This is a genomic window from Algisphaera agarilytica, assembly GCF_014207595.1.
Taxonomy (GTDB): Bacteria; Planctomycetota; Phycisphaerae; order Phycisphaerales; family Phycisphaeraceae; genus Algisphaera; species Algisphaera agarilytica.
The window spans coordinates 1,671,374-1,729,044 of sequence record NZ_JACHGY010000001.1; the positions used below are offsets into that span (position 1 = coordinate 1,671,374).

The window sequence follows — 57,671 nt, forward strand, 5'->3', positions numbered from 1 at the left end:
CGTCACCGCCGAGGCGATGCGCAAAGCCATCGTCGATCACTGGATGCCGGATTGATTGACCGATCGGCCCCCCGCGTTCACGCGGCCTGGGCGGGATTGGACGCCGGGAGCATGTGGTTCACCGCGTCGACAAAGTGCTCGATCAGAAACGGCGTGGTCAGGTTGGCGAAGAAACGCTTCTGCATCAGCCGCGGGTCGGGCAGCGTGTCGGCGGTCTTGGCGATCACGACCATGGGCAGGTCCGCGACTTCCATCTTCTGCTCGGTCTGCTCGATGAGCTGGCTGATCGCTTCGACCTCTCGGCGGTTCTGGATCGACACGACCATGAAGTTCGGCTTCACCTCGTCGCTCACCGGCGGCGGGAACAGACGATCGAGGAAGACCCGGATCGGATCGGTCTCGGCTTTGGTCCCCACGAACACCGGCCGCGGGTTGCCGTGGTTGATCGACTTGGCGATCTCCGAGCGATAGTCGGTCCAGCCGCCGGGGCTGTGAGCGAGCATCGCCAGCTTGAGGTCCGTCGCCTGGTCGGGGATGACTTCTTCGATGTGCTCGATGAATCCCCCACCCAGCTTCAGCGCGGTGAGGTATTCCTGCACGGGGTAGATCGTGTGGTTGCCGCTGTGGCCGACGAGTAGCGCGTGCGCCAGGCCGTTGGCCAGCGCGACCACGCAGCAGGGCTCGACGATCTTCGGGGCCATCCGGCGGATGTTGCCCGCGCTGAGGTGGTGGAACGCGATCGGGCCGACCAACTCTTTGGGGAACTTCCAGGCGTGGAGGATGCGGTCCATCGCCTCGGCGTGGTTCACCAGCAACAGCCGGGACTCGACCCGCTCCAACGATTCGCCCAGGTGGTCGGCCGCGTCGAGCACCCGCGCCATCTGGTCGGGCAGGATCTGGGTGTAGACCATCCGTCCGGTGTCGTGGAGCAGGCCCATGGTGAAGGCGTTTTCGATCGCTTCGTCGTCGCGTTGCAGGGCGCGGGTCGCCTCGGCGGCGATCAGGCCGGTGGCGATCGAGTGCTCCCAGAAGTGCGGGGCGTTGATCCGGTGGTCGACGGTGTCCCCGAAGCTGTCGATCACACTCATGTTGGTCACGGCCTGGCGCACCGCGTTGATGCCCATCCGCATGACCGCCTTGTTGATCGAGTCCACCGGCGAGCCGCGGTCGTACACGCTGGAGTTCGCCATCTTCAGCAACTTCAGCGCCATGCCCTGGTCTTTCTTGATCGCCTTGGACAGCGCTTCGATCGAGCAGTTTTTCCGCCGGGTCATGCTCATCACTTCCGACACCGCGGGCGACATCCCCTTCAACTCCCCGCAACCGTCCAGGAGTTCGTACACGTCGCTGCGCCGCATGATCGGCTTGAGTTCTTTGAGATTCGCGGCGTTGAGCAGTTCCGCGTCCGCCGCCTGAGGCGTCTGGGCCCCTGCGGGTTCCGGGGCGCTCGCCGCTGCTTGCGTCGGCGCCTGGGGCGCCTCGGCCGCGCTCGGTGCCTGTTGCGGTTCAACGCCTTCGGCGATCATCGACTTCATCGTCGAGCAGAGCTGCACCGCACTCACCCGGGACTTGAGCAGGTACTTCTTCACCATCAGCTTGGCGGCCAACACGATCACCTCACGCTCAGCCGAATCGGTAAGCACCAGAACCGGCAGCTTGGCCGAGGGGTTGAGCGCACGCAGCTTCTTGATGCACCGCATCCCGACCTTGCCGACGCGGCAGAGGTCGATGACCACCAGATCCACGGGCTTATCGCTCGCTGCCTTGATGGCCTGAGCCTGGTTGTTCGTGGCTGAAACTTCGAAGCCTTGAGACGAAAGGTAGCTCGACAACAGGTCGCGATACAACCCGCCCTGATCGAGAATGAGTACGTGGTTCCCCGACATGTAGCCTCCTTGAATCGACTACTAGTTCCATCGGGCCTCATGATCGGATTCTTGAAGGCAGAGTTCCAAGAAAGGCACAGGGATTGCCCTAGGTCTTGGAAAACACGTGTAAACAATCCGGAAGTCGGGCCGCGTGATAGCTCGCTAAAGTCCGTTACTACAGCCAGACGGATAGCCTGTCCCCCTAAAAGTACGCTGCGTTTCGGCGAAGATTGCTTAGTCCGAGAACACTTCCTCGAAGAACAGCTTCATGTGTTCCCAAGAGCGCTTGTCCGCACTGCGATCGTACTTCGCGCCTTCGAGCTCGCCGGTCGCGCCGGGGTCGGTGAAGGCGTGGACCGCGCCGCTGTAGGTCAGCGTCTGCACGTCCTGACCGGCGGACTGCAGGGCGTTGGTCACTTCCAGGAGTTGTTCGTTGCTGTAGAACGGGTCGGCCTGGCCGTGGGCGATGAGGACCTTGGCCTTGACGTTGGCCGCGTCGTCGCTGCCTTCGCGCGGGGGCATCAGGCTGCCGTGGAAGCTGACGATGCCCGCGAGCTCGGCCCCGTCGTAGGCGAGTTCGAGCACGGTTGTCCCGCCGAAGCAGTAGCCGATCGCGGCGCAACGCGTGGGGTCGACGTTGGGCTGCTGCTTGAGCATTTCCAGGCCCGCGGCGGCACGGGCACGGAACAGGTCGCGGTCCTGATAGAACGCCCCGGCGAGTTGGCCGGCCTGGTTCGGGTCGTCGGTGTAGACGTCCTTGCCGTACATGTCGAGCACCACCGCGATGTAGCCGAGCTCGGCGAGCTGGCGTGCGCGGTGACGGGCGTATTCACCCTGGCCCCACCAGGCGTGGGCGATGAGGACGCCGGGCGTGGGTCCGGTCAGGCCGTCGGGCTGGGCGATGTAGGCCGAGAGCGTGACGCCCTGGTGTTCGTAATCCAGCGAACCCGTGACGATGTCGGCCCGGGCGGAAAACGCGGTAGCGGTCAGCAGCAACGCCACCATCCAGGAACAAAGTACGTTCGAGCGGTTGAGCAATCGGGTCATCGGGTATCTCCAGAGAGTTGAGTCCACCGGCCGGGGGAATCGCATTGATGGGATTCTAGCCGCAAAGTCCTCGCGGAAGACCGCCGGAGGTGGTTAGAATTATGAGGTTGATATTTCTCAAGTGGCCGGGCCGTGCCACACCTTTGCTATTTCCCGGGATTCGATAGATGAACATGACCGGACCACGCGCGTGGGTATTGGGGGCAACGTTGGGGGCGGCGATGTCCGCGGCGACTCTCCCTGCCGAAGCCGAGACACGATTCAAGGTCGGCGATCCGGTGAGTTTCGCCGTCGAAACCACCGACGGGCGGGCGATCACGTCCGGGATGCTCGAGGGCTATCTCGTCGTGGTGCACTTCTGGGCGGCGGTCTCCGAGCCGAGCATCCAGAACCTGCCCGACATCCAACGGCTGCACGAGACCTACCACAAGAAAGGCGTGGGCATCGTCAGCGTCAGCGTGGACCCCGACCCCATGGCCGCGCAGGAGATGGTCGCCGAGCAGGGCCTGGAAACCCTCATCGTCCTCAACGCCGAGCAAACGATCCCCGTCAACGCGCGGTTCTTCCGCAAGCAGTACGGCGTGCCGCACACCTTCCTGATCTCTCCCGATGGCAACCTCATCTGGGACGGGCACGGCTTTCTGCTCGAAGAACAACTCGAACAGGCGCTGATCGACTTCCCCCCGCCCACCGACGCGATCCTCGGCGAAGACCCGGCCCTGGACTTCGACCCGTTCGCCTCCAGCGTCGACCCCGAAGAGCTGGCCAAGAGCGCCGCCCAGGCCATCTTCTCCCGGCCGATCGATTTCCGCCTGCTGTTCGACTCGGTTAAGGAACTGCCGGCCGAGTCCTTCGACGAAGCGAAAGTCAAAGCCTTCGGCCGATCCGTGAAACGGACGCTGGCCAATCTCGACCCCGAGCAGCAGGAAAGCTACGACCTGTACCGCTCGGAATACCCGGGCGTCGCGCAAAACATCGACGCGTGGCTGGCCGCTTCCGACCGCAGCATCTCCTCCGGCGGCGGCGGCTCGGCCGACCCCGAACTGGTCGCCAGCAAGTTCCAGCAGGCCGAGGAAGCCGAGGCCGACGGCGACGAACTCGCCGCCTATGAGCTGTACCGCTGGATCGTCGACCGCGCGCCCGACAGCGACGAAGCCCTGCTCGCCCAGGACATGGTCCTCATCATGGAAGACGACGAGGCGTTCATGGCCCGCGTCCAAGGCGCGAAACTCGAAGGCAAAGCCCAGAACCTCATGACGATGGCCAAGAACTACGACAACGCCGGGTTCTACGACAAGGCTGATGAAACCTACCAGAAGATCATCGACCTCTACCCCGACACCGACGCCGCCAAGCAGGCGGCGGAAGAGTTGAAGTAACGCTTCGGGATTCGCTCGCGCGATAAACGCACCCGTAGGTCAGGTCTTCGACCTGACGCGGAGGCCATGTGGTTTCAATTATCTCCAGACGATGATGTCAGGTCGAAGACCTGACCTACGGCCGATCACCCCGCGCTCGAGGTGAGCTGCGTCGTCACGCCCGGGGCGGGCAGTTCAGAGTGGCCCATCAGGTGTTCATCGATCTTGCGTGCGGCACCACGGCCCTCGGCGATGGCCCAGACGATCAGCGAAGCACCGCGGCGCATGTCGCCCGCCACGAACACGCCGTCCACGTTGGTGGCAAACTCGCCGTACTCGGCCTTGACCGCACCGCCCCACTCATCCGTCTCGACGCCAAACTTCTCGACGAGCGTCGGCGTGTCGTGACCCGTGAAACCGATCGCCATGAACACGAGGTCGGCGGGGAACTTCTCGATGTTGCCGGTGGGCGTCGAGCTCCACTTGCCGTCCTGCTTGGTCCAGTGAAGGCGTTCGATCTCGACGTGGGTGACGTGGCCGTCGCCCTTTTCGTCGAGGAAGGCTTTGGGCAGGATGCCGTACTCGCGCGGGTCGCGGTCGAACTTGGCGGCGCCCTCGGCGTGGCCGTAGTCCACGTAGAACGTGCCCGACGGTCCCGGCCAGGGGTGGTCCTCGTCGCGCTCGTCCGGCTCGCGCTCGCGGCGGGTGATGTTGGTGATGCTCTTGCAGCCCTGGCGGATGGCGGTGCCGATGCAGTCGGTGCCGGTATCGCCGCCGCCGATGACGATCACGTCTTTGCCCTCGGCATCGATGAAGTCGCCGTCGGTAAAGTTCGAGTCGAGCAGGCTCTTGGTCGCGGGGTGGAGGTACTCCATCGCCACGTGCACGCCCGCTAAATCACGGCCCGGCAGCTTGCCCAGGTCGCGCGGCTTGAGCGCCCCGCACGCCAGCAACACCGCATCGAAGTCGCGCTTCAGGTCTTCCGGATCGATGATCTCCGACTCGCTGCCCGTGCCGTGCGCCGACGGGCCGCCGCCGACATTGCAGTTGGTCTTGAACACCACGCCCTCGGCTTCGAGCAGATCGACGCGGCGCTGCACGATGCCCTTGTCGAGCTTCATGTTCGGCACGCCGTACATCAGCAGCCCGCCGATGCGGTCGTCGCGCTCAAACACGGTCACGGCATGGCCCGCCTTGTTGAGCTGATCCGCCGCCGCCAGACCCGCGGGTCCGCTGCCGACGATCGCCACGGTCTTGCCCGTGCGGTTCGCCGGCGGGTTGGGCTTGACCCAACCTTCTTCAAACGCGCGGTCGATGATCGCGCACTCGATGCTCTTGATCGTCACCGCCGGCTCGTTGATGCCCAGCACGCAAGCGCTCTCGCACGGCGCAGGGCAGATCCGCCCGGTCCACTCGGGGAAGTTGTTGGTCTTGGCCAGCCGTTCGTACGCGTCCTGCCAGCGGTCGTGGTAGACCAGGTCGTTCCACTCGGGGATGAGGTTGTCGATCGGGCAGCCGGTGTCGGCGTGACAGAACGGCACGCCGCAGTCCATGCAGCGCGCACCCTGCTCCTGCAACACGTGCACCTCGTGCTGGGCGTAGATCTCGTGGAAATCCGAGATGCGCACCAGCGGGTCGCGCGCGGGCATCGGGTTGCGTTCGTACTCTTGAAATCCGGTGGGTTTACCCATGGTTGAACAGCCTTTGCCGCAGATTTCACCGATTACGCTGATTCGTAATCAGGCCTTACCGCGGACTCGTTTATCTCTCGAAACATTCAGACATTTCTGTCTGATGAGGATTCTTAAAATCAAATTGCCTTAAACAAAATCGGCGACGTCTGCGTCATCTGCGGCAGCATCTCCGTACTTATCCGTGGCCGACCTCCGGTTCGCCGGCCATGGCTTTTTCCTTGGCCTTCTGTTGCATCAGCACGCGGCGGTAGTCGATCGGCATGACCTTCACGAAGTTGCCCCGCTGGTTGTCCCAGTCGTCGAGCACACGCTTCGCCACGGGGCTGCCGGTGGCTTCCATGTGGCTGGTGATCATCTCGACGCACTCGGCGATGTCTTCGGGGTCCTCGAGGTCTTCGAGTTCGACCATGCCGGGGTTGCACAGCTTGGGGAACGCGCCCTCGGGGTCCCAGATGTAGGCGATCCCGCCAGACATACCCGCGGCGAAGTTGCGGCCCGTCGGGCCCAGCACCACCACGCGGCCGCCGGTCATGTACTCGCAGCCGTGGTCGCCCACGCCCTCGACCACCGCCCGGGCGCCAGAGTTCCGCACGCAGAAACGCTCGGCCGCGACGCCGCGGAAGTACGCGTCGCCGTTGGTCGCGCCGTAGAGCGCCACATTGCCCAGGATGATGTTGTCCTCGGCGGCGAAGGGGGCCTCGTCGTGCGGCTTGATGAAGATCTTGCCGCCGGACAAGCCCTTGCCGACGTAGTCGTTGGCGTCGCCGGTGAGGTTGATCGTCACGCCCGGCGCGAGCCACGCACCCAGCGACTGCCCGGCCGAGCCGGTCAGGTTGATCTGGATCGTGTTGTCGGGCAGGCCTTCGCCGAGGTACTTCTTGCTGACCTCGTTGGAGAGCATCGTCCCGACAGCGCGGTTGAGGTTGGTCACCGGCTTGTCGATCACCACGGGCGTGGCGTTCTCTAGGGTGTCCTTCGCCTCGGCGATGAGCTGGTTGTCGAAGTGCAGCTCGATCTCGTGCTCCTGCTCAATGAGCTTGCGGACGCCCACGCCCTCGTGCGGCTTGGTCGCGGGACGGAGGATCGGCGTGAGGTCCAGGCCGTCGGCCTTCCAGTGGTCGATCGCGTCGCGGGTCTTGAGCAGGTCGACCCGGCCGATCAGTTCGTCGATCGAGCGGATGCCGATCTTCGCCATGTACTGCCGGGCTTCCTCGGCGACGAGGAAGAGGAAGTTGATGACGTGCTCGGGCGTGCCGTTGAACTTCTTACGTAGGTCTTTGTCCTGCGTGCAGATGCCCACGGGGCAGGTGTTGAGGTGGCACTTCCGCATCATGATGCAGCCGATGGACACCAGCGGCGCGGTGGCGAAGCCGTACTCTTCCGCACCGAGGCACGCGGCGATCGCGACGTCGCGGCCGGTCTTGAACCCGCCGTCGGTTTCGAGGCGGACCCGGCTGCGCAGGTCGTTGAGCACCAGCGTCTGGTGCGTCTCGGCCAGGCCGAGCTCCCACGGCAGGCCCGCGTGCTTGATCGAAGTCAGCGGCGAAGCGCCGGTGCCGCCGTCGTGGCCGGAGATCAGGATGTGGTCGGCCTTGGCCTTGGACACACCCGCCGCGATCGTGCCGACACCGACTTCCGCGACCAGCTTGACCGACACGTCGGCCGTGCGGTTGGACCGCTTGAGGTCGAAGATGAGCTGCGAGAGGTCTTCGATGGAGTAGATGTCGTGGTGCGGCGGCGGGGAGATGAGGCCCACGCCGGGCGTCGAGTGGCGGATGCTGGCGATGTACGGGTCGACCTTGAAGCCGGGCAGCTGACCGCCCTCGCCGGGCTTGGCGCCCTGGGCGATCTTGATCTGCAGGAGGTCCGCGTTGGCCAGGTAGTAGCTGGTCACGCCGAACCGGCCCGAGGCGATCTGCTTGATGGCCGACCGCTTGGACTTCACGCTGCCGTCTTCGTATTGGTCGAGGCTGAAGCGTTTGGGGTCTTCGCCGCCCTCGCCGGAGTTCGAGTAGCCGCCGATGCGGTTCATCGCCAGCGCGAGGGTTTCGTGCGACTCCTTGGACAGCGCGCCCAGCGACATCGCGCCGGTGCGGAACCGCTTAACGATCTCCTTGGCCGGCTCGACTTCTTCGAGCGGGATGCTCAGCGACGCATCGTCAACAAAGCTCAGCAGGCCGCGGAGGGTGCAGCGCTGACGCGAGTCGTCATTGCACAGCTTCGAGTACTCGTCGTATGCGGCGTGGCTGTTGGTGCGAGCGGCGATCTGCAGGTTCGCGATCGACCGCGGGCTGAACGCGTGGGCCTCGCCCTCGGGACGCCAGTGATACTCGCCGGGGTTGGGCAGCTGGTTCTTGGCCTTGGGGTTGCGCGGACGGACGGGGAAGCCGATCTCGTGGCGGCGACGCCCTTCCTTGGCCAGCACGTCCCAGCCCACGCCCTGGAGGCGCGAGGCGGTGGCGGTGAAGCTGCGGTCGATGATCTCGTCGTGCAGGCCGACGCACTCGAAGATCTGCGCGCCCTTGTACGAGGCGAGCGTCGAGATGCCCATCTTGGACATGACCTTCTTGATGCCGGCGCCGACCGAGTTGATGTAGGTCTGGACGATCTCTTCGTTGCCCAGCTCGGGGTCGAGGACCGCCTCGTCACGCAGCGAGTACATGGCTTGGTAAGCGAGGTACGGGTTGACCGCGTCGCAGCCGTAGCCCGCGAGGGTGCAGAAGTGTTGGACTTCGCGGGCCTCGCCGGACTCGAGCACGAGGCCGATCTTGGTGCGGGACTCGTTGCGGACCAGGTGGTGGTGGACCGTGCCGACGGCCAGCAGCGAGGGCAGCGCGATCCGGCCCGGGCCGGCGTTGCGGTCGCTGAGCACAACAAGCTGATAGCCCGCGGTGATCGCGTCGCTAGCCTCGGCGCAGATGCGGTCGAGCGCGGCCTTGAGCGCGGCGCCTTCCGCGGCGTCGGCTTCGCCGTTCATCCCGGAGGTGTCGGGCTTTTCGTAGGTGATGTCGATCGTCTGGGTGCGCCAGCCGTTCGACGCGTCCGAGCCGTCGAGCGCTTGCAGCGAGGCGAGCTCGGCATCGGTCAGCACGGGCTGCTCAAGACGCAGCCGCTTGCACTGATCGGCGGTGGTGTCGAGGACGTTGCCCTCGGGGCCGATGCTGGTTTGCAGCGACATGATAATCGTCTCGCGCAGCGGGTCGATCGGCGGGTTGGTCACCTGCGCGAAGAGCTGCTTGAAGTAGTCGTAAAGAAGCCGCGGCTTGTCGGAGAGCACGGCGAGCGCCGCGTCGTTGCCCATCGAGCCGAGCGCTTCCTTGGACTTGCTGCCGGCGTTGACCATGGGCAGCAGGATCATGTTCAGGTGTTCGACGGTGTAGCCGAACGACTGCATGAGCGCCAGACGCGTCTCGGGGTCCATGTCGTTCTTGGCTTCGGGCGACGCAGGCGTGCCGGGCACCGAAGCACCCGAGCCGTTGGCTTCGGGCAGGTCCGCGAGAGTCATGCGGTTGTCGCCGAGCCACTCGCCGTAGGGGCGGGCGTCGGCGATGGAGTTCTTGACCTCGTCGTCGGCGACGATGCGGCCCTCTTCGAAGTTCACCAGGAACATCCGTCCCGGTTGCAGCCGGCCCTTCTTCACGACGTCCTTCGGCTCAACGTCCACGACGCCGACTTCCGACGCCATGATCACGCGGTCGTCGCTGGTGACGTAGTAGCGCGACGGACGCAGGCCGTTGCGGTCGAGGGTCGCGCCGATGACCTTGCCGTCGGTAAAGCCGATCGACGCCGGGCCGTCCCACGGCTCCATAAGGTTGGCGTGGTACTCATAGAACGCGGTCTTGTTCTCGGGCATCGACTCGTGGTTTTCCCACGCCTCGGGCACCATCATCATGACCACTTCCGGCAGCGTTCGGCCGGACATGTAGAGCATCTCCAGCACGTTGTCCATGCTGCCTGAGTCCGACGCGTCGGGGTTGACGATGGGGAACAGCTCGGCGAGTTCGCGTTCGTCGAACTGCTGGCTCTGCATCAGGCCTTGGCGGGCGCGGATCCAGTTCTTGTTGCCCTGGACGGTGTTGATCTCGCCGTTGTGCGACATCATCCGGCAGGGCTGGGCGCGGTCCCAGCTGGGGAAGGTGTTGGTGCTGAAGCGCGAGTGCACCATCGCGAGGTGCGAGGCGTAGTCGGTGTCGCGCAGGTCGGGGTAGAACAGCGGCACCTGGCCGGAGGTCAGCTGGCCCTTGTACACGATGATGCGCGACGACAGCGAGCAGACGTAGAAGCTGCCGGCGGGGATCAGCTCGGGCTGGGCGAGCGTGAGGTTGATGACCTGGTTGCGGACGACGTAGAGCTTGCGCTCGAAGCTGTCCTGGTCGACGCTCTCGGGGCGGGCCACGAAGAGCTGCTTGATGACGGGCATCGCCGCGAGGGCCGACGGGCCGATGTCGGCGCCTTCGGGCTCGACGGGCATGTCACGCCAACCGATCAGCGGGAGGTCCGCCTTGGCCAGGCATTCCTCGTAAAGCTTGATGCAGAAGGCCTGGGCTTCGTCGTTGGTGGGCAGGAAGATGTTGCCCGCGGCGTAGTCGCCGAGGCCCGGCAGGTCGAGGCCAGCGTCGCGCTTGGCGACTTTGACCAGCAGCTCGTGGGGCAGGCCGGTGAGGATGCCCGCGCCGTCGCCGGTGTTCTTCTCGCAGCCGCACGCGCCGCGGTGGTCCATGCGGTGCAGCATCTCCAGCGCATCGGTGACGATGGTGTGCGACGGCTGGCCCTTGAGGTGGGCGATGAAGCCGATGCCGCAGGCGTCTTTTTCGTAGGCCGGGTCGTACAGACCCTGCTTGGCGGGGAAGCCGGTGGACGCGGGGCGGACGGACGGAGAGTTGGGGTTGGATTCGGACATAGCAGGACTCATCGCTTGGCTCCCACGAGAGGGGCCGACGCAGCGGCGCCGGCGAGGGTGGAAGCGGGAGAAGAAGATTCAGAAGACGAAAGGGAGACGCGGGGCTCGTCTTGCCCGGCGTGTTGGAGCAGGAAATCAACAAAGACCGCGGTCGCCAAAGGCAGCGCCGCGTGTTGCTTGTGCGGGCGCGGCGTAATCAGACCCATGGGCCGCACCAGCGTGGGTGTCAGGCTCACGACCGACAACGAGCCGACTTCAACTTCGTGACGCACCGTGCGTTTGGGCAGGATCGCGAAACGATCGGTCGCGGCGACGGCCGACTTGAGCGTGTCGAGGTTGTCGAACGAGTGGGCGGTGATCGGCGTCGCGCCGTGCTGCTTGAGGTACTGCGCCACACCTCGGCCGACGGGCAGGTCTGTGTCGAAGCTGACCATCTCCTGGCCGCTGAGCTCCTGCGCCTCGACGCTTTCGCGTCCCGCCAGAGCGTGGTTGGGTGGGCAGACGACCGCCATCTCCTCGTCCCGCAGCGCGATCACGCCGACCTTCTTAAAACGATCGGGGTAGCTGAGCAGGCCCAGGTCGGCCCGGCCCTCGATCACCGACTGATACACCGCATCCGGTTTCTCGTAGGCGATCTGCACGTTGATCTGCGGCCGCTGCTGCTCGAACTCTTCGCTGACCTGACGCAGCAGGTCGATCCCCGAAGAGTAGATCGCCGACACCCGCACCACGCCCGACGGGCTGTCGGCCCGGGCCATCACCGCCCGCTCCAGGCGATCGTAACGCTGCAGCACATCGCCCACCCCCGCGAGGAAGACCTTGCCCGCCTCGGTCAGCTCCAGCGGTCGGACGGTCCGATCCAAGAGCGTAACTCCAAGCCTTTTCTCGAGTTGGTTGATCCGTTGGCTCGCCGCGGATTGCGTGATGCCGTGCATCTCAGCCGCGAGGGAGATGCTGTGGCAGCGGGCAACGTCGGAGAATAAGCGGAGATTTTGCATGGTGGGGGCAGAACCCTGGGGCCCGAGGGGTCGTTCCGTGACCCGTCCGGGGGACAAACACTACATTAAAATTTCTAATACGCCCTGAGCGGTCGATTAGTGTATCTAATGTTCTTCGAGATTTCCACCCCGGACTCCGGTTAAACCCTAGACCGACCGAGCGCCGTTCAATCCCGCCCGGGCCACCGACCCCCGGCCATCCCCCGCCCCGCCTGCCCGGTGGCCGATTCCACGAGGGCTGGTCGATAAAGTAGTCTGCAATCAGCGGCCACCGTCGCGGTGGGATTCGTGGTTTTATGCGAGGCGTAGTGTGTTGGTGAAGTTGAACATCGGCCGAGCTCTGCGTCCGGGTGCCAGTTGGCGGGTGTTGGTGCTCACCCTCACCGCCCTGCTCGCCCTGCCCGCTGATGCCGGACTCGAAACCGACATCCAGCAGATCCTGTCGGGCGCGGCGCTGGGCAAGACCCGCACCGCCGTGTTGCTGGTGGACCTGACCACCGGCGAACCGCTCGTCGAACTCGACGCCGACAACCCCATGGTCCCCGCGTCGAACATGAAGCTCATCACCACCGCCGCGGCGCTCACCCGCCTCGGCCCCGACTTCAAGTTCAGCACCCGGCTCTCGCTCATTCCCCCCACCGAAACCGAAGCCCCCGCCAGCGCCTCGGCCCGCGACCTCGCCAAAACCGCCACGCTCCCCTCGCTGCTCATCCGCGGTGAGGGCGACCCCGCGTTCGGCGACCCCGTGCTGCTCGCCCAGGCCGGCTTCGAAGTCGACGACCTGATCGACATCTGGATCAAGGCCATCGTCGACACCGGCCACACCCGCTTCGATCAGCTCCTGCTCGACGACCTGATCTTCGACGCCGTCCGCGTCCACCCCGATTGGCCCGCCGACCAGCTCCACTACTACTACTGTGCCCAGATCGGCGCGATCAACTTCCACGAAAACGTCATGGCCGTGCTGCCCGTGCCGTCCGACGCGGTCGGCCAATCGCCCATCGTCCAGCTCTTCCCCTACTACACCGGGCTCCCCACCCAGAACCGCGCGACCACCGGCAACGTCGACGACTTCCGCATCCAACGCCCCAACGGCACCAACCGCTTCGTCTTCCTCGGCAGCGTCCGCAACCGCCGGTCCGAGCCCTACCGCGTCACCGTCGACGACCCCGCGATGTTCCTGGGCAAGTTCCTGCAGTACAAACTCAAGCAAGTCGGCATCCGCGTGAACCGCGTCGTCCGCGTCAAGCCCAGCGACCGCGTCCCCGAACAAGACACCGAGATCCTCCACCAGCTCAACACCACGCTGGCCGGCGTGATCGACCGCACCAACCAGGACTCGCAGAACATGTTTGCCGAGGCCTTGCTCAAACGCATGGGCCACGAACTCACCGGCGAGCCCGGGAGCTTCCGCAACGGCGCCTCGGCCGTCCGCCTCTACCTCCGCGACAAACTCGCGTCCCGCGTCGGGCTCACCGCGGTCCGCGTCTCCGACGGCTCGGGCCTCTCGCCCAACAACCGCGCCACCGCCCGTGTCCTGGTCGAAGTTCTCAGCGCGATGCGCCAAGACGACACGCTCGGCCCGATCTTCGCCGCGTCGCTGTCCCACGCCGGGCACAACGGTACGCTCCGCCAACGCCTCCGCGACCTCCGCGCCGATGTCTACGGCAAGTCCGGCTACCTCGGGGCCTCGGCCAACTACGCCTCGACCCTCTCGGGCTACATCGTCCGGCCCGACGGCCGAACCTACGCCTTCGCCATGCTCTTCAACGGCTTCCAGCCGCCCATCACCAGCACCCGCATCAAACAGGTCCAGGACCAGATCCTGACCAAGATCGACGAGTCGATCTCACGCGTCCGCAACTAACCGCGCGTTTAGCGGGCGACGCGAAGCGTCCCGCGCAAACAATCCCAAATTGCCAAAGAGCGAACCCGTGTCCCCCGCACCACCCGCTGCCGTGGCCGGCGTGGGGTGGGTGGGTGGGATTCAGTTGAACCGCGAAGACGCGAAGGACGCGAAGGCAAACCATTAGTTTGAATTCAATCTCATCTGCCTTGCTTCGCGCTCTTCGCGCCTTCGCGGTTCAACCTTTCCCCGAACACGGACCCTCGACCAACGACGACGGGTTCCGACCTTGAGCGATCCCGGCAAGGTGGTGAGCTCAAGCGTCGCCACGCACCCGACGTGTGCGTCAGCCCGGTTCCACGGGTATGGGCGTGCTTGGTGCCTTGCCTGTGCGGCCTTCACGCCTTGAGTGCCACCGTGGTCCGACATTGGGGGACAGAACGGGTCAGGTGTGCGCACGGACAAGTCGCTAATTTCACGGAAGTGAGTACTGACAAGGAGTAAGAATTTTTCTGCGTTGATGATTTTCTGGGTTGCGGCCCGACCGACCGTGCGCACACGAGTGACGCTGCCTTGGCCCCCTCTCCCCCCGGGAGAGGGTTGGGGTGAGGGCACCCGCCATGAACCTGGCCACACCCTGCGCACGAGAACTTCAACCCGCCCTCACCCCGGCCCTCTCCCGGAGGGAGAGGGGGCAAGACTGATCCGTAGCGTTATTCGCAGGGCTACAATCGCGGTGTCCCTTCGGTTCCATCCCCTCCACGAAAGCCTCCCATGAATTACCGCGTCCTCGGCCGCACCGGCGTCAAAGTCCACCCGCTCTGCCTCGGCACCATGAACTTCGGCAGCTTCACCCCGCCCGAAGACGCCCACGCCATCCTCAACGCCTACACCGAAGGCGGCGGCAACTTTGTCGACACCGCCAACGTCTACAACAACGGCCAAAGCGAATCCATCATCGGCGACTGGATGGCGAACGAAAACAACCGTGACGAATTCGTCCTCTCCACCAAAGTCCACGGCAAGCGCGGCGAGAACATCAACCAACAAGGCAACCACCGCTGGCACATCGTCCGCGAAGTCGAAGAATCGCTGAAGCGTCTGAAGACCGACCGCATCGACCTGTACCACATCCACCGCCCCGACCCCGACACGCCGATTGATCAGACGCTGCGAGCGCTCGACGATCTGGTCCGCTCGGGCAAGGTGCTGTACCTGGCGAGTTCGACCTTCCCCGCCTGGGAGTTGGCCGAGGCCCACTTCATCGCCAAGGAGCTCGGCACCGCGCGCTTCGACGTCGAGCAACCCCCGCTGAACATCATCGACCGGCGGATCGAAAAGGAAGTCCTGCCGTTCTGCCAGCGCTACGACGTGGCGACGATCACCTGGGCCCCGCTGGCGCGTGGCCGCTTGGCCGGCAAGTACACCCGCGGCGGCCGATCGATCCCCGACGGCTCGTACTACCAGAGCCGCGGCAAGGACGACTTCCCGCCCAGCCAATGGCCGGTCATGGAGGGCGTCGACAAATTGGCAGACGAGCGCGGCTGCACCAGCAGCCAGTTCTCCATCGCCTGGTGCTTGTCGGTCCCCGGCGTCACCTGCCCCATCCTTGGCCCCCGCACCGTCGAACAACTCCAAGACAACATGGGCGCCGCCGACATCGAACTCACCCAAGCCGAGCGCGACGCCGTCGACAACCTCGTCCCCCCCGGCGAACTCTGCCGCGACGCGGGACTCGGTGCGGTGCCGCGGTAAACCGTGAACGTGAACGAGAACCGGCAATACATCAGCAATTTGAATTATTGATCGTGGTCTCCTTGAATCCGACGAGCCGCCCGCTGCGAATCCATTGATGAACTTCGGGAAGAGCCAAACCTTGGCTGCGGGCTGACGAATCACTCAAGACGAGACCCTATAAATGATCACCTATCGACAATCGTTTGCGAGTTTGACTTGGGCGCTTGGGGTTATGTTTGGAATGGGTGTGCCTGCCCACGCCGAAGACTCGGCATCCGAGACCGAGGCTGCCGCGGTGTTCCTCTTAACCGACTATACCGATCCCCAGAGCAACGACCGATGGGCCGTGGTGAACGACAACGTGATGGGCGGACGGTCCGAGGGCGATGTGTCGTTCGACGCCGATGAGCCCGGCGTCATGGTCATGACCGGCGACATCAACACCAACGGCGGCGGATTCACTTCCGTGCGGATGAATCTTGATGCTGAACTCTTCGCGTCGGAGGCTGGGGCTGCGGTGTTGGATGATCTGCAGGCCGTCCGACTGCGGGTCCGCGGCGATGCGGCTTCGCTGGGCAGACCTTTCGCGTTGCGGCTGGAAGACCGTGTGCCACGACCGCGCGGCATCAACTTCCGCACCCTTCTGCCGATCGACCAAGACGCGGACCCTAACGAGTGGCAAGAGATCACTATCCCTGTAGCCGACCTACAACCCACGTTTCGCGGCAACCGTTTGGACCCCGAGGCTTGGGCCCCGCTGGACACCTCCCAACTCGCCCGCCTCGGCCTGATCCTCAGTGACGTGGAAGACGGGCCGTACCGCCTCGAAGTCGATCGGATCGAATACTTGCGGTGATTCAGGTATTGCTCTTGAGCCACAATTTATATTCGCGTATTGCTAGGCTAGGCCTGTGATAACCGATCAAACATCGCATGTGATGTCATGTCCATCCACTAAGCGATGTCGGTTCTGTACTGCACGGCGTTCAACTTCATTGAGGAGGTGCCTATGGCTGTCAAGAAATACATCTCGAACCTCGCCCGTGCTCTGCTTGGGAAACCCTACAACAAGCTGACTGAACGCGAGAAGCGGGTGATCGATGCGATGGCGGCGGGGGAGCCGGTGGCGCAGAACGTCAATACGGTGTTTCACGAAAAATTATCCGTCGGCCAGCGGGTCGCGGACTGGATGGCGAAGGTCGCGGGGTCGTGGGGGTTCATCATCACGTTTGTGGTGATCCTGGGGAGCTGGATGACGCTCAACTCGTTCATCCTGATCCGCAACGATGTGGATGCGTTCGATCCGTACCCGTACATCCTGTTGAACCTGGTGCTGTCCACACTCGCGGCGCTGCAGGCCCCGGTGATCATGATGTCGCAGAACCGTCAATCCGAGAAGGATCGGCTCACGGCGGCGAACGCGTTTGAGGTGAGCCTGAAGACGGAGCTGGAGATTCAGCAGCTTCACAAGAAAGTGGATGAACTCACGGCCAAGCTGGTGGGAAACTCGGATGAGTCGGGGGAGAGCGAGGGGACCGGGTCGGCGTAGCCGCCCGGCTATGGGGTGATCTGAGGTTGTGGATCACATGTACCACGCCAGCATCTGGCGCCAAAACTTGGCGCGGTGGGCTTCGCCGTCCCATTCGTAGTATTGGTGGGGGATGCCTTTGCGGTGGAGGGCTTCGCTGAACTCGCGGTTGTTGGCGAGGAAGGCGTCCTCACGACCAATGACGATCGTGATGTCGAGTTTGCGGAGTTGCTCCAAACGCTCGTGGTCTTCGAGGCGGGGGATGAAGTGGCTGGGGGCGTGGTGGTAGACGAGGTCGTCGTAATGGCCGTCGAGCAGGTCGCGGAAGCTGCCGGTGTTGAGGGTGGGGTCGTATCGGCCGGAGAAGGAGATGATGCGGGAGAAAAATTGGGGTTGGCGGAGAGCGAGGGTCATGGCGTGGTAGGCGCCGAAGCTGCAGCCGTGGGCCCACATCTCGATGTGGGGGTTGAGCTTTCGGGTGAGCGGCATGACTTCGCGGAGGACGTATTCCTCGTACGCGCGGTTGCGACGCATGCGGTCGGCGGGGTTCATCCAGGTGGCGTAGAGCGCTTCGTCGTCGATGGAGTCGAGGCAGAACAGCTGCATCTGGCCGGCTTCGATGCGGGGGCGCAGCGTGCCGACGAGGCCCCAGTTTTCGTAGTCGAAGAAGCGGCCGACGCGGGTGGGGAACACGAGGACACGCGGCCCGGCGTGGCCGAAGGCGAGGAGCTCCATGTCGCGGCCGAGCGCTTGGCTGTGCCAGCGGTGGTATTCCCGCTGCATGTGGTCCTTGTGGGTTGGGGGCGTGGGTTCGGGACAGGTAGAAGATGATGAGAACAGAACGGCGATCTTTGATCGCCCGCTAAACGGGGTTGGCGTTGGCGGGTTGGGAGAGCCAGGCGACGTCGTCGCGGACGGCCTGGGCCCAGAGTTGGTAGCCGGCGGGGCTGAGGTGCAGGCCGTCGTCGGCAAAGAGTTCTTTGCGGGGATTGCCGTCGGGGCCGAGCATGCGGTCGTAGATGTCGACCCAGTCGGTGCCGGGGCGGGCACGGACGGCTTCACGGGTCCAGACGTTAACCTTGCCGATGGCTTCGCGTTTGTCCCAGCGGGCGATGCTGGGCTTGATGCTGATCCAGGCGACGGGGACGCCGGGGAGGTCGGCGTCGATTTTTTTCATCAGGGCGTGGAAGCTCTTGAGGATGGCTTCGGGTGATCGGCCGTCGCCGATGTCGTTGTCCCCGGCGTAGACGACCAGGCCGGCGGGACGCGCGGGCAGGACCATGCGTTCGAAGAAGTGGTCGCAGGCTTCGAGGGTGGACCCGCCGAAGCCGAGGTTGGCGGTCCAGGTGTGGGGGAAGTCTTGCTCGAGGGTTTCCCAGAGGCGGATGGACGAGCTGCCGTAGAAGACCACGGGGCCGGCGGGGAACTGGTTGGCCACGGCCGACTCACGGCGGGCGATCGCGTCGGCAACATCGTCTTCGTACCACTGCATGGGTTTAGCGTAGCACAGCAGCTGCGCTCGGAGGGATTCAGGCGGCGTGGAAGGTGAGTTTTCCGTGTTCGGGGCCGCAGGCTTTGCAGATGTAGGTGCGGCCCTTGGCGGGTTTGCGGTGGCGGTGGTGGGTGGTTTGGCAGCCGGGGCAGGTGGCTTGGTACTTGCCTTCGGGGGCGGCGGCGGTGGCGTTGAGGCGGTTGGGGTTGGCGCCGATGCGGAGGCAGGTGGCGCGCCAGGCGGGGCCGTGGGGGGTGTAGGTATTGGGGTGATGATCCGGGGCTTCGCTTTGCTTAGCCCTCGGCTTGGAGGGGGTGGGGGGTGGGGTTAGGGCGTGGGCGATCTCGTGGAGGATGACGTCGCGGACTTCGTGTTCGTCGTTACGGGCCACGAAGGGTGCGGAGAGTTCGATGCGTTTGGTGGTGTAGTTGCACAGGCCAAGGGCGCGTTTGCGTTGGTTGAAGCGGAAGGTCCAGCCCTCGGCGACGAGGCCGTGGGTGTGCATGAGCGACTGGGCGAGTTGGCCGGCGGAGGGCAGGTCCATGGGGGGAGTGTAGCGTGGGCCCTGTGGATCGCGTCCGCCCTATCGCGCGAAAACCGCGCCGGGGATGAGCCCGGCGCGGCAGCGGGAACTTGGAAGGTCGTTATGCCTTGCGCACGTGTTCGCTCAATACCGCAACACCGAGCTCCAGGCGTTTGACTTCACGGAGCACGCGATTGCGGTTTGAACGCATGTAGAAATAGAGCTTGATAAAGCCCGTCGCGAGGCCGAAGAAAAGCGCCGAAGTCGCCCAGATCACCGTCATCCGCAAGTCGTCGGCACGGAACATGTTCACCACCGAGACGACGAACATGATCCCCGCCAACACGGTGTCGAATAACACCATGACCAGCAGCGGGCGGGACCAACCCATAAACGCGCCACCGATTTCTTCGCGGAGGGTGTCGCGGGGGATGACCACGTCAGCGGTATCCGAGCCGAGCGATTCTTTGAGCAGGTCGTCGAGGTCGTTCATGATTGGACTCCTTCTAAAAACGGTTTGAGGTTCTGTCGTGCGGTGTGCATCCGGCTCTTCACCGTGCCGCGCGGGATGTTCAGGGCAGCAGCAATCTCGATCGTCGAGAGGTCGTCGAGGTAGTGCATCGAGAGCAGCGCCCGCTGTTCGACGGGTAGTTGTTGCAGCGCGGCCAGCACCTGCTGCACACGGTCCCGGGTTTCTTCGGCGGCGGCCGATTCGTTCGCGGCGGCCAGGTCGTCGGGCAGCGGCGCACTCCGCTTGCGGTTGCGCGACTCTTTGCGGATCCAGTCCACCGACTTGTGGTTCACGATGCGGTACGCCCAGGCGGGGAATGCTGCGGGGTCGTCGAGGCGGTGCAGGCGTTTGAGGATGCCGACCCACGCTTCCTGCGTGACGTCGCGGGCGGCCTCGGCGTTGCCGGTGACGTTGCGGGCGTGGCGCCACAGACGGGCGTGCCAGCGGTCGACCAATCGGTCTCTTGCCTCGGCCCGGCCGTCCTGTGCCGCCAGGACTAACCATTCATCCGCAACTCGGTCCGGGCTTGCCATCCCCTATAGGGTCGCTCAAGCCGGCGGGCGGTTCACGATCGGCGCATAAAAAAACCCAGCGGAGTCAAGGAATGACATCCGCCGGGCTTCCGGGGGTCGGGATTGACGTTGGCCTTAACCAACTGAGTCCGAGTATAGGCACCCCATTCCGAGGGGGTATGGGGTATCTAACTGATTTAGTCCAGTTCGAAGCGATCCAGGTTCATCACCTTGTCCCACGCCGCAACGAAGTCCTTTACAAACTTGGCTTTAGCGTCGTCACACGCGTAGACCTCGGCCAACGCGCGGAGCTGAGAATTGCTGCCGAAGACCAGATCGGCTTCGGTGGCGGTCCATTTGATCTCGCCCGAAGCATCACGGCCTTCGAGGAAATGTTCGCAGCGGGACGAAACCGCCCACTTCGTGCCCATGTCCAGCAGGTTCACGAAGAAGTCGTTGGTCAGGGTTCCGGGCTGATCGGTGAACACGCCGAGCTTGCTCTGGCCGGTGTTGGCCCCGAGGACACGGAGGCCGCCCAGCAGCACGGTCATCTCCGGGACGGTGAGGGTGAGCAGGTTGGCCTTGTCGATCAGCAGCTCGGCGGGCGAGCGCTTGTGGTCGGTGTGCAGGTAGTTGCGGAAGCCGTCGGCCGAGGGCTCGAGGTAGCCGAACGAGTGCAGGTCGGTGGTTTCCTCGGTGGCGTCGGTCCGGCCGGGGGTAAACGGCACGGTCACGTCGTGGCCCGCCTTGCGGGCGGCTTCTTCCACCGCGGCGACACCGCCGAGCACCACCAGGTCGGCAAACGAGACCTTCTTGTTGCCGGACTGCTTGGCGTTGAAGTCGGCTTGCACCTTCTCCAGCACCGGGATCACCATGGCGAGCACGGCCGGGTCGTTGGCGTCCCAGTCCTTCTGCGGCGCGAGACGGAGGCGGCCGCCGTTGGCGCCACCCCGCATGTCGGTGCCGCGGAAGCTCGACGCGGCCGCCCAGGCGGTGGCCACGTACTGCGAGATCGACGGGCCGGCGGCAAGCAGCGTGGCCTTGAGTTCAGCGACGTCGGCGTCGTCCACGAGCTCGTGGTCCACCGCCGGGACGGGGTCTTGCCACAGCTGCGGCTCGGGCACTTCCGAGCCGACCAAGCGGGCGTGGGGGCCCATGTCGCGGTGGGTCAGCTTGTACCAGGCGCGGGCGAAGGCGTCGGCAAACTGGTCGGGGTTTTCGTGGAAGCGGCGCGAGATGGGCTCGTAGATCGGGTCCATCCGCAGGGCCATGTCGGTGGTGAACATGATCGGCGCGGTGCTCTCTTCGGAGCCGTGGGGCGCGGGGACCATGTCGTCGGCTTCGGGCTTGGAGGGCACCCACTGCCACGCACCGGCCGGGCTCTTGGCGAGGTCCCAGTCGTACTTGAACAGCATGTCGAAGTAGCCGTTGTCCCACTTGGTGGGGTTGGGGGTCCAGGCGCCTTCGAGGCCGGAGGTGATGGTGTCGTTGCCCTGGCCGGACTGGTAGCTGTTCTTCCAGCCGAAGCCCTGGGCTTCGATCGCTTCGCCTTCGGGGGCGGGGCCGACGTACTCGGCGTCGCTCGCGGCGCCGTGGGCCTTACCGAAGGTGTGGCCGCCGGCGATCAGGGCGACGGTCTCTTCGTCGTTCATCGCCATGCGGGCGAAGGTTTCGCGGATGTCACGGCCAGCGGCGATCGCGCTGGGCTCACCGTTCGGGCCTTCGGGATTAACGTAGATCAGGCCCATCTGCACCGCACCCAGCGGCGTCTCGAGGATACGGTCGCCGGTGTAGCGTTCGTCGGCGAGCCATTCCTTCTCGGGGCCCCAGTACACGTCTTCTTCGGGTTCCCAGACATCCGCTCGGCCGCCGGCGAAGCCGAAGGTCTTGAAGCCCATCGACTCGAGCGCAACGTTACCCACGAGGATCATCAGGTCGGCCCAGGACAGCTTGCGGCCGTACTTCGCCTTGATCGGCCAGAGCAGGCGGCGGGCCTTGTCGAGGTTGGCGTTGTCGGGCCAGGAGTTGAGCGGGGCGAAGCGGTGCGAGCCCGAGCCCGCGCCGCCGCGGCCATCAAACACGCGGTAGGTGCCGGCCGAGTGCCAGGCGAGGCGGATCATCAGCGGGCCGTAGTGGCCCCAGTCGGCGGGCCACCAGTCCTGGCTGGTGGTCAGGACCTCTTCGATGTCTTTCTTCACCGTGGGCAGGTCGAGCGTCTGGAACTCCGCGGCGTAGTCGAAGTCTTCCTCCATCGGGTCGATGTGAGGCGAGTTCTGCTTGAGCACGCGCAGGTTGATCTGGTCGGGCCACCAGCGGTGGTTTGCACCCGAGCCGACGGTGTCGGCCTGCGGGGCGTTGGCACTGAGGTACGGGCATTGGCTGGCGTCGGACGAGGGCGTGTCGGGCATGGCGGGTTCCTTCCGAATTGAGGCGATGGATGAAAAGACGTCGCCCGCACCACCCCCCCGATGGCACCAACGACGTCGCACTAAATATAGAGCATTCCGGTCGATTCTGGTGATAATCAAGCCATATCATTTATCTATAAATATGATAATCTTGGACTATCAATGGAAATCCACCAACTTCGCTACTTCCTGGCCGTGGCCGAGCAGGGCGGGATGCGTCAGGCCGCCCGGGTCTGCCACGTCACCCAGCCGACCTTGAGCATGCAGATACAGAAACTCGAAGACGAGCTGGGGCACCGGCTGTTTGACCGCTCGTCCCGGGGGACCGAGCTCACCGAGGCGGGCCGGTCGCTGCTGCCTCGGGCGCGGAAGATCCTCGGCGAGCTGTCGGTCACGCTCGACACCGTCCGCGCCGACGTCGAGCGTGGGCGTGGCCGGCTGCGTGTCGGCGCGATCCCGACGATCGCGCCGTTTCTGTTGCCGCCCGCCGTGCGCCGGTTCCAGAAGCAAAACCCCGAGGCCGAGCTGGTCATCGCCGAGGACGTCACTGCGAGCCTCATCGAGGAACTCGTCGCCTCACGGCTGGACCTGGCGTTCATGAGCCTGCCCCTCGACGACGAACGCATCACCTTTGAACACCTCTTCGACGAACCGCTCTCGGTGGTTATGGCCAAGGAAGACCCCTTGGCCGAGCGTAAGACCGTTCGGCCGAACGACCTGGTCGACCGCCCCCCCATCGTGCTGCACGACATGCACTGTCTGGGTCAGCGGGTGCAGGCCTACTGCGAGGTCATCGGATTGGGCGAGCACGAGCAGTGGAAAGCCGCGCAGCTCGCGACCGTGCAGGAATGGGTTGCGCTCGGGCTGGGGGTTTCGCTGTTACCGCGCATGGTGGCCGAGCGCGACCGGTCGGCGAAGCGGGTGTACCGCCCGCTGGCCAAGCCCGTGCCGACGCGGGCGGTGGTCGCGGCGCACCGGGCCGATCGGCCGTTGTCGGTCTTAGGCCGGTCGTTGGTCGACGCGGTGATGCAGGATTGAACGCGTGTTGGCGTTTACCCCCCTCCCTGGAGGGAGGGGTTGGGGGAGGGTGCTGAGAACTCGGCGAATGTCGAAGACTCGACACCCCCACCCAACCTCCCCCTCAAGGGGGAGGAGTAAAGAAGGCGTTAAACGCGCCCACCGCCGTCTGGCGATCGTATAGTTTGGATGCATGAAGATCGCCTTTTTCAACACCAAACGGTACGACCGCCGGTTCTTCGACGCGGCCAATGCGCAGCATGGCCACGACATCACCTACCTCGATCCGCGGCTCGAGGTGAACTCGGCCGTGATCGCCGCCGGTCACGACGCGGCGTGTCTGTTCGTGAACGACGACGGCTCGGCCGCGGTCATCGAGGTCCTCGCCGAGCAGGGCATCAAGCACCTGGCGCTGCGCTCGGCGGGGTTCAACCACGTCGACCTCAAGGCCGCCGAGCAGGCGGTCATAACCGTCTGCCGGGTGCCGGCCTACTCGCCGCACGGCGTGGCCGAGCACGCGATCGCGCTGATGATGACGCTCAACCGCATGACCCACCGCGCGTTCAACCGGGTGCGCGAAAGCAACTTCGCGCTCGAAGGCTTACTCGGTTTCGAGATGCACGGTCGAACGGCCGGCGTCGTGGGGACCGGCAAGATCGGTGCGGCGGCGGCACGCATCCTCGCGGGTTTCGGCTGCCGGGTGCTCGCCTACGACGTTTACGAAAACGACGAGCTCAAAGCCCTCGGCGTCGAATACGTCACGCTCGATGAGCTCTTCGCCCAGAGCGAGATCATCACGCTGCACTGCCCGCTGATGCCCGAGACCGAACACCTGATCAACGCCGACACGCTCGCTCAGATGCAAGACGGCGTCATGCTCATCAATACCAGTCGGGGCAAACTCATCCACACCGACTCGGTGATCGACGCGCTCAAGACCGGACGCGTCGGCCACCTGGGCCTGGACGTCTACGAGGAAGAAGACGAGCTCTTCTTCGAGGACCACTCCGGCGACATCCTGCAGGACGACGAGTTCGCCCGCCTGCTGACGTTCCCCAACGTGCTCATCACCGGCCACCAGGCCTTCTTCACCCGGCACGCGCTGGAAGAAATCGCCAGCGTCACGCTGACGAATCTCACGCAACTTGAGCGCGGCAAACCCTGTCCCAATACACTCGCCTCCTGGTAAGCGGCGAGTGTACGGAGGCGGGTTTACGCCGTACCTGCGGGTACCTCATCCCAGGAAGGCAGCGGATCTTCGAGATCGGTCCAACCCTTGGGGCCTTCGGCCTTTTCGCTTTCGGTCAGCAGACATTCGTTCAGGGCCAGGGTGACCTTTTCTTTATCGAGGCCGATGCCGATGAAGACGATCTCCTGCCGGCAGTCGCCGCCGCTGGCTTCGTCCCACTTGGACTCGATCCACTCGCGGGTCTCGGGGTCGTCGGGCCAGTTCTCCTTGGGCACGGAGGCGAACCAGTAGCCGGCCCGCTCGATGGTCAGGCTCTTGCCAGCCGAGTTCCACATCGCGCAGAACTGCGGACGCGTCGCCATCCACGAATAGCCCTTGCTGCGGACGATGCCGGACATCATGCCGTTTTGGATCGCGTCGAGCAGCCGCTTAGGGTGGAAGGGCCGGCGGGCGTGGTACACGAAACTGGAGATGCCGTATTCCTCGGTCTCGGGGACGTGGTCGCCGTTGAGTTCCTTGAGCCAGCCGGGCATCGCGGCGGCTTTTTCTTCGTCGTAGAGGTTGGTCGCGATGATGTCGGTCGGCGAGACCGCGCCGCGGTCGGCGTGGATGATGCGTGCTTCGGGGTTGAGTTTCTTCAGCACGCCTTCCAGCCGTTTCACGACTTCCGGGCCGGCGTCTTTGACCTTGTTCACCACGATCACATTGGCGAACTCGACCTGGTCGGTGAGGAGGTCGACGACGTTGCGCTCGTCTTCCTCGCCCATGGCCTGGCCGCGGTCGAGCAGGCCGTCTTCGGTGTTGAAGTCGTCAAAGAAGTTCATCGCGTCGACCACGGTGACCATCGTGTCGAGCTCGGCGACGTCGCCGAGCGAGATGCCCTGCTCGTCACGGAAGCTGAAGGTCGTCGCGACGGGCATGGGCTCGCTGATGCCGGTGCTCTCGATGAGCAGGTAGTCGAACCGACCCTCGCGGGCCAGCTTGGCCACCTCGATGATCAGGTCTTCGCGGAGCGTGCAGCAGATGCAGCCGTTGGTCATCTCCACCATCGTCTCGTCGGTGCGCGACAGCGCCGCCCCGCCGTCGCGGACGAGGTTGGCGTCGATGTTGACCTCGGACATGTCGTTGACAATGACCGCGACCCGCATCCCCTCGCGGTTGCTCAGGACGTGGTTTAGCATCGTGGTCTTGCCCGCACCGAGGTAGCCCGAGAGCACGGTGACGGGGAGTTTCTTGGTGGGTTGACTCGAGCGTCCAAACATGGGCTGACCTATCTTTGTCTTTGAGAACATCAGGTTGAGCAAAACCGTGGCGACGGATTGCCTTGGCTCGTGCAGCGCTGATCTCCGGCAACCCGAGGCGGGAGGGTGAGGCCGAGCGCAAGGGCGCTTAATGATATTTAATTATCAATAAATATCAAACCGCGTTGATGGTGAATCTCCCAAATCGTGCAGTTTTCCCATGTTGACTACTGGAAGTTCATAAACCGGCTGAGTTCAGGGATGTTCCTTAGGGCGTTTATGGCGGGCCGTGATACTTTGAGGGTGGACAAGGATTTTCACAGCATGTGTACGGAGGTCGCCATGAAGGTTTTAAACCGTCGTTGGTGTTTACTGGGGTTGGTGGTTGGTTTATTGATGCATTTTGGGGTGGCCACCAGTTCGGGGGTGACCATCGATCTGGTTTATGAATTCGACGGCAACAGCCCGGGGGGTACGACCAGCTTTGGCACGGTCATGCTCGTCCAGAACGGCGGGCTGGTGGACGTCACCATCACGGCCAACACCGCCAATCTTTCCGGCGGCGATATCCACGAGTTCTATTTCAACCTGCCCGACACCATCAACGCCAACGACCTGGTGTTGAGCAACTCCGGCGGCACCAGCGATCGCCCCATCGGCACCTTCACCCTGCTCGGCCCGAACCCCTCGATCGCTGGCGGCGGAGGCGCGTCCTTCGACACCGGTGTCAGCTTCGGCAACGGCGGCGGGCCGCCCGGCAACGGCATCCTGACCGCCGCGACGTTCTCGCTCACGGTCGCCGGTGGCTTGTTGGTTGGCGATCTGGTGCCGGAGCTATCGACACCCAACAACACCCCGCCGGTACATCTAGCGGTCCACTTCCAGGACACCGACATCTTCGGGGCCGACTCGGAAACCGTCGGCGGCATGGTCCCCGAGCCGAGCAGCGTGGCGTTGCTGGCTTTGGGGCTTGGTGGATTGGCCGTTCGATCGCACCGAGACCGTACGGCGGGGTGAGCCTGCGTAACTGAATTTACCCGTCGGCCAGCTCCAGCCGGGTCAGGTCCATCAGGTGTTGATGGGTACCGACGACGGCGGGGGTGGCGGCGTTTTTCTCGGTGATCTTCGGGGGGGTCCGCTGGGTGTAGTTGCCCTCGGCGTCCATGTCCCAGGTCTGGCGGTGGTCGGCGAGCATCGTGTCGACGATCGTCTTGAGCTTGGCCTGCAGCGCCGGGTCGTACACCGGGGTGATGCACTCGACGCGGTTGTTGAGGTTGCGGTACATCCAGTCGGCGCTGCCGATGTAGTACTCGGCGTTGCCGCCGCGGCCGGTCTCTTCGCTGCCGGAGGTCTTGGCGGTGACCTGGGTCGGGTCGTAGGACGTGACGCCCTGGCCGTTGCGGTAGTGGTAGATGCGCGAATGTTCGAGGAACCGGCCGATGACGGACTGGACGGTGATGTTTTCCGAGAGGCCGGGCACGCCGGGGCGGAGGGTGCAGAAGCCGCGGACGATGAGCTGGATCTTGACCCCGGCGTTGGACGCTTCGTAGAGCTTGCGGCACATCCGGCGGTCTTCGAGGCTGTTCATCTTCGCGACGATCAGCGGGCGGTCGTCTTCGTGGCTGCCGGCTTGTTTCCAGGCCTGGGCGTGGGCGATCTCGCGGTCGATCATCTCGACGAAGCGTTTGCGCATGTTCGTCGGGGCGATGAGCAGGTGGTTGAAGTCGCGCTTGAGCGATCGGCCGGTGAGCAGGTGGAACACCTCGACCAAGTCGCCGGTGATGCGGGGGTCGCAGGTGAACAGGCCAAGGTCGGTGTAGAGGTTGGCGGTCTTGGAGTTGTAGTTGCCGGTGCCGATGTGGGCGTAGGTGCGCAGGCCGTCTTTTTCTTTGCGGACGACCAGCGAGGTCTTGGTGTGGGTCTTGTAGCCCACGACGCCGTACACCACGTGGATGCCCGCCTTCTCGAGGCGCTGGGCGAGTTGGACGTTGCGCTCTTCGTCGAAGCGGGCCTTGAGCTCGACCAGCACGACGACCTGCTTGCCGGCCTCGGCGGCCTTGATGAGGTCGGGGATGAACGGCGAGTCCTTCGCGGTGCGGTAGAGCGTCAGCTTGATCGCGATCACGTCCGGGTCGGTCGCGGCGCGGCGGATGAAGCGTTCAACGCTGGCGCTGAACGACTCGTAGGGGTGGTGGACGAGGATGTCGCCGTTGCGGATGACGCTGAAGATGTTCGAGTCGACGTCGGCCAGGCGGGTCGGGACCATCGGGGTCCACGGCTCGTACTTAAGGTCGGGCCGGTTGACGCTGCCGTGGATTTCCCAAAGGTCGTTGAAGTCCAGCTCGGCGGGCATCTGGTAAACGTCGTCCTGCTGCAGCCCCAGCTCCTGCATCAGGAAATGGTTCATCGGGTGGAACGGGGCGTCGTCGGTCTCCAGCCGAACCGCATCGGCAAACCGGCGGTCGCGCAGCTCCTGCTCGATCAGCTCCAGCAGGTCCTCGGCGTCTTCTTCGTCGCGCTCGACGTCGGCGTTACGCGTGATGCGGAACGGCTCGACGTGCTTGATGATCATGCCGTCGAAAAGCTTGTCGAGGTTGTGACGGATGACCTGTTCGGTGCTGATGAACTTGTCCTGGCCGTCGTCGCCGGCGAGCTTCACCCAGCTCGGCAGGACCTGGGGCACCTTGACGCGGGCAAACTGCATACGGCCGGCGTTGTCTTCGAGCTCCGCTTCGCCGTCGACCGACGGGGTCTGGATCGGCGACATCATCGGGTCGTTCTTCTCGACCACCGGGTGCTGAAGCATCACGCCCAGCGACGTCGAGAGGTTCGAGATAAACGGGAACGGGTGCCCGGGGTCGACCGACAGCGGCGTCACCACCGGGAACAGGTTGGTCATGAAGTATTCGTTGGCTTCTTCACGCTCCGCGTCGCTGAGTTCTTCCCAGGCCAGCAGGTGGATGCCCTTGGCTTTCAGCGCCGGCTTGACCACTTCGGTGAAGCACTGGGCCTGAACGTCGAGCATCGGGATCACCAGCTCGCGGATCATCTCGATCTGCTGCTCGGGCGATAGCCCGTCGACGGTACGCGTCATCAGGCCCGCCTCGATCTGGCGTTTCAACCCGCCGACGCGCTTCTGGTAGTACTCGTCGAGGTTGGAGTTGAAGATGGCCAGAAAGCCGACGCGTTCGAGCAGCGGGGTGCGTTCGTCCAGCGCCTCGTGCAACACCCGCCGGTTAAACTCCAGCCAGCTCGATTCGCGGTTGAGGAACTCGCCCTCGGCGGGCGGGGCGTCGATCGGAAGCGTCGCGGCGTGAGCGGGTTTCGTGTCGGGGGTGGACGTGTCGGACATGGCGTGGGCGTGGTGGACAGAATGCGGGCGGGATCGACTCACCGAACAGCACGGCGGGCACAGACATCGCTCTTCGCGGCAAACCAGTGTACCGACGCGACGTGTTAGCAGGGAGTAAGTTTGCTCGGCGTGGGGCTACCGCGTCGCGTCACCGGTGCCGGGGCGAGGCCGGGGGGCTTCGATGAGCAGCTGACCGCCCTTGAGCAAAACGCGATCGAGGATCGGGCCGTTATCCGCCGGGTCGAGTTCGATAATCAGCGCCTCGTGACCCGGTTCCAGGACCACGTTGATCGGGGCTTGGGGGTTCTCGGCATCGAGCCGTGCCTCGACGATCGGCGTGGTGTCGAGCCCGTCGAGGTAAACGCGCAGCTCCACGTCGGCCAAAACCGCACGCTCCCGGGGCAATCCCTCGGGGAGGTTCAGGCGGGCCTGGGTCGAAAACCGCTGGGTGCCTGAGGGCAGGGAAAACTTCACCGTGACCGGGGCGTGCATGCCGAAGCCGCCCTGCTCTTGGCCCGGCACCCAGTCGCTGCCGAACACCGCCCCGCCGGACAACACCTCCTGCGGTTGGCGATACAGGTTGTCCAGCTTCAGACCCGACGCCGAGAACTCGATCGCCATCACTTGGTTCAACGTCAATTCAACCGCCGCATCCATCGGCGACAGGGTCGGGCTCAGCGTGATCAGGTCGCCTTGGATATTTAAGCCTTTAGCACTGAACCGGCTGCCGTCTCTCAGCACCACCGTGTCGCCCTCGTTCGCCGATTCGATCGGGGGATTCGCAAACTGCACCGCAGCGATGTTCGACACCGGGAACCCGATCTCGTTATCGCCGCCGTCGGGGATCAACACCACGCTGTCTTGCGAAACGGTGATGACAAAGCCTGTGATCTGATCGCCGTTGACAAAGTAAACCGTGTCGCTGTCCGGCGGATCCGTTAACACCCGCCCGAGATTGAGGGACGAAGACGAAAGGCGGAGCAGCCGCACATTGTCGAGACCAAAAGCAAACCTTCCGAGTTCGGGGTGCGCCCACTCGATGACTTCGCCGTTGCTGCGGGTGCCGGTCCACTGCCCGGAAAACGATTGGCCGTTGACCAGCCAGATGCGTTGCTGCGAAGCGGCCTCGTGGTACGGGCGCGACAGATGGCCAGGTACAACCGGAATCATCCGAACATACTCGGCGACACTGCCCTGCGTCAGCCAACGGTTGTCGTCGTAATAACTCAGGGTGTCGCCGCTCAGGCCCGACACCTCCACCATCCGGGTCTCCAGGTCGGTCCCGGTAAGCAGCGCTTGAGTCAGACCAAAGGAGACGGTCGGCACCGCGAAAAGCCCCATCAGCATCGCCCCGACGAGCAAACTCGTCCGGGCACAGCGAAATTTCGGATGAAAACAACGGTGGAACAAACCAACTCCTGAGAAAAGTGGAATCGTCCTATCTCTGATATATCGGCAAAAGACGATTCGGGATCTGCAAAATCAGCAGGCTCATGCCGGTGCCGTAGGTCTCGCCGTGGTTGGAAGACCAGGCACCGGAGTTTTGTTGGCGATCGATCAGTTCTTCACGCATCCGCGGGAACCACTCCGACCAGTACCCGCCGCCGGCGAGGAACATGGCCTGGGCCGCGTAGTAGTGGCCGTAGAAATAGTGGCCGCCGCCCTGCGCGCCCAGGCCGCGCGAAGCGCGGACGAGGTATTGCAGGCCGTCGGTGACCGCGTCGTCTTCGTAGATGCCCGCGTATTGCAGGCTCGCCACCCCGGCCGCCGACCGCGGGTACGCCGAGCCGCCGGCCGTGAGCATGTAGCGGAAGCCGCCGTCCGCGGGGTTCTGGCACTGACGCACATACGTGATCGCCCGGTCGATGGTTTCCTTGGGCACGCTCAGCCCGGCGTTGCGCGCCGATCGCAGCGCCATGACCTGCGTGATCGTCACCGAGATATCCGCATCGAACGGCTGCGGGTGGTACCGCCAACCGCCCTCGTGGTTCTGCGTGTCGACGATGAGGCGTACTGCTTTGAGCAGGACCTCGCGGACGCGTGCGTCGCCGGTCATTCCGTAGATCTCGCCGAGGAACAGCGTGGCGTAACCGTGGCCGTACATCGGGCCGTGGGACGTGTCGGCGGCGATGAGCCCGGACTCGGTCGCGCTGGAGAGCACGAAGTTGAGCGCGGCTTCGACGTTAGGCCCGTAGGCCCCGCGGTTGGGCAGGTGGCCGTCGGCCATAAACGCCAGGCCCGCGATGGCGGTGATGCCCACGTGCTTGCCGTAGCGGTCCTGCCCAAAGCTGCCGTCGTTGGCCTGCCTTGTCGCCAGGAACGCCAGGCCTTGGTCGATGGACTTGCGCAGCTCTGGGGTGATCTCGACGAAGTTGATTTCTTCCGTGCCTCGACCCACATCCGCCGACGCGGGCGTCGGAGTGATGAGTGCACAGTGAACAGTGATGAGTAACAGACAGAGCAGCCAACCGCGGATACCGCGTTTTGCCTTGGCACTCATCATTCGTAACTGTTCACTCATCACTCGGAAGCCTCCTCCGCCAGTCGGCGGTAGTAGGCTTCGGTGAGGTTGCGGTACACCGGGCTGTAGGGTTCGTCGAGGCCGTTGGTTAGTTCGTCGCGGAGGCGCGGCGGCAGGGCGCCCCATTCGATGCGGACTTCGTCGATCGCCCCCTGGCCGGGGTCGATCGGGCCGACCTGCCCGGGGGAGAAGCCGCCGGGGTTTTCGCCGTTGGCTTGCTGCTGGGTTTGGCCGGGCTCTTGGCCTTGCGCTTGTCCGGGTTGTTCGCCGGGCTCTTGGCCTTGTTCCTGGCCGGCGTTCTGGGCGCTGCTGTCCTGATTGGACGAGGAGCCAGAACTGCTCGACGAAGAGGACGAGCTGGATTGTTGCTGCTGGGCGGCTTCGATGAGCTGGTCGAGCCGGGCGAGGATGCTTTCCTGCAGACGCTGGGTGTCGAGACCCGGGTCGCGCTCGTCTCCCAAACGATCGGCCACGCGGTCCATGTCCCGCACGGCCTGCTCGAACGCGTCGGCCGCCTCGGTGCCACTCAGTATTTCTTCAACCTCATCGATGGGCGCCGTCTCGGTGGTCGGGGGCGCGGCGTCCTCCGACGAGGCGGGTGCCGCGGGTTCGAGGTCGAGCAGTTCGTCCAGCGTCGGCTGGTCCTGTGCCCCAGCCGGGTTGAAACACGCCAACGCCAGCACCCCGACCAGCACAGACGCCCCCCGACGCACTCGGCGGCGCGTTGGTTGGAGAAGCAAGCTGTGCGTGCGGTTGTTCATGGTGCGGGGGCCCCCGGCTGCTGCTGTTGCTGCATCTGTTGAATAAGACGTTGGCCGAGGCCCGAGAGTTCCCGTTGCTGGCCCGACAGATCGGTGAGCAACTCCGCCTGCTCGTCGGTCGGCTGGGTACGCACGGTGTCGGCCAGAGCCCTGGTCTCATCATAGACCGACTGCTGCACGCCCCGCAGCAGTTTCAGCTCGGCCGCGGGCGGGATCAGCGGTTGAGGCCCGCCACCGCCACCGCCGGAGCTACTGCCGCCCTCGGCAAATTCCTGTGGCCCGCCCGATTGATCGAGCGCCTCGGCCATCGTCTCGAGCAGCAACGCGGTCTGACGCTGCTGTCGCAACACCCGGCTGTCACCCTGCCCACGCGAGAGCTTGCCCGCCGCCTCGCCGCTGGCGGTGTCGATCATCTCGTGGGTCTTCTGGAACACGACGGTCTTGGCGACCTTGTTCCCGAGCTCGGCCGCGGCGTCGCCGATCTCGTTCTGCGATTTCGCCAGGCCACGCAACGCCGCCCGGGTCTTGCGCGACAGGGGGACCTCTTTCAGCAGCTCGGCGGTTTCCGAGTTCAACTCCTTCTGCTGCTGGGCGAGTTCCAGGTATTTCTGACGCAGCTCATCGCGTTCCTGCTGGGTCTGGTCCTGCTCGTTCTCGGCCTGCTTTTCCTGCACCTTGGCCAGGGCTTCTTCCAGCCGTTCGAGCGCGACGCGTTGCCCGGCCTGGGCGTCTTCGCGCCCACCACCACGCAATCCCGTCAACGCCGCGGCCTGGGCTTCCACCGCCTTAGCAACGATCGGCGCGATCTCGGCGGTTTCCTGGTCGGCTTCCGCTTCGGTCTGCACCGCGATCGTCCGCACCCACAGATTCGATTGATCCGGGGCGAGGTTGGCCAGTTCTTCCACGGACGCATCGGCGGGGGTCGCCTCCAGCGCCACGTTGGCGAGCGTCTGGCCCTCGATCAAGCGACGCAGTTGCTCTTCGAGTGCCAACAACCGGCGACGCAACAACTCCTGACGAAGCTCATCCTGCTCGCCGAGCTGTTGCATCATCTGGTCGAGCGTGTCGAGGCTCTGCATCTGCGAAGAGCCGGCCTGCGACAACTGGTTCTGCTCGAGGCCTTGCTGGGCCTGGCTCATCTGTTGGCCAAGCCCCTGCCGTTGCGCGACCGCCGCCGCCTCGGCCATCGCTTCCGCCGCGGCGCGGTCCTGGTCCGACTCACCCTGCTGCGCCAACGACTCGGCACTGCTCTGCAACCGTTCAACCGCGTCCTGAGCCTGTTCCGCCAGGGCTTCCTGACGCTCGGCCAGTTCCTGCAGCGCCTGCTGCATCTCTTCGGAGAGCTGGTCCATCGGCTGGCCGGCCGTGCGCGGCAAGAGCTCGCGGGTGTCTTGCGCCAGCGCTTCCTGCTCGGCCTTCAGGCGGGCCAACTCGAGCTTGAGCCCCAACGCATCACGGCCCTGGTCCAGCAGCTTCGCCAGGTCTTCGAGGCGTTCGCGTGCCTCGGCCTGCTGCTGGCTCGCTTCGGCTTTCGCTTGCTGGGCGTCGCTGTCACCCGCGTCTTCAGCATCGCCGGACGACTGCGCTTCGGCCGCGTCTTGCAGGTCTTCCTGGGCCTGCTCGCTGGCCTGCTGCGCCTGCTCGGCCAACGCATCGGCCTGGCGGATCAACTCATCGAGCGTCGCATCGTTCAGCCGGTTGAGCCGCAATCGATCCTGCACCCGGCTGAGTTGTTGCCGTTGACTCTCGACCGCCCGCGTCACCCGCGCCTGCTCGGACTGCAGCCGCGCGGGGTTGTCGTCTTCCAGGCGTTTGATGAGTTGTTCCTGCTGCAGCTCGAGCCGCTGCGCTTGCTGGCGAACTCCGGCGAGGTCGGCGCGGACCTGATCGATAAGCGTATTGGGGTCGATGATGTTCAGCCGACGCGGCGTCGCCTGGGCGGTGTCGTGGCGGAAGCCGTTGAGCTCGAAAACGTCTTGCGCGCTGGCGTGAACCGTGACGACGTCGCCGACCCGCAGCGGAAGCGTGGACAGATCAAGCGTGGCCTCGGCGGCGAGTTGCTCGGAGCGGGCGACTTCTTCAGCCAAGGGCAGACGCTTCCCGGGTTGGTTGGGGTCGACCGCGTCTTCGACCTCGACCCGATCGGGGTGCTCGGCGTGCATCGTCAACGCGCGGATGCCCACGTCGTCGCTCGCCTGCGCCGAGACCGGGAGCAAAGCCGTGGCCAACACCGAGGCATCGGCCGAGGGCTCGAGGATGGTGACCGCGGGTTGACGGTCTTCCAGGGCCTCGAATCGGACGAGCCGTTCGGTGGCCTGGGTCAGGCCGTGGGCATCGGTGAGTGTGATCGGGGTCTGGGTGGTTTCGTTGAGGGTGAAGCCGAGCACGACGCTTCGCGGGTCGAGTTGATCAATAACAAGGTCGGGGATCGACACCAGGCCCGGCACCAGCACCTCGGGCTCGAGCGCCTCGGCAGGCAACGGCTTGTTCAAGCCCAGCGTCAGCTGCACCTGCGCCCCGGCCAACATCGTGACGCTGGCGATGCGCTGCGACTGTTCATGAAGGGCAACGGTCTGCGGCGCCGCCAAACCCGCGGCGTAGGCCGGCGGCTCGACCTCGGCGACCACCGACTGCAACGCCGGCCGAGCGACAAGCGTCAACACCTGCGGCTCGGTCAGGTCGTCGCCCGCTTCGAACCACGCCTGCACTTTCGCCGAGGCGGCATCACCCGACGAGACCTGACGGACCAGGTCCGCCGGAGCCCGCCACTGCAGCTTGAACTCGCCGGGGGTCTCGCTGTCGGTTTCTTCCACGTTGGCGCTAATGAGTTGTTCGGTCATGAGCAATCGCTGCGGGGACAGCGCGCCCGTGGGCTGCCCCTGGACGTCAACGGATTGCAGGTTCAACCACACACGCATCCCCGGGCGGAATCCGCGGCCGACGCTGGCGGAAAACTCCACCGGGCTGTCGATCGCCGCTGCCGCAGGCAGCTCGCCGCCGCTGACCTGGGTGCGCTTGGGCCAGGCCGTGTCGCTCCACGGCATCAGCCAACGCGACGCGGCGATCGCGCTGTGCGTCGGCGCCGAAGCCGCCACGATCCCAAATAACGCCACCGCTCCGACCAACCACATCGCACGCTTGCGCGTGGGCTCGAGGTTAACGATCTGGCCCACGCGCACCCCGGCGAGTTCTTGTTCGGCTTTGGCCACGGTCGCCTGCGCCATCGCCGCGGTCGATGCCGGCGACGCGTAACGCTCGGGCGCCAGACCAAACTCCAGCGAGCTGGTCAGCAAGCCGGAAAGGTGCGGCACCATCGCCTCGACCCGCAACGCCAACGCGCTCAGACTCGGCCCGAACCGCCACGCCGCCGTCAGACGCCTTACCAGCCAGCTCAGTCCCAGCGCCAACAACACCAGCCCGATCACGCCCCGCATCCAACCCGGCAGCCGCAACCCGAAGTCCACCACCCCCAACACAATCAACACCGGCAGCACCACCGCCACCGCCTGCGCCAGCCGCTGCAACACCAGCAACACCCGACCCCGCCGGCGCACCTGTTCGAGTTGTCTAGCGATGTGTTGCATGGGTGTTGGGGATTTGGGAATTAGGTGTTAGGGACTTAGGGACTTGGGTTCATGTTCTAACGTTCATAGTGAATTCGACTTGGGTAACGCAGGGCTTGCTTTTCATACTTCGACGTCGGAGCCTAAGTCCCTAGGTCCCAAACACCCAAATCCCTACTACACCAACCTCACCAGCTTCCGACCGATCCATTCTAGGGTGATGAGCACCACCACCAAGACCAAAGCCAGGGCCGAGTTCCAGATGGGCTCGGCCACATCGTTGGCGGTTTTCCGTGCCAAATTCCGCACCACGCCGGGCTCGGCGAGCTGACTCAATTCGTTGAGCGGGACCACTCGCCCCCCCGTCGACTCGGCCAGACGCACCAGCCGCGGCACGTCCGCCTCGGCGCGACGCATCTCGTCGTCCGACGCAATCACATCCAGCGGTACCCGCAGGTCCAGGCCGGACAACGCCGGGTCGGTCGCCACGAGTTCCAGGGCACCGGGCAGATTGGCGAGCCAAGGCGCGGTGTAACGCCGACTGGTTTCGTCCAGGGATGATGTGACCGACGAGGCCGGGCGCAGCTCGAACTCCGCCAGGTCACGCTCGAGCGCATCGTCCGCCCGACGCACCGCAACCTTCACGCTCGGCAGGTCTCGCGCCAGCAGCGCCGCGTCTTCGATGTCCAGGTCCACGACCACGGTGCCGCCAACGGGTGTGCTGCGTGTCGAGACCGCCAGACGAACGGGTTGGTCGGTCCGCGTCGCCGCGTCTCGGCCGAGCATGCGCACCAGCTGCACCCAGAACTGTTCGAAGTAGACCTCGCCTCGGGCGTAACGCCAACGCCAGGTCTCGTCCGTCGCGACATACAACGACTGCCCCGAGCCGAAACGGAGGCGGGTCACCAGCGGCTGATCGCCCGGCTCCTCCGAACCGCTCGGCATCACGTTGGCCAGCACCTCCGCCGAGGGCTTGAGCTCACCCAAATCCTGCACCCAGCGCAGCCCCGGCAGGTCTTCCGGCCAGCCAGGTTGGGCGTCTTCCCCCGCATCCACCGAACGCAGCTGCAACACGCTGAGCGTGTCGGCCAACGGCGTGGGCACCACCGCGGCCCGCGCCCAAGGCAGAAGCGACACCGCTTCGGGGTCACGCATCGGAAGCAGGTCCGACAACATCGTCGCCGAGTAAGTCGACGGCATGCTGCCCTGGCCCGCAACCCACAGCACACCGGCACCGCGCTGCGACACCAGGTCGTGCAACTGCTTCCGCTGTTCGGGGCTCATCGACTCGGCCGGGACATCGCCGATGATCACCGCGTCGTACCGCCGCCACTCTTCGTCGGAGTTGGGCAGGCGGGTGATCGGCGTGTCGCCCTCTTGAGCGAAGGCGCGGTCCGCACTCAGCAGCATGATGCTCGAGTCGATCGACTGCTCGCGAATAAGCATGTTCTTGAGGTAGCGGTACTCCCACCGCGGGTAGCCCTCGATGTAGAGCACGCGGATCGGCCGATCGATCATGTTCACCGCGAACGACTCTTTGTTGTTGGTCAGGTTCAGCTCGCGGTCGTCGTCCGCAGCAGCATCGATCGGCGTGTACACCACCTCGACGGCCCACGGCATCTCGCCGGTCTGGCTCGACTGACCCTCGAGCCGCAGCGGCTGCCCGAGCCCAACGTCTTCAAGCGTCTTCTCGTCGAGAACGTCTTGCGTCTCGGTGTCGATCAGTCGCACGGCGATACGCGACGGGTCGATCGGTTCGTCCCCCGGGCGGAGGCTGGGCTGATCGACCACGACCGTGACCGGCACCGTGTCGTTGATGAACGCGGTGGTCGGCGCATCGACCCGGGACAACGCCAGGTCCAGCGGAAGCCGCTCGGCGCCCAACGGCACGCTGTACACCCGCACCGATTGCTGTTCGAGTTTGGCGAGCAGGTCCGTGCCGGTGGCTTCGGGGCTTCGGCCGTCGCTCATGAGCACGATGCCGCTGATCGGCCGACCCGCGCCCCGACGCATCGCCGCCTCTAAAGCGGTGCGCAACGCGGTGTTCTGATCGCCCGGCTCACCCAACGCGTCAAGCCCCGCATCACCCACCGGCGACTCCAGCTCAAACGCCTGCTCCCCAAACCCCATCCACGCCACCTGTCGGCCGCGCCCGAGTTGTTCTTCGCCGAATACCTGGCCCTGATCCGTCAACGCGTCGCGCAAAGCCTGTTCGCGGCTGACTAATCCGTCCGCCCCGCCCGACGTGTCCGCCACCGTCATCGAGGCGCTGCGGTCGACCAGCACCAACAGCACGTCTTCCTCCACCGTCTCATCGGTCCGCACCACCTCGGGCCCGGCGAGTAAGACCGCGATCAACACCAACAGCAAGCCACGAAGCCCCGCCAGCAACGCCCGGGCCCACACCGGCCCGAGCAATCGGCGGTAGGTCCACCACGCCGCGAGCAGCGACCCGGTGACGATCAACACCCACGCCCAGGCCGGCAGCGGGAACCGCCAGCCGATCGCGGTCGCCTCCGCGAAGCTCACCTCATCCAACCCGAGCCACGAGTCCCAACCCGAGTTGGCCGATGCGGTGCTCGGTTGCATCGCCATCGTCCATGCGGCGCCCAACCACACCGCCGCACGTCCGAACGGGCTCCATTTCTTCTTGGTCTTGGGGTTGCGATCGCTGGCACGCCGGTCCATCGAGACCTGGCCCGCACGTCCGCGGCGGGGCGACTCGGCGTGGCTGAACCAACGGGCCAGCAACATCTCGATCAGCACCAAAGCCAACAGCACCCACAGCAGCGCCCAACCCAGGTTGGTGCGTTTCTCGGCGGTCACCATCACCGAAGCCGGGTCGTCCGCGTCGAGGTAGTCCCACGCGCCAAAGCCGTCGAGCCAAACCGCGAGCTGGGCTTCGTTGACCGCCCGCACGTCGCCCGCGTCGGCCGGGACGTTCACCGCCACACGTTCGCCGGAGGTCACCGATTGGCCGTCGGCACTCGGGCCGTAAACCCCCGGCTCGTCGATCGCGGTCCACGGCTCGTCGTCGAAGCGTTGCACGAGCGTCTCGCCACCCACCCGCTTCAACCGGGTCACCGCGGACCACGCCGTGCCGAGCGTCGGCGGCTGCCCGGCAAGCGATTCGTCGGTGGCCGACACATCGCCCAGCACGCCGCGCAACGCGTCGTGCAGCAACGCCGGGAACACCGGCTTGGTCGGCAGGTTGGACCAACCCGCGTCCACCGCCACGCTGGTCAGCAGCAACCGCCCTTCCCCCACACCCGCCGAGGCCAGGAACACGCCGGCTTGCGCGGCCGAGGAATCGTCTTGCTCCGAGGTCGCATCGGGTTGGAGCGTGTCCGCCAGGGTGATCCACGCCTCGTCCGGTTGAGTGGTGGCCACCGCCAACGACCGATCGATGCGCACCGGCCCGAGCAAGTCCGACCAGTCGGCCGACAGCAGCAATAGTTCGGAGGGCGGCCGGGCGTCGCTGTCCAAACGCATCGCTTGGCCCGGCGCCGCGACACGGACCGGGGCCTCTTCATCGAGCTGCCAGTCCACCTCCATCGCGGTGCGCATCAGGCTGAACCAGTCCCGCGCTGCGGGCTCAAGGGTGGCGGGCGGAAAGACCCACACCAACCCTCCGGCACGGGCGAAGTCCGCCAGCGCACCCCACCCGGCGTTGCCCAGCGCATCGGGCCGGAGCACAAGTACCGCGTCCAAGCGCTCGATCCGATCGGCATCCATGGTGGCGGGCAGCAGGCTCTCGGTTACCACCGCAAAACGTTGGCCGGTCTCTTCCGGGCTCAGCGCGGCCCGCACAAACGCCGCGGGGCTGAGCCCCGTGCCGCCCAGGCCCGCTGCGCCATCGTCGACCACACCCACGCTGAGTTGCGAGCGGACCTCGACCACCGCGAATCGGCGGTCGTCTTCGCTCACGGCGTCCGCCGCCCCGGCTTCGCCGGCCAACACCGCGGTGACGGTCCACATCCCGCTTTGGCCGCTGTTGTAAATCGGGGTGCTCTCGGCTTCCGACGAGGCGAGCGGGATATCCACGCTCAGCGTGGCGGTGGACTGGCCGGCCGACCAGTTCACCGGGCGTGTCACCGCGGGCAGCGTCGTGCCATCGGGCGCGGTGAGAAACAACTCAACCTCACCCGCCGCGGCGGACGCGGTGCCGTCGAACCGGCGGACCACCACTTCGACCGACACGCTCGGGGCCGGCCCCTGTTCGTCGGGCGAGAGCATGGGGCCTTGCTGCCCGGTGAGCAGCAACGAACGGCGGGGACGCAGCGTTTGGATCTGCAGGTTGCCCGAGCCGACGTCCGGCCGGGTCACCACGAAAGTCGCACGCTCGCCCAGCGTCGCCAGCTCGGTGGGCAACGCCTGTTCGAGATAATCCGCGCCCCGCGCGAAGTCACTGAGCAACGCCACCACCGGCGGCGGACGGGTACGGCTCGATTCCGCATCGATCGCCGCGGCGACCCGGGGCAACAGCTCGGCCATGGTCGATCGGCCAAAAGCAGGTTCGAGTTCTTCCAGCGTGCTGCGGACCTTGCCGTGGTCCAGCGTCGGCGACGGCGTCGCGGGGTGCGGCTCCTCGGGCGACGACGTCACCCAAAGCTGCACCGTGTCGTTGCGCGACACACCATCGAGCAGGTCCAGGGCGGTGGCTTTGAGCTGATCGAAGCGCACCCCTTCGCCCACCGCCGCGCGGGTGCTCAGCCCGTCTTCGAGCACCAGGTGAACCGTGCGCCCACTGCCTAGCCCTGTGGCCGATCCACCCCACACCCCCGACAGCAACGGCCCGGCCAACGCAAGCCCCGCGATCAGCATGACCGCGCAGCGCGTCAGCAGCAGCAGCCACTTCTCCATGCGCAGCTTGCGTTTCTGTTTCTTGAACGCCAGCCGGAGGAACCGCATCGCCCCCCACTCCTCGCGCGTCCGCCGGGTACGCGAGAGCAGGTGGATGATCACCGGGATCGCCACACACGCCGCCCCGGCCACCGCGAGCGCGGGGGCGGTGAAGAGACCGGCGAGTTGTGCGAGAGAAGTAATCATGTGCGATCTGGGATCTTCGATGTCCGATGTCGTTGCACGAAAAACAGCTCTCCGATATCACACCTCGTACATCGAAGATCCAACATCCTGCTTATCCCTTTCCGATCAACGCCGAACGCCGGGCGAGGAAATGGCTGAGCGGCGGTCCCAATGCTTCGTCGGTTTTCAGTAGCAGGTAGTCGTAGTCGAACTTCCGGGCCACGCGTTCGATGCCCAGCAGGTGGTTCTGGACGACGTCGAGATAGGCGTTGCGCAGCGCCGCGGGGTCGAGCGGGAGTTTGCCTTCGCCTTCGAGGCCGACGAACTCGCTGGCGTCGCGGAAGTCGAAGCTGAGCTCGGCCGGGTCCATCACCTGGAGGATGATCACGTCGTGGTGGCGGTGGTGCAGTCGGGCCAAGCCTTTTTCCAGGTGCTCGGGGTCGTCGAAAAGGTCGCTGACGAGCACGACCAAGGAGCGCCGGGTGAGCCGAGCCACGGTGCGGTCCACGATCTGCTCGAGGTCGGTGTGCGTGTGCGTGTTGTCGATTGGCACCGGCTCTTCGTTGTCTTCCTTCACCAGCTCGGCCCGGTGCAGGAGCTGGGCGATGGTCTTCCAGTGGTTCTGGGCGTTGCTGAGACGTGACCCGTTGACCACGTCGTCGGCGAAGAGCGTGAGGCCGACGCGGTCTTGCTGGCGTAGCGCGATGTTGGCCATCGCCGCAGTCACGCAGGCCGCGTGATTCCATTTGGTCCAGTGGTTCGTCCAGCCGGACTGCTGTTTGGTCAGCGAGGTGTAGCCCATCGAGCCCGAGCAATCAAGCAGCAGGACCAGATCGAGGTTGGTTTCCTGCTGGTACTGCTTGAGGTAGAGCTTGTCGGTTTTGCCGTAGATCTTCCAGTCGAGGAACCGCGTGTCGTCGCCGGGCGTGTACTGGCGGTGCTGAGCAAACTCAACGGAGATGCCCTGCTGCGGCGAGCGGTGCTGACCACTCATCAACCCCTCGACGATGATCCGCGCCTGCAAGTCGATCGTCTTGATCGCCGCGAGCGTCTGCGGGTCGAGGAAGTTGGGCGTAGTTTCGGGCGGCATCGATTACTTCAACACGGCAGCGGCTTGGGGGTCGGCGTCACTGGTGACTTGGATTTGGTCAAGCAAACGATCGATCAAGTCATCGGCGGTGACGCCATCCGCCTCGGCGTTGAAGTTGGTCAGGATGCGGTGACGCAAGACGGGGCGCGCGACCGACTTCACGTCGTCGGGGTGCACGTGCGTTCGGCCGCCGAGCACCGCCTTGGCCTTGGCCGCGAGGATGAGGTACTGGCTGGCCCGCGGACCCGCGCCCCAACGCAGGTAGTTCTGCATGAAGTCGGGGCGTTCGTCGGCGGCGTTCTTGTCGGGGCGACGCGTCGCCCGCACCAGACGCAGGGCGTACTCGATCACGTGGTCGGCCACGGGCACGTCGCGCACCATCTCCTGGATCGCCGTGACCTTTTCCGCGGTCAGCACCGGCTTCACGTCCGGCTTCTCACGACACGTCGTGCGGCGGATCACCTCGAGTTCCTCAGCCTGGGTCGGGTAGCCCACGCGGATCATGAACATGAAGCGGTCGAGCTGAGCCTCGGGCAGCGGGTAGGTGCCTTCCTGCTCGATCGGGTTTTGCGTGGCGAGGACGAAGAACGGGTCGGGCAGCGGGTGGCGGATGCCCCCGGCGGTGACGTGGTGTTCCTGCATCGCTTCGAGCAGCGCGGCCTGGGTCTTGGGCGGCGTCCGGTTGATCTCGTCGGCGAGGATGAGGTTCGCGAAGACCGGGCCTTTGACGAAGCGCATCTCGCGGTGGCCGGTTGTGCGGTTCTCTTCGATGACCTCGGTGCCGGTGATGTCCGAGGGCATGAGGTCGGGCGTGAACTGGATGCGGTTGAACTCGAGGCTGAGCGACTTGGCGATCGTCGAGACGAGCAGCGTCTTGGCCAGGCCCGGCACCCCGACAAGCAACGCGTGTCCGCGGGTGAAGAGCGCGAGGAAGACTTGCTCGACGACGTCTTGCTGGCCGACGATCGCTTTGCCGATCTGTTCGGACAGCGCATCGGACGCTTGGCGGATGTCGTCAATCAGCGCCTGGGGATCGGACGGGGAGTTCGGTTGTTCATCGGACATCAAAAAGGCTCCGGTGTGTCCCGTGGGATCGGGGTGTCTCGCGGGGAATCTGAGACCAAGGGAAGGGACAATGCAGTATAGCTGGCGGGTGGGTGGGCTATCATCGCTTCATGCCGGAATTGCCCGAAGTCGAGACCGTGCGTCGCACGCTGGAGGCCGCGGTTCGCGGGAAGCGGATCGCGTCGGTGCGCGTGCATCGCGCCGATGTGGTGCGCGGCTCGGATGCGTTGCTGGTCGGTGAGCGGATCGATCGTGTGGTGCGCAAGGGCAAGCAGCTGGCGATGGTCAGCGATGGGGGGCAAAAAAAGAACACGGCGTGTCGGTGTGCGTGCGTCCACCTGGGGATGAGCGGGTCGTTGCGTGTGGTGCATCGGTCTGATTCAGACGCACCCCGCGACCCCCATGTTCACGTGGTCTGGGAACTTCCCGATGGCACGCAGGTGCGTTTCCGCGACCCGAGGCGGTTTGGCGGGGTCTGGGGGCTTGCAGACGAAGCAGAACTGCTCGACACGCGTTGGAACAAGCTGGGCCCCGATGCCCTGGTCATCACGCCCGGCCAGCTCCACGCGGGGCTGAGCCGCACCAAACGGGCCCTCAAAGCCGCCCTGCTCGATCAACACCTCGTCGCGGGCCTGGGCAATATCTACGTGGACGAGCTGCTGTTTGCCACCAGGCTCCACCCGCTCAAACCCGCTTGTGGGATCACCAAGCCTGAGAGCCAACGCCTGATCCGGGCCATGCGGCGGATCCTGAACCGGGCGACGCAGGCTGGGGGCTCCACCCTGAGGGATTACGTTGACGCAACGGGCCGGTCAGGCGGGTTTCAGATGCAACACAAGGCTTATGGCCGTGGCGGAGAGCCCTGTCGCGGCTGTGGTGAGCCCTTGGACACGATGGTGGTTGCTGGAAGAACCACGACTGCTTGCAACCACTGTCAGTTGGGGTCGATAGTTTCTAGAGAGAGATAGATATATTTCTCTCTTCCACCGTAGTATGCCGCGCCGTAATGTGGAGACCGCTGCTGTCAGCAACCAAATCAATGGCAGCAGAAAGGTTTATGGGATTCAGTCTGCTGTGGGGAAGTTGTCGATAGCGAGAGCCATCGCGCCGTTTCGAGCTTGGGAGCTGATGATTGAGGGTCGATTTCGAGTCTGAGACGGTCTGGGCTGTTGTGAACCCACCCGGGCGCGGGCGCTGCTCGGCGCGATGCGCCCGATTATCCACACGGTGTGCACGAAGCTGTGGACAACCGGATTGGACCCGTGAATCGCAGATTTGGCCATGTGACAGGGCCCACGGAGCAAATCCATGGGCGTACGGGGGCTCTGGAGGGTGGAGAATCAAGTGACTGCGCCGGTGGCGCGATCGATCTCTTCGAGCAGCTGCTTGATCTGAGGGGGGAAGCCAGCCTCGTTCTGGAGGCGGTTCTCGACGACATCGACCGAGTGCATGACCGTGGTGTGGTCACGGCCGCCGAAGAAGCCGCCGATCTCTTCGAGGCTGAAGCGGGTGCGCTCGCGGGCCAGATACATGCAGATCTGCCGCGGCTCGACGATGGATTTGAACCGGCGACGTGACTGCAGGTCCGACAGCTTCACGTTGTAGTAGCGCGTGACCGCATCAACGATGTGCTGGAGCGTCGTTTGGTTGGCTTGAGGCGCCACGGCGGGCTCGCCCAAAGCCTGGCGGGCCATGGCCAGATCGACCGGGCGCTTCTGGATCATCTGCTGGGCCTGGAGGGCCTTGATCGCGCCTTCGAGTTCACGGGCGTTGGATTCGCGGCGCTGGGCGACCAACTCGACCACCGCATCGGGCAGCTCGAAGCCGCGCATCTTGGCCTTGGCTTTCACGATCGCGACGCGGGTCTCGAAGCTCGGCTTGCTCACCGTGGCGACCAAACCCCACTGGAACCGCGAGACCAGTCGGTCTTCGAGGTGCGGGATCTCGTGCGGCGGCGCATCGGACGACAACACGATCTGGCGGTTGGACTGATACAGCTCGTTGAACGTGTGGAAGAATTCTTCCTGCGAGCGTTCGCGATTGGCCAGGAAGTGGATGTCGTCGATGACCAGCAGGTCGACGTGGCGGTAGTGGTGGCGGAACTCGTCCATCTTGCCCGCCTGAACGCAGGCGATGAACTGGTTCATGAATGCGTCACAGGACACATAGAGGATCTGCGTGTGCGGGTTCTTGGTCAGGATCGACTGACAGATGGCTTGCAGCAGGTGGGTCTTGCCGAGGCCGACCCCGCCGTGGATGAACAGCGGGTTGTACGCGGTGCCGGGCTGGTTGGCGACGGCTACCGCGGCGGCGTAAGCGAGTTGGTTGTTCGGCCCGCTGATGAAGTGGTCGAACGAGTTGTCGGGGCTGAGCACCATCGACTCGTTGTCGAAGTCGAAGCTGCCGGTGGCCGGCCGGGCGTCGTGTGAACGCGACTTGTTGAGCTGGATCGGCTCGGGCTTGGATGCAGCGGGCGTAAACGCGTCCTGCTCCGTGCTGTTGGGCGGGGTCGGCGGGAGGTTCGCTTCCAAGTCGGCGAGCTCGGGTTCGACCAGCGGCGCATGCCCGTTCGAAGAAGACGCGTCGACGGAGGGGCTGCTGTCTTCGGTGGAAACGGGCTCACACACGAAGCGCGCGGCCACGAGTTGCCCGGTGACGGCTTGAGCCGCTTCGGTGAAGGGCTCGAGGCAGCGTTTCTGGAGGTAGTTTTGTTGGACGGGGGTCGCCGTGTGGATCTCGAGCAGGCCGTTGTTGAGCTGGCCGGGCGAGAGATCGTCGTAGAACCACTGACGGCAGATCGGGGCGTGGCGCTCTTTGAGCACCTCCAACACCTTCTGCCATTGGGTCGTATCGAATTGGGGCATGGCGTATCAGTCGTCCGTGCGCTCTACGGGGGCGCGGATCGTAGTCCGGCGTGCCCGGTGAGGCGAGAAGGTTTGAGTTTTCTGTACTACAACGTGGGGTGATCATGTGCGGCACACGGAGCCCACCAAGACGACCGTGACCCTGTTTCGATGCACTTCACACCCGCGCTCTTTCGAACGCGACGGAGGAAATTACCGCGCGATGATGCGCGGTGTCAATCCGTTAGGTTCCTTAACCGCGATAGCGTTGCGCCACGCGTGTTTCGTGCGCGCTCCACAGAGCGCCGCTGCGCGCGGCGCTCGAAAAGTTGCCGATTGAAACACCTCGTTGCGGGTGATGTTGACATGTATTGTCGGGCCGAATCTCTTGGGTGTGGAGATGGATTGCGGTATGGTAGAGGTTGGTCGTGTGGGCAATCCCGGAAAACGATGGGGCATGACATGAAGTCAGGGTGTTGGGCGATCCGCGTGGTTTTACCCTTGGAAAACGGGGGAAAAACGTGGGTGCGTGCGCTCGACGAGCCCGTCTTGACCCTGGGGCGCTCGTCGAAAAACCAGTTACATCTCGACGACCCGGGGGTATCACGCCGGCACGCGACGCTCACCGCCGAGCCCGACGTTGCATCGCCCGACGCTTGGCGGCTCAACGATTTGGAGAGCCGCAACGGCACACGCGTCAACGGTCAAGCGGTGTCCGAAGTCTTACTCAGCAACGGCGACACGCTCGAGGTCGGGCCTTATGTGTTGACGTTGGGGGTGTTAAACGAATCCGGCGACTGGTCGACCAAGCCCTCGGCCGAATCGACGCCGTCCACCTGGGACGACAAACCGGTCACGGTCGTGGACGACCACACCGCCAACCTTAGCCGACTGGCCAATGTCGGTCGGCCGAAGGTCGATGCACAACAACTGCGTTCGGTTCAGACGTTGGGGAGCGATCTGTTGTCGTTGGAATCGCCCGAAGCGCGGCGGCAGCGGTTGTGTGAGTTCATCATCGAGCCGGTCATGCAAGGCCAACACGCCGCGGTGCTGCGCATCCCCGCGATACTCCAAACGAACGGCTGGACCAAGCCGCAGATGTTGGTCGACCCCGTATCTTGTGGTGAGACCGATCAAGACTTCTATATATCGAGAAGCTTGCTCGATGCGGTGCGTGATTCCGGCGAAGCGGTGATGGCCACACGCAGCGGTTTGGAGGTCGATGGGAACGTGGACGATGATGCGCCCGTGGTCGAGTTGTCCATCGCGCCTGAGACCCAGCAGGCCTCGGTCATCGGCTGCCCATTGCCTAACGCCGCGGAGACAGGCAACGCCTGGGGCAGACCCGAAAGTGCAAACAGCGACACGTTGGGCCCCGGGGACGATGCGGCCGGGGAGATCGATGTGCTCTATGCGGTGCTCCCCGACCGCTGCGGCACGGGGGAGTGGCTCGCCCTGACCGCGTTGGCGGTAGAGCAGTTCGATCTGGTTGAGCGGGCCTGGCGGGCGCGTGAGGCGGCCGAGGAGCAGGCCCGGACCCAGGCGATGCTCAGCAAAGCCCGCAAGGTGCAATTGGCCCTGGTCCCCGAAGCCCCGACGGTGCCGGGGTTGGAGCTTTCGTTGCATTTTGAGCCCTGCTACAGCGTGGGCGGGGACTATTTGGACGTCGTGACGCTGCCCGATGGCCGATCGCTGCTGCTGGTCATGGATGTCTGCGGCAAGGGGATGGCTGCGGCGCTCATCAGCTCCAGCCTGCACACCTTCATCCACGCCCGGGTCCACACCGCCTCCAGCGTGGCCGAGCTGATCAATGCGCTGAACCTGTATCTCTGCGACACCATGACGGACTCGTCTTTCGTCACGGGGATCGCGCTGGCGATCGACCCCGCCACCGGGCAGGTGGAATGCGTCAATGCGGGGCACCCCCCCGCCATCCTGTCCTACCCCTCCGCCGACCTCGCCTACTCCGAACACAGCAACAACGTGCCCCTGGGCCTGCTCCCCGAGCCGCTTTCGGCGCACACATTCGAGTTGGCTCCGGACACGGTCCTGGCGATCTACAGCGACGGCCTCACCGAGATCGTCGCGGACGACGGGCACTGGATCGGCCACGAAGGCCTGGCCGAGCAACTCACCGGGGCGATGCGCGACACGATGGACGACCCCGTGGCCGACCTGTCCGCGGTCCGCGAGAAGCTCAACCAACGCCTGGCCACGATCCAGGCCGGCTCGCCCCCCGACGACGACATGACTTTTTTACTCGCCCGCCGCGCATGATCCGGGCCTTTGTGACGAACCCCAAGTGAACCCACGGCCCGAAGGCCGCCACCAAACACCCGCTTGACTCCTCTGTGGAGTACCCACCATGTTCACCTACCGCACCGTTCCTCTAAGCCGTACCGCCTTCACGCTCATCGAGTTGCTGGTGGTCATTAGCATCATCGCCCTGCTCATCGGCATCCTGCTCCCGGCGCTCGGGAACGCCCGCAAACAGGCTCGGCTCCTGGTCTGTGCTAACAATCTCGATTCGATCACCACGGCCCTGAACACCTACGCAACCGACAACCGTTTCGTCCTGCCCCGTGTCAACAACGAAACCCCGGTGATGCCGGGGCCCAACACCGTGAACCGTGACAACGCCAACCCGTTGTACACGAACCCGTTTGAGGCGGGTGCTCCCGAGAACGATATCCCCGCAGCCTTATTTCTGTTGCTTCGTGATGAATACCTGACCTCGTCCGCGGTGTTTGTTTCTCCGGACATGCCGGAACACTTCCCGGACGAATATGTCAGTGGCAGTGCTCGGACCCAGACAACTTTTAGCCTTGTGGGGAGCAACGTCGAAGACGACAGCAACCTTAGCTATGGCTATGCCAATCCCTATGCAGGCTTTGGCGCCTTTGGTGACGGGCTAACCAATTTCAAATTGACACTGGACCGGGTGCAGAGTGACTACGCCGTGGTGGCCGACCGCGGACCAGCATGTTGCAATCCGCCTTTCGACAACATCCCCTCGCCGTTCAATCGGAGCAACATCCACGGCCGTAGCGGCGAAGAGACCGGACAACACATCAGTTATGTGGATGGGTCGGTGGAGTTCACCGAAGAGCCCCGCAGTCGTGCAGACACCGGGATTTACGGTGCCAACCAGGTGGATTTTGCGACCACCTATCTCCGCCCCGTGATTCTGCCGCTTCTGATTGAATAGTGCTAGCCCTTGGTCTATTCGACGGCGCGGTGCACTTTCAGTGGTTTGAAATCGCCTGCCACCGCCAACGTTTCGCCCTTGGAATCGAACTCACCGTCTGAGTTGGCAAAGTGCATGGTGTAACGGCCGTGGGGCAGCTCCGCCAGTCCGGGCGTATCCAACGTAGTGACGACTTTGCCGGTGTTTTCTTTGCGGATCTGAACGTGAGCGTGTGCGGGTTCGGTGGTAAACATCACCGAACGGAAATCGGGTTGTAAAGCAAGCGGCTCAGCAACATTCATCACTGGTTGTCCCCACTCGATCTCAACATAGCGGGGCTCAGGCTGGTAGTGGTTGGGCAGCACGACTTCGATCTTGTGCGTGCCTCTGGGTAACTCGACGTAGCACGGCGTGACGCCGCAGCCGGGCTTGAGCACATCGTTGATTCGCAGGAGTCCCCCAGCCGGGTTGGAATCGACGCGCAGTTTGTAGGGCCGTTGGTAGAGCCAGCCGATGCCTGCCCCGACGCCGCCGAGCATCAACAGACCTACTACTCCCGCCACGGCGACGGCCTTGCGGTGGCGGTGGAGCTGTTTACGGATGACGTAACCCGTTGTCGGCACCTTGGCGATCAAAGGCAGATCGTTCAGGTAGTTGTCCAGGTCCGCGGCCAGGGCCCCGGCGTTGTCGTAGCGGCGGTCGGGGTCTTTATCGAGGGCTTTGAGTAGGAGCGTTTCGAGTTCGCGGTCGATGATTTTTGAGGCGTCTTCGCTTACGGCGCGGGGGCGGACGACTTCGTCTTCGGTGATGTGTCGCAACAGGTCGGTGAACGAGACGCTGGTGTCGTGGGGGTATTTGCCGGTGAGCAGGCGGTAGAGGATGACGCCCAGGGCGTAGACATCGGTGCGGGTGTCGATGGCGTCGGTCTTGCCGGCGGCCTGCTCGGGGGACATGTAGGCGGGGGTGCCGGCGACTTGGCCGACGTGGCTGAGGGTGACCTGGCCGTCTTCGGGGGTGGTGGTTTTGGCCAGGCCGAAGTCGACGATCTTGGGCGTGGGGTGGGTGGATTGGCTGGGGCCTTGTGAGGGTGTGGTATCCGGGGCTTCGCTGCGCTCAGCCCTCGGCTTGGTGGCGCTGAGGTTGGTGTCGCCGGGGACGACGAGGATGTTCGAGGGTTTGAGGTCACGGTGGATGACGCCGCGCTGGTGGGCGTGTTGGACGCCGAGGCAGACGTCGCGCATCAAGCGGAGGATGGCTTTGGGTTTGAGGCCTTGGCTGCGGACATGGGTTTCGAGGTCGAGGCCGGGCACGAGTTCCATGGCGTAGTAGACGACGCCGGGGGTGGCGGACGAGGTGGCCGAGCTGGAGTCGTAGACCCGCGCGATGAAGGGGTGTTCGAGGCGGGCGGCGAGTTCGACTTCGCGCTGGAAGCGTTGCCGGGCGGTGTCGCTGCCGAAGGCGGCGGCGGAGAGGAGTTTGAGCGCGACTTCACGGCGGGTGGCGAGTTGCACGGCCTTCCAGACCACGCCCATGCCGCCCTCGCCGAGCTTGTGCAGCAGGTGATAGCCCGGGACGGTCGGGGCGTCGGCGGGTGGCGCGGGCAACGGCGGGAGCGAGCCATGGGAGCGTGACCGGCTGGACGGATCGCCCGAGGTATCGACGGTCTCGTCGGCGGCCGACATCTCGGGTCGCGGCGGCGTGGGCCGGGGCGTGTCGTCCCGGGTGACCTCCAGGTCGTCGTCGGACATTTCTGGTGTGGCGGGCGGCGTTGGGGGTTGGGTGGGGTCGTGTTCGCTCAAGTCGCCTCCCCCTGGGCCGAGTCGTAGGCCTGGCTGAACAACGGCTTGAGCGCGGGGTCCAGCCAAGGCAGCTGCAACGCCCAGTCGAGCCCGACGCGGAATGCCTCGTCGTCGAGGCGGGTGATCGATTCATCGGGGTGGTGCAGACGCGCCGCGGCGAGGGCGGCGTAGTACATCACCGTGGCCACATCACGCGGGAGCTCGTCGTCCTGATTGCTGCCGGCCTTGGCTTGGTCTTTGACCCGACGCAGCCGATCGAGCGGTGGGCTGGTTTGAGTGAACAACTCCAGGTGTGGGCGGGTGGCCAAGCCGTCCTCCACCTTGTCCGGCAACGGTCCAAGCGGCTGGTGCAACTGATGGCGGAGGATCGCGGCGAGGTCGTTGGTGTTCCACGGCAACGGAGACTCGGCTTGGCCCAGATTGAACAACTCGACCAACGCGGTGGGGTCGGAAAGATGCGAGGGCTTGTCGGCACTGCTGTTCATAACCAAAGACTTTCACAAAGTTGAAATGGGATACGGATGGGCCGAGCGAACGGCATGTAGCCATCAGGCGCTGCCTTGCCGGGCGAGGATCTGCATGAGGTCGTTCATCTCGTCCTGCACCAACGCCTCATCTTCCCCGGCGTAGTCGGCGATGACGCTGCGGAGCGTGCGGGCAAACATGCGCTTGCCGGTGATCAGCAGGTTCGAGGCCTGGGTCGGCGTCTTGATCGCGTAACGCTCGACCAAGTCGTCGTAGCTCGGCGGCTCGGTTCGCTCGAGCGTGGGTTGGAGCAGCCGATCGTTGAAGACGCCCCAGACGTCCGGCCGATCCGAGGTTTTACATTCGTCCTGCATGCGCGCGATCGCCTGGTCCATGAGCGTTCTGCTCCACTCGACCTCAAAAGCGTCGGCGTCCTCGCCGGTGTCCGCCACCGGGGCGCCGAGGCCTTCGAGAGACGATACGCGGCCGCCGCCCCGCTTCTGCGCGCCCGCGGCACGAAAATCACTGACGAGGTACCGGTCCAGCGCGGTGAGCAACAGCGTGCGGAACTTGCCACGGTCGGCGTCGGCTTTACCGACCAGCCCTTTCTCTAAAACCTTCTCCACGATAAACCCCTGCACCACGTCCTCGGCGTGTTCGGTTGCGATGCGCTTTCGGCGGACCAGATGGCTGACCATCGCCGGGGCGTATTGCCGGAGCAACTGATCCAGCGCCGCGGTGCGGACCACGGTGCGTTCGTGGTCGGCCTCGCGCACCAGAGACCAGATCGTGGTCGGGAAGTGTTGGCTGCTCATGTCTAACCCCAATCGGAGAATCCCAATGGGGCCAGTTTAACCGTACTCGGCCCCAGGTCATTGCCTTGGCACCAAAGTTCGGGTTCAGCGGTGCTCGGACCGGCGGCGTTCGAGCAGTTCGCGGGCGGCCTGGCGGAGGTCGGCCGTGGCGTCGGTTTCGTCGACGATCTCCACGCCCAGCAGCGTCTCGACGCAGTCTTCCAAGGTGACCAGGCCGGAGGTGCCGCCGAACTCGTCCTCGACAAGGATGATGTGCTGCTCGTTGGCGATCAACCGGTTGAGCGTGGCGGCGACGGTCGCGTCTTCCAAGGTGACGTCGAGGGGCTTCAGGAGTTGTTCGAGCGGCTGGTCGTGTTGGTCGTCGGCGACGGACTGCAGGATGGCCCGGCGGGTGACGTGGCCCACGATGTTGTCGGGGTTGCCGTCGTGGACGGGGATGCGGGAGTAGGACAGCCGTCCGTTTTCTTCCATGACCTGCCCGGAGGTCTGGGTACGGTTGAGCATGAACACGACGGGGCGCGGCGTCATGATGTCGCGCACGGTGATCTGGCGGAGGCGCAGCACGTTGCGGATGACGCGCGACTCGTCGGGGTCGATTTCCCCGGCGGAGTGGCCGAGCTCGGCGGTGATGGCGACCTCGTCGCGGGTGATTTTGATGGCGTGCCCCCCACCGAGCCGGCTGGAGATCCACTGCAGCGGGATGAGCAGCGGAAGGGTCAGCCAGATCATGCCCTGGATGGCGTAGGCGGTGAACGCGGCGAGAGGTTTGGCTTGAGCCGCGCCGATCGACTTGGGGATGATCTCGCTGAACACCAGGATGAGCAGCGTGACCACGGCGCTGCCGATGGCGACCGCCCCGCTGCCCCAGATGACCAGGACCTGAGCCCCCACCCCCGCGGCGCCGATGGTGTGAGCCACGGTGTTGAGGGTGAGGATCGCCGCAAGGGGGCGATCGACATGGGTCTTCATGTGCTTGAGGCGTTGTCCGCCGCGGCGGTTTTCCTTGGCCATGAGCTCGACGTGGGACGTCGGCACGGACAGCAGGCCCGCTTCGAGCAGAGAACAGAGGAACGACACGCCGATGGCCAGCGCGAGGTACACACCCAGGAGCGTCATGTTGGCGACGTTGGGGCCTTCACCGGCGATGTAGGGGCCGCCACCTACTGAGCCCGCAGCAAGGAGATAATTCATCCCGAAAGTGTACGCGACATGGGACAGGCGGGGTCGAGCCTGTCGGCGAACTCAAGCAGGGTGATTCGCATCGCTGCGCGTTAGTGCGCGTCGCGGTCGAGCGCCATCTCGTGGGCTTCGTGGTACCGCCGGCCGAGGTTGTGCCAATCGAAGTGTTCGCTGAACGACTCGACGGTGTTACGCAGCGTGATGCGTTCGCGGCGGGAGAGCTGGCAGAAGTTGAACATGCTCTCGCAGAGTTCGTGGGCGGCGCCGTTGAAGTCGGCGTGGCGGCGGTGGACGACGGAGATGCCCTGGTCGTCGTGGCCGGGCATGACCTGGGCGAGGTACGAGCCGAAGCCCGAGAGGTCGCTGGTGATGGCGGGCACGCCCAATGCGATGGACTCGAGCGGCGTGTAGCCCCAGGGTTCGTAGTAGCTGGGGAAGACGCCGAGGTGCGTGCCGCGGACGAACTGGTCGTACTCCATGCCGAAAAGCGGGTTGGTGGAGTTGATGAAGTCGGGGTGGAAGACGACTTTGACGCGATCCTCCGGGGCGTTGAACAGCTGGCAGTGGCGGAGCTGGTTGAGCACGGCGTCTTTGCCGTCGTCGACCATGTCGTGGGTGACGATCGGCGGGAGGCCGTCGCGCTTCCAGGACTGGATCGATCGGCGGAGACGCAGCCGCCAGTAGTCGTCGACCAGCGTGTTGAGGTCGGGGATGTGACCCGCGGCGGCGGAATTGAACAGCTCCTTGCCGATCGATTCCTTGATGGCGTCGGCGGCGTTCTGGAACTCTTCGAGCATCGCCCGGCTTTCGAGGGCCGCGACGTTGACCGAGCGGACCGGGGCCTTGGTGATGATGAAAAAGACGACGGTGACCGGGGTCTCGGCGGTCTTGAGCCGGTGGTTGAGCCGGGCGAGTGCTTCGATGGTCAGGTCCATGCCCTTGTTGCGGTACTCGTACCGGCCCGACGTGAACATGTAGAGGGTGTTGTCGAGGTCGAAGCTGTAGCTGGGGAAGAAATGCCCCATCGTGAACTCGTGGATCTGCTGCTTGTACTGCTTGTGCAGGTTCTGGAATTCGTGGATGGCGGCGAAGCGTTCGATGTTCAGGCCGTTGGGCAGCAACAGGTCGGGGTCGCGACCGAGCAGGTGGGTGCACTCGGCGGCGGTGACGTCGGAGACGGTGGTGAAGACGTGGGCCCCGTGAGCGGCGGCGCGTTCGAGGCCGTGCTGCGCTTCGATGTTGAAGTGCTTGGCTTCGTGCCCGGCGTCGAAGAACGACAGGTGGTCGTAGAACACGGGGTTGTGCATCGCCAGGTAACGGCCCAGCAGGGTGGCGTGGGTCGTGAACACGATCGATCCCGGCCACGCTTCGCGGCGGAGCATGGGCACCGCCGCCCCGGCCATCCACTCGTGGAAGTGCGCCACGATCCGCCGGCGGTGCGACTCCTTCGCGCCGAGCATCGAGAGCAGCAGCCGGGTCGATTCGCCGAACGCCAGGACGTCGTTGATCAGGGCGTCGTCGTTCGGCGTGGGGATGCCGTGGTCCGCCCAGAGGCGGTACTTGATGTCGTTGAGGTATTTGTAGGTGTCGCCGATGTGCAGCAGCACGATGTGCGGCCGGCCGGACACGAGCCATCGGCCGTACTCGGCGCGGTAGCCCATCTCGTTCATCTGCTTGACCGCTTGGCCGACCGGGCCAACCAGAGGTGAAGGTTCGAACTCGATCGGGGCGCTCTTGTCGTTGTACGGCCCGACCAGGCAGTAGCGGTTGCCCCACCGGCTGACCATCGAGGGCACCTTGCTACGCAACACCGTGTAGATCCCGCCGACCTGGTTACAAGCCTCCCACGCGATCTCCAACAGCATCGGGTCGGCCCGCCGGCCACGCCGAGAAGGCTTGCCCAGCTCGGTGGCTGCGGGGTCGGTGGCGAGGGCTTCAGTCACGGCGGGGTCGGCTTGATTCATAAGTTGGGTCTGACAGCGAAGGGTCGGCGAAACACCTTGAGACGGGAGCGTCTATCTTAATCCACCTCACGGCCAGATACAGCCTAGGCTTCCCTTTAACGACTCCCGTTTACCTGATCGGCCCACCCATGCCCGACACTGAAAGTTTCATCGCGCTGCTCGAACACGGTGCCGTCGCCGACCTTGCCCAGATCATCACGGACCACCCGCGGCGGGTGAACACCTTTCTCACCCAACCCGCGCCGCACGGCAGTGAGCAGTGGATGCCGATGCATTTCGCCGCGCGGGCCGGACACCTCGCCGCCGTGGAACTGATGCTGGAACACCGCGTCCACCCCGACTGCCGGACACGCTTTAACACCCCGATGCATGCCCGACAGACCCCGCTGCACCTGGCCGCGGCCGGCGGGCACTTTCAAGTCATCGAACGTCTCCTCGAAGCACGCGCAGAGATCGAGGTGCGTGACGCCCAGCTCCGTTCGCCCATCTGGCTCGCCGCCCGGCATGGTCACCCCCAAGTCATCGCCGCCTTGGCCGCCCGTCGAGCCGACCTCGAAACCCGCGACACCCAGCAGCGCACCCCGCTCCATGCCGCCCTGCTCCCCCCCAAGCCGAGGGCTGAGCAAAGCGAAGCCCCGGATCGGCTCCTTCCTCCCCCCCCGATCACCTTCAACCCCGCCGCCGCCCTCGCCCTCCTCGACTCCGGCGCCGACCCCAACGCCACCTGCCCCAAAGAGCCCGAGGGCTTCACCCCCCTGCACCGCTGCGTCGCCCTCGGCGACCCTGCCTTCGACGTCGCCAAACGCCTGATCCAAGACGGCGCCAACCGCACCGCCGTCGACCCCCGCACGTCTCGAACCCCTCACGCCTTGGCCCTACACCTCCAACGCAGCGCCGCCTGGATCGACCTTCTAGCCTGACCAGATCAAATGGGCGCAACAGGCGTGTGGGCTTCAGCCCGCATGCCCACCCCCCAAACGCGCCATCGCCGCATCCAATCGCTCCGCCGCGTGCTCCCACCGATACCGCTCGACCACTGCGTGATCCAGACCGGGGAGATCACCCACGTTCATCCGCATCAGATGATCCGCCAACCCATCGGGTGTCCCGTCGTAATAAAAACGCTCGTCCTCGCCGAACACTTCCGGGTACGCCAACCGGTGTGGGAACACCGGGAAGCATCCCGCAGCCACCGCTTCCACCACCGCGATGCCGAAGAACTCGTGCCGCGCGGTGGACACCACGACATCCGCCTCCCGCAGCGCCGCCTCATACTCGGCCCGGGAATCCTGGTAGCCCCAGCGCACGATCTCGTCAGCAAACCGTTTCTTGGCCGTGGCGAAACACTCGGGCACCTGCTTGAACGACTCGCCCAACACGCTCAACCTGAACCGCACCCCGCGCTTCTTGAGTTTCTTGAGCGCTGCGAAAAACGCATCGGGGTCTTTGTCGTGTTCCCACCGGCCGACCCACAGGATGTGCAGGAGCTCATCCCTTTCAGAACGAGTGGCTTCGACGGTATCCGGAGCATCGCCGAGCTGGACGCCGGGCGACAGCACCACCGATGCGTCGTGGATCATGTCCGGCAGGTGGTCCAGTTCACGGCCCGGCATCTTCTGCAACAGCTTCGACGTCGCCGTCAGGAACCCGTCGCGGTGATACGCCGAGTTCCACCCGATCGAAGGGCTCAGGCCGGGTGCACGCTGGATCGCCGCGAGGGCAGAGGTCAGATGCGTGATCGCGAAGTGCTGATCGCGCGGGTCGTCGTGGCGGGTGGGGTAGGTCAGTTGGTTCTCGTGGAAGTACACCATCGCTGGCAACGAGCGGAACCGGTGGTCGCACAACCCGTAGAAACTGGCGAGGTCCAGCATCGACGTGCACCAGACCGCATTCACGCCCCCCAAAGCCGCTTGCGGCTTAGCGCTCAGCAGTTCTGCCGCAAACGTCGCCCCCGCGTGCCGCATCCGCCACTTCCAATGATGACCCGGCAGCGTCAGCGTTTCGAAGTCGTGGCGCGAGTGTGCCATCCACCCTTCGAGAAACGCCTTGTGGCTGCCGGTGTGGTACGGATTCAGGGCAAGGATGCGCATCGCCCACACATTACCTCAACCAGGGCGAGGCGATCGACACAACCGCCAACACCACCAGCATCCCCAGCGTCACCCGACGC

General features: G+C 64.8%; 41 protein-coding genes (2 of these 41 running past the window's edge). 13 read left to right on the top strand and 28 right to left on the bottom strand.

Features of this window, described 5'->3' with window-relative positions; translation table 11 throughout:
* Nucleotides 1-55: the end of an NAD-binding protein gene (locus HNQ40_RS07055; protein WP_184677175.1), read on the top strand. Its footprint begins 386 nt before the window's first position; only the last 55 of its 441 coding nucleotides appear in the window; its start codon lies beyond the left edge, outside the window; the stop codon is at nucleotides 53-55.
* A 22-nt stretch (nucleotides 56-77) separates the two neighbouring features.
* Here HNQ40_RS07055 and HNQ40_RS07060 read toward each other — a convergent pair whose 3' ends face one another.
* Together HNQ40_RS07060 and HNQ40_RS07065 are read right to left on the bottom strand one after the other, a co-directional pair.
* Nucleotides 78-1,886 carry a response regulator gene (locus tag HNQ40_RS07060; protein ID WP_184677176.1) on the bottom strand — a complete coding sequence of 603 codons (1,809 nt, stop codon included), beginning with the start codon at nucleotides 1,884-1,886 and terminating at the stop codon, nucleotides 78-80.
* 216 nt (nucleotides 1,887-2,102) lie between these two features.
* Entirely contained in the window at nucleotides 2,103-2,915 is an 813-nt protein-coding gene (locus tag HNQ40_RS07065; protein WP_184677177.1) for a dienelactone hydrolase family protein, read from the bottom strand.
* A 173-nt stretch (nucleotides 2,916-3,088) separates the two neighbouring features.
* On the opposite strand from HNQ40_RS07065, the gene HNQ40_RS07070 reads away from it, so the two are divergent.
* Nucleotides 3,089-4,294, top strand: a complete 1,206-nt coding sequence (locus HNQ40_RS07070) for a TlpA disulfide reductase family protein (RefSeq protein ID WP_184677178.1) — start codon at nucleotides 3,089-3,091, stop codon at nucleotides 4,292-4,294.
* Between the two features lie 125 nt (nucleotides 4,295-4,419).
* Here the strand turns inward: HNQ40_RS07070 and HNQ40_RS07075 are convergent, their stop codons facing one another.
* The 3 genes from HNQ40_RS07075 to HNQ40_RS07085 form a co-directional block, all read right to left on the bottom strand.
* The gene (locus HNQ40_RS07075; protein ID WP_184677179.1) at nucleotides 4,420-5,964 is read right to left on the bottom strand and encodes a glutamate synthase subunit beta; all 1,545 of its coding nucleotides are present in this window, start codon (nucleotides 5,962-5,964) and stop codon (nucleotides 4,420-4,422) included.
* Nucleotides 5,965-6,142: 178 nt separating this feature from the next.
* Entirely contained in the window at nucleotides 6,143-10,867 is a 4,725-nt protein-coding gene (gene gltB, locus HNQ40_RS07080) for a glutamate synthase large subunit (RefSeq protein WP_184677180.1), read from the bottom strand.
* 8 nt (nucleotides 10,868-10,875) lie between these two features.
* Complete coding sequence (locus tag HNQ40_RS07085; protein WP_184677181.1) at nucleotides 10,876-11,865, bottom strand: LysR family transcriptional regulator; 990 nt, start codon at nucleotides 11,863-11,865, stop codon at nucleotides 10,876-10,878.
* Nucleotides 11,866-12,181: 316 nt separating this feature from the next.
* Between HNQ40_RS07085 and dacB the strand changes: the two genes are divergently transcribed.
* The 4 genes from dacB (at nucleotide 12,182) to HNQ40_RS07105 (ending at nucleotide 16,997) form a co-directional block, all read left to right on the top strand.
* A complete protein-coding gene (gene dacB, locus HNQ40_RS07090) occupies nucleotides 12,182-13,732 on the top strand; it encodes a D-alanyl-D-alanine carboxypeptidase/D-alanyl-D-alanine endopeptidase (protein ID WP_184677182.1) in 1,551 nt (516 codons plus the stop codon).
* A 753-nt stretch (nucleotides 13,733-14,485) separates the two neighbouring features.
* On the top strand, nucleotides 14,486-15,466 hold the full coding sequence (locus tag HNQ40_RS07095; protein ID WP_184677183.1) for an aldo/keto reductase: 981 nt from the start codon (nucleotides 14,486-14,488) through the stop codon (nucleotides 15,464-15,466).
* Nucleotides 15,467-15,695: 229 nt separating this feature from the next.
* A complete protein-coding gene (locus tag HNQ40_RS07100; protein ID WP_184677184.1) occupies nucleotides 15,696-16,304 on the top strand; it encodes a CIA30 family protein in 609 nt (202 codons plus the stop codon).
* Nucleotides 16,305-16,457: 153 nt separating this feature from the next.
* Nucleotides 16,458-16,997, top strand: coding sequence for a DUF1003 domain-containing protein (locus HNQ40_RS07105; protein ID WP_184677185.1), 540 nt, complete (start codon nucleotides 16,458-16,460; stop codon nucleotides 16,995-16,997).
* 33 nt (nucleotides 16,998-17,030) lie between these two features.
* Here HNQ40_RS07105 and HNQ40_RS07110 read toward each other — a convergent pair whose 3' ends face one another.
* The 6 genes from HNQ40_RS07110 to katG form a co-directional block, all read right to left on the bottom strand.
* On the bottom strand, nucleotides 17,031-17,759 hold the full coding sequence (locus HNQ40_RS07110) for an esterase family protein (RefSeq protein WP_184677186.1): 729 nt from the start codon (nucleotides 17,757-17,759) through the stop codon (nucleotides 17,031-17,033).
* Between the two features lie 79 nt (nucleotides 17,760-17,838).
* Nucleotides 17,839-18,468 (bottom strand): SGNH/GDSL hydrolase family protein, encoded by a 630-nt coding sequence (locus HNQ40_RS07115; protein ID WP_184677187.1) that lies wholly within the window; start codon nucleotides 18,466-18,468, stop codon nucleotides 17,839-17,841.
* Between the two features lie 37 nt (nucleotides 18,469-18,505).
* Nucleotides 18,506-19,012, bottom strand: coding sequence for a SprT family zinc-dependent metalloprotease (locus HNQ40_RS07120; protein ID WP_184677188.1), 507 nt, complete (start codon nucleotides 19,010-19,012; stop codon nucleotides 18,506-18,508).
* 100 nt (nucleotides 19,013-19,112) lie between these two features.
* Nucleotides 19,113-19,484, bottom strand: a complete 372-nt coding sequence (locus tag HNQ40_RS07125) for a DUF6768 family protein (RefSeq protein WP_184677189.1) — start codon at nucleotides 19,482-19,484, stop codon at nucleotides 19,113-19,115.
* Nucleotides 19,481-20,035, bottom strand: coding sequence for an RNA polymerase sigma factor (locus HNQ40_RS07130; protein WP_184677190.1), 555 nt, complete (start codon nucleotides 20,033-20,035; stop codon nucleotides 19,481-19,483). The genes HNQ40_RS07125 and HNQ40_RS07130 overlap by 4 nt, the downstream gene beginning before the upstream one ends.
* A 176-nt stretch (nucleotides 20,036-20,211) precedes the next feature.
* Nucleotides 20,212-22,422, bottom strand: a complete 2,211-nt coding sequence (katG, locus tag HNQ40_RS07135) for a catalase/peroxidase HPI (protein WP_184677191.1) — start codon at nucleotides 22,420-22,422, stop codon at nucleotides 20,212-20,214.
* 162 nt (nucleotides 22,423-22,584) lie between these two features.
* Here katG and HNQ40_RS07140 point away from each other — a divergent pair, with 162 nt between their 5' ends.
* Both HNQ40_RS07140 and HNQ40_RS07145 read left to right on the top strand, forming a co-directional pair.
* Nucleotides 22,585-23,460 (top strand): LysR family transcriptional regulator, encoded by an 876-nt coding sequence (locus HNQ40_RS07140; protein WP_184677192.1) that lies wholly within the window; start codon nucleotides 22,585-22,587, stop codon nucleotides 23,458-23,460.
* Nucleotides 23,461-23,632: 172 nt separating this feature from the next.
* Complete coding sequence (locus tag HNQ40_RS07145) at nucleotides 23,633-24,628, top strand: 2-hydroxyacid dehydrogenase (RefSeq protein WP_184677193.1); 996 nt, start codon at nucleotides 23,633-23,635, stop codon at nucleotides 24,626-24,628.
* A 23-nt stretch (nucleotides 24,629-24,651) separates the two neighbouring features.
* On the opposite strand, the gene zigA is transcribed toward HNQ40_RS07145, so the two are convergent.
* Nucleotides 24,652-25,890: a zinc metallochaperone GTPase ZigA gene (zigA, locus tag HNQ40_RS07150; protein ID WP_184677194.1), complete on the bottom strand. Its 1,239-nt coding sequence runs from the start codon at nucleotides 25,888-25,890 to the stop codon at nucleotides 24,652-24,654.
* A 387-nt stretch (nucleotides 25,891-26,277) separates the two neighbouring features.
* Between zigA and HNQ40_RS18595 the strand changes: the two genes are divergently transcribed.
* Complete coding sequence (locus HNQ40_RS18595; RefSeq protein ID WP_184677195.1) at nucleotides 26,278-26,886, top strand: PEP-CTERM sorting domain-containing protein; 609 nt, start codon at nucleotides 26,278-26,280, stop codon at nucleotides 26,884-26,886.
* Between the two features lie 16 nt (nucleotides 26,887-26,902).
* Here HNQ40_RS18595 and ppk1 read toward each other — a convergent pair whose 3' ends face one another.
* The 8 genes from ppk1 to HNQ40_RS07195 all read right to left on the bottom strand — a co-directional run bounded on the left by ppk1 (nucleotide 26,903) and on the right by HNQ40_RS07195 (nucleotide 43,249).
* Nucleotides 26,903-29,221 carry a polyphosphate kinase 1 gene (gene ppk1, locus HNQ40_RS07160; protein WP_184677196.1) on the bottom strand — a complete coding sequence of 773 codons (2,319 nt, stop codon included), beginning with the start codon at nucleotides 29,219-29,221 and terminating at the stop codon, nucleotides 26,903-26,905.
* A gap of 135 nt (nucleotides 29,222-29,356) precedes the next feature.
* The gene (locus HNQ40_RS07165; protein ID WP_184677197.1) at nucleotides 29,357-30,547 is read right to left on the bottom strand and encodes a hypothetical protein; all 1,191 of its coding nucleotides are present in this window, start codon (nucleotides 30,545-30,547) and stop codon (nucleotides 29,357-29,359) included.
* 112 nt (nucleotides 30,548-30,659) lie between these two features.
* Nucleotides 30,660-31,721, bottom strand: a complete 1,062-nt coding sequence (locus tag HNQ40_RS07170) for a prenyltransferase/squalene oxidase repeat-containing protein (RefSeq protein WP_221435410.1) — start codon at nucleotides 31,719-31,721, stop codon at nucleotides 30,660-30,662.
* A 20-nt stretch (nucleotides 31,722-31,741) separates the two neighbouring features.
* On the bottom strand, nucleotides 31,742-32,503 hold the full coding sequence (locus HNQ40_RS07175; protein WP_184677199.1) for a hypothetical protein: 762 nt from the start codon (nucleotides 32,501-32,503) through the stop codon (nucleotides 31,742-31,744).
* A complete protein-coding gene (locus HNQ40_RS07180) occupies nucleotides 32,500-36,087 on the bottom strand; it encodes a hypothetical protein (RefSeq protein ID WP_184677200.1) in 3,588 nt (1,195 codons plus the stop codon). Before HNQ40_RS07180 ends, HNQ40_RS07175 begins: the two co-directional genes overlap by 4 nt.
* Before the next feature lie 156 nt (nucleotides 36,088-36,243).
* The gene (locus HNQ40_RS07185) at nucleotides 36,244-41,115 is read right to left on the bottom strand and encodes a BatA domain-containing protein (RefSeq protein ID WP_184677201.1); all 4,872 of its coding nucleotides are present in this window, start codon (nucleotides 41,113-41,115) and stop codon (nucleotides 36,244-36,246) included.
* 91 nt (nucleotides 41,116-41,206) lie between these two features.
* Nucleotides 41,207-42,184 carry a DUF58 domain-containing protein gene (locus HNQ40_RS07190; RefSeq protein WP_184677202.1) on the bottom strand — a complete coding sequence of 326 codons (978 nt, stop codon included), beginning with the start codon at nucleotides 42,182-42,184 and terminating at the stop codon, nucleotides 41,207-41,209.
* A 3-nt stretch (nucleotides 42,185-42,187) separates the two neighbouring features.
* The gene (locus HNQ40_RS07195) at nucleotides 42,188-43,249 is read right to left on the bottom strand and encodes an AAA family ATPase (RefSeq protein WP_184677203.1); all 1,062 of its coding nucleotides are present in this window, start codon (nucleotides 43,247-43,249) and stop codon (nucleotides 42,188-42,190) included.
* A gap of 110 nt (nucleotides 43,250-43,359) precedes the next feature.
* Here HNQ40_RS07195 and mutM point away from each other — a divergent pair, with 110 nt between their 5' ends.
* Nucleotides 43,360-44,217: a bifunctional DNA-formamidopyrimidine glycosylase/DNA-(apurinic or apyrimidinic site) lyase gene (gene mutM, locus HNQ40_RS07200; RefSeq protein ID WP_184677204.1), complete on the top strand. Its 858-nt coding sequence runs from the start codon at nucleotides 43,360-43,362 to the stop codon at nucleotides 44,215-44,217.
* A gap of 372 nt (nucleotides 44,218-44,589) precedes the next feature.
* Here mutM and dnaA read toward each other — a convergent pair whose 3' ends face one another.
* On the bottom strand, nucleotides 44,590-46,113 hold the full coding sequence (gene dnaA / locus HNQ40_RS07205; RefSeq protein WP_184677205.1) for a chromosomal replication initiator protein DnaA: 1,524 nt from the start codon (nucleotides 46,111-46,113) through the stop codon (nucleotides 44,590-44,592).
* A gap of 504 nt (nucleotides 46,114-46,617) precedes the next feature.
* Here dnaA and HNQ40_RS07210 point away from each other — a divergent pair.
* The gene (locus HNQ40_RS07210) at nucleotides 46,618-48,369 is read left to right on the top strand and encodes a SpoIIE family protein phosphatase (RefSeq protein ID WP_184677206.1); all 1,752 of its coding nucleotides are present in this window, start codon (nucleotides 46,618-46,620) and stop codon (nucleotides 48,367-48,369) included.
* A gap of 88 nt (nucleotides 48,370-48,457) precedes the next feature.
* On the top strand, nucleotides 48,458-49,300 hold the full coding sequence (locus tag HNQ40_RS18260) for a type II secretion system protein (RefSeq protein ID WP_184677207.1): 843 nt from the start codon (nucleotides 48,458-48,460) through the stop codon (nucleotides 49,298-49,300).
* Between the two features lie 14 nt (nucleotides 49,301-49,314).
* Here the strand turns inward: HNQ40_RS18260 and HNQ40_RS07220 are convergent, their stop codons facing one another.
* The 5 genes from HNQ40_RS07220 to HNQ40_RS07240 form a co-directional block, all read right to left on the bottom strand.
* The gene (locus HNQ40_RS07220; protein WP_184677208.1) at nucleotides 49,315-51,078 is read right to left on the bottom strand and encodes a serine/threonine protein kinase; all 1,764 of its coding nucleotides are present in this window, start codon (nucleotides 51,076-51,078) and stop codon (nucleotides 49,315-49,317) included.
* Nucleotides 51,075-51,563, bottom strand: coding sequence for a hypothetical protein (locus HNQ40_RS07225; RefSeq protein ID WP_184677209.1), 489 nt, complete (start codon nucleotides 51,561-51,563; stop codon nucleotides 51,075-51,077). Before HNQ40_RS07225 ends, HNQ40_RS07220 begins: the two co-directional genes overlap by 4 nt.
* Nucleotides 51,564-51,626: 63 nt before the next feature.
* Complete coding sequence (locus tag HNQ40_RS07230) at nucleotides 51,627-52,358, bottom strand: hypothetical protein (protein ID WP_184677210.1); 732 nt, start codon at nucleotides 52,356-52,358, stop codon at nucleotides 51,627-51,629.
* An 84-nt stretch (nucleotides 52,359-52,442) separates the two neighbouring features.
* The gene (locus tag HNQ40_RS07235) at nucleotides 52,443-53,549 is read right to left on the bottom strand and encodes a hemolysin family protein (RefSeq protein ID WP_184677211.1); all 1,107 of its coding nucleotides are present in this window, start codon (nucleotides 53,547-53,549) and stop codon (nucleotides 52,443-52,445) included.
* An 80-nt stretch (nucleotides 53,550-53,629) separates the two neighbouring features.
* The gene (locus tag HNQ40_RS07240; protein ID WP_221435411.1) at nucleotides 53,630-55,501 is read right to left on the bottom strand and encodes a glycosyltransferase; all 1,872 of its coding nucleotides are present in this window, start codon (nucleotides 55,499-55,501) and stop codon (nucleotides 53,630-53,632) included.
* 128 nt (nucleotides 55,502-55,629) lie between these two features.
* On the opposite strand from HNQ40_RS07240, the gene HNQ40_RS07245 reads away from it, so the two are divergent.
* A complete protein-coding gene (locus tag HNQ40_RS07245) occupies nucleotides 55,630-56,421 on the top strand; it encodes an ankyrin repeat domain-containing protein (RefSeq protein WP_184677212.1) in 792 nt (263 codons plus the stop codon).
* Nucleotides 56,422-56,454: 33 nt separating this feature from the next.
* Here the strand turns inward: HNQ40_RS07245 and HNQ40_RS07250 are convergent, their stop codons facing one another.
* On the bottom strand, nucleotides 56,455-57,591 hold the full coding sequence (locus HNQ40_RS07250) for a tRNA-queuosine alpha-mannosyltransferase domain-containing protein (RefSeq protein ID WP_184677213.1): 1,137 nt from the start codon (nucleotides 57,589-57,591) through the stop codon (nucleotides 56,455-56,457).
* 10 nt (nucleotides 57,592-57,601) lie between these two features.
* A protein-coding gene (locus tag HNQ40_RS07255; RefSeq protein WP_184677214.1) for a sulfite exporter TauE/SafE family protein crosses the window boundary here: on the bottom strand, nucleotides 57,602-57,671 show its final stretch. It continues 701 nt past the right edge of the window; 70 of the gene's 771 nt are visible here — the last part of the coding sequence; the start codon falls outside the window, past its right edge; its stop codon occupies nucleotides 57,602-57,604.

Excerpts from the sequence above, each read along its gene's own strand:
- HNQ40_RS07060 (WP_184677176.1), bottom strand. The coding sequence starts at position 1,886 with ATGTCGGGGAACCACGTACTCATTCTCGATCAGGGCGGGTTGTATCGC.
- HNQ40_RS07065 (WP_184677177.1), bottom strand. The coding sequence starts at position 2,915 with ATGACCCGATTGCTCAACCGCTCGAACGTACTTTGTTCCTGGATGGTG.
- HNQ40_RS07070 (WP_184677178.1), top strand. The coding sequence starts at position 3,089 with ATGACCGGACCACGCGCGTGGGTATTGGGGGCAACGTTGGGGGCGGCG.
- HNQ40_RS07075 (WP_184677179.1), bottom strand. The coding sequence starts at position 5,964 with ATGGGTAAACCCACCGGATTTCAAGAGTACGAACGCAACCCGATGCCC.
- gltB (WP_184677180.1), bottom strand. The coding sequence starts at position 10,867 with ATGTCCGAATCCAACCCCAACTCTCCGTCCGTCCGCCCCGCGTCCACC.
- HNQ40_RS07085 (WP_184677181.1), bottom strand. The coding sequence starts at position 11,865 with ATGCAAAATCTCCGCTTATTCTCCGACGTTGCCCGCTGCCACAGCATC.
- HNQ40_RS07095 (WP_184677183.1), top strand. The coding sequence starts at position 14,486 with ATGAATTACCGCGTCCTCGGCCGCACCGGCGTCAAAGTCCACCCGCTC.
- HNQ40_RS07105 (WP_184677185.1), top strand. The coding sequence starts at position 16,458 with ATGGCTGTCAAGAAATACATCTCGAACCTCGCCCGTGCTCTGCTTGGG.
- HNQ40_RS07110 (WP_184677186.1), bottom strand. The coding sequence starts at position 17,759 with ATGCAGCGGGAATACCACCGCTGGCACAGCCAAGCGCTCGGCCGCGAC.
- HNQ40_RS07115 (WP_184677187.1), bottom strand. The coding sequence starts at position 18,468 with ATGCAGTGGTACGAAGACGATGTTGCCGACGCGATCGCCCGCCGTGAG.
- HNQ40_RS07120 (WP_184677188.1), bottom strand. The coding sequence starts at position 19,012 with ATGGACCTGCCCTCCGCCGGCCAACTCGCCCAGTCGCTCATGCACACC.
- HNQ40_RS07125 (WP_184677189.1), bottom strand. The coding sequence starts at position 19,484 with ATGAACGACCTCGACGACCTGCTCAAAGAATCGCTCGGCTCGGATACC.
- HNQ40_RS07130 (WP_184677190.1), bottom strand. The coding sequence starts at position 20,035 with ATGGCAAGCCCGGACCGAGTTGCGGATGAATGGTTAGTCCTGGCGGCA.
- katG (WP_184677191.1), bottom strand. The coding sequence starts at position 22,422 with ATGCCCGACACGCCCTCGTCCGACGCCAGCCAATGCCCGTACCTCAGT.
- HNQ40_RS07140 (WP_184677192.1), top strand. The coding sequence starts at position 22,585 with ATGGAAATCCACCAACTTCGCTACTTCCTGGCCGTGGCCGAGCAGGGC.
- HNQ40_RS07145 (WP_184677193.1), top strand. The coding sequence starts at position 23,633 with ATGAAGATCGCCTTTTTCAACACCAAACGGTACGACCGCCGGTTCTTC.
- zigA (WP_184677194.1), bottom strand. The coding sequence starts at position 25,890 with ATGTTTGGACGCTCGAGTCAACCCACCAAGAAACTCCCCGTCACCGTG.
- ppk1 (WP_184677196.1), bottom strand. The coding sequence starts at position 29,221 with ATGTCCGACACGTCCACCCCCGACACGAAACCCGCTCACGCCGCGACG.
- HNQ40_RS07170 (WP_221435410.1), bottom strand. The coding sequence starts at position 31,721 with ATGAGTGCCAAGGCAAAACGCGGTATCCGCGGTTGGCTGCTCTGTCTG.
- HNQ40_RS07175 (WP_184677199.1), bottom strand. The coding sequence starts at position 32,503 with ATGAACAACCGCACGCACAGCTTGCTTCTCCAACCAACGCGCCGCCGA.
- HNQ40_RS07180 (WP_184677200.1), bottom strand. The coding sequence starts at position 36,087 with ATGCAACACATCGCTAGACAACTCGAACAGGTGCGCCGGCGGGGTCGG.
- HNQ40_RS07185 (WP_184677201.1), bottom strand. The coding sequence starts at position 41,115 with ATGATTACTTCTCTCGCACAACTCGCCGGTCTCTTCACCGCCCCCGCG.
- HNQ40_RS07190 (WP_184677202.1), bottom strand. The coding sequence starts at position 42,184 with ATGCCGCCCGAAACTACGCCCAACTTCCTCGACCCGCAGACGCTCGCG.
- HNQ40_RS07195 (WP_184677203.1), bottom strand. The coding sequence starts at position 43,249 with ATGTCCGATGAACAACCGAACTCCCCGTCCGATCCCCAGGCGCTGATT.
- mutM (WP_184677204.1), top strand. The coding sequence starts at position 43,360 with ATGCCGGAATTGCCCGAAGTCGAGACCGTGCGTCGCACGCTGGAGGCC.
- dnaA (WP_184677205.1), bottom strand. The coding sequence starts at position 46,113 with ATGCCCCAATTCGATACGACCCAATGGCAGAAGGTGTTGGAGGTGCTC.
- HNQ40_RS18260 (WP_184677207.1), top strand. The coding sequence starts at position 48,458 with ATGTTCACCTACCGCACCGTTCCTCTAAGCCGTACCGCCTTCACGCTC.
- HNQ40_RS07225 (WP_184677209.1), bottom strand. The coding sequence starts at position 51,563 with ATGAACAGCAGTGCCGACAAGCCCTCGCATCTTTCCGACCCCACCGCG.
- HNQ40_RS07230 (WP_184677210.1), bottom strand. The coding sequence starts at position 52,358 with ATGAGCAGCCAACACTTCCCGACCACGATCTGGTCTCTGGTGCGCGAG.
- HNQ40_RS07235 (WP_184677211.1), bottom strand. The coding sequence starts at position 53,549 with ATGAATTATCTCCTTGCTGCGGGCTCAGTAGGTGGCGGCCCCTACATC.
- HNQ40_RS07240 (WP_221435411.1), bottom strand. The coding sequence starts at position 55,501 with ATGAATCAAGCCGACCCCGCCGTGACTGAAGCCCTCGCCACCGACCCC.
- HNQ40_RS07245 (WP_184677212.1), top strand. The coding sequence starts at position 55,630 with ATGCCCGACACTGAAAGTTTCATCGCGCTGCTCGAACACGGTGCCGTC.
- HNQ40_RS07250 (WP_184677213.1), bottom strand. The coding sequence starts at position 57,591 with ATGCGCATCCTTGCCCTGAATCCGTACCACACCGGCAGCCACAAGGCG.